Annotated in this window: 51 protein-coding genes and 2 pseudogenes (1 of these 53 running past the window's edge); 37 read left to right on the forward strand and 16 right to left on the reverse strand. The window is 42.7% G+C overall.

Translation table 11 applies throughout. The features are described from left to right. On the forward strand, positions 1–253 hold a 253-nt coding region (locus LQZ19_RS17445; protein ID WP_486401710.1), incomplete at its 5' end, for a pepsin/retropepsin-like aspartic protease family protein. A gap of 124 nt (positions 254–377) precedes the next feature. Here LQZ19_RS17445 and adhE read toward each other — a convergent pair. Both adhE and LQZ19_RS17455 read right to left on the reverse strand, forming a co-directional pair. Continuing rightward, entirely contained in the window at positions 378–3,017 is a 2,640-nt protein-coding gene (gene adhE / locus LQZ19_RS17450) for a bifunctional acetaldehyde-CoA/alcohol dehydrogenase (protein ID WP_411048973.1), read from the reverse strand. A gap of 209 nt (positions 3,018–3,226) precedes the next feature. Then, a complete protein-coding gene (locus LQZ19_RS17455) occupies positions 3,227–4,417 on the reverse strand; it encodes an iron-containing alcohol dehydrogenase (protein WP_411048974.1) in 1,191 nt (396 codons plus the stop codon). Between the two features lie 102 nt (positions 4,418–4,519). Here LQZ19_RS17455 and LQZ19_RS17460 point away from each other — a divergent pair, with 102 nt between their 5' ends. Then, positions 4,520–5,980 carry a monomeric [FeFe] hydrogenase gene (locus LQZ19_RS17460; protein ID WP_411048975.1) on the forward strand — a complete coding sequence of 487 codons (1,461 nt, stop codon included), beginning with the start codon at positions 4,520–4,522 and terminating at the stop codon, positions 5,978–5,980. Between the two features lie 13 nt (positions 5,981–5,993). Here LQZ19_RS17460 and LQZ19_RS17465 read toward each other — a convergent pair. Together LQZ19_RS17465 and LQZ19_RS17470 are read right to left on the reverse strand one after the other, a co-directional pair. Continuing rightward, a pseudogene (locus tag LQZ19_RS17465) lies at positions 5,994–6,113 on the reverse strand (DUF1016 N-terminal domain-containing protein); the annotation flags it as partial. 184 nt (positions 6,114–6,297) lie between these two features. Further along, a complete protein-coding gene (locus tag LQZ19_RS17470; protein WP_411048976.1) occupies positions 6,298–6,897 on the reverse strand; it encodes a master DNA invertase Mpi family serine-type recombinase in 600 nt (199 codons plus the stop codon). Between the two features lie 28 nt (positions 6,898–6,925). Between LQZ19_RS17470 and LQZ19_RS17475 the strand changes: the two genes are divergently transcribed. From LQZ19_RS17475 to LQZ19_RS17485, 3 genes are all read left to right on the forward strand, one after another. After that, entirely contained in the window at positions 6,926–7,789 is an 864-nt protein-coding gene (locus LQZ19_RS17475; RefSeq protein WP_411048977.1) for a type II restriction endonuclease, read from the forward strand. Continuing rightward, positions 7,786–8,190 (forward strand): tyrosine-type recombinase/integrase, encoded by a 405-nt coding sequence (locus LQZ19_RS17480; protein ID WP_411048978.1) that lies wholly within the window; start codon positions 7,786–7,788, stop codon positions 8,188–8,190. Before LQZ19_RS17475 ends, LQZ19_RS17480 begins: the two co-directional genes overlap by 4 nt. Positions 8,191–8,847: 657 nt before the next feature. Further along, positions 8,848–9,030 carry a hypothetical protein gene (locus LQZ19_RS17485; protein WP_411048979.1) on the forward strand — a complete coding sequence of 61 codons (183 nt, stop codon included), beginning with the start codon at positions 8,848–8,850 and terminating at the stop codon, positions 9,028–9,030. Between the two features lie 1,249 nt (positions 9,031–10,279). Here LQZ19_RS17485 and LQZ19_RS17490 read toward each other — a convergent pair. Both LQZ19_RS17490 and LQZ19_RS17495 read right to left on the reverse strand, forming a co-directional pair. Further along, entirely contained in the window at positions 10,280–10,762 is a 483-nt protein-coding gene (locus LQZ19_RS17490; protein ID WP_411048980.1) for a hypothetical protein, read from the reverse strand. A gap of 386 nt (positions 10,763–11,148) precedes the next feature. Beyond that, positions 11,149–11,562, reverse strand: coding sequence for a hypothetical protein (locus tag LQZ19_RS17495; RefSeq protein ID WP_411048981.1), 414 nt, complete (start codon positions 11,560–11,562; stop codon positions 11,149–11,151). A 342-nt stretch (positions 11,563–11,904) separates the two neighbouring features. Here LQZ19_RS17495 and LQZ19_RS17500 point away from each other — a divergent pair. Further along, positions 11,905–12,304: pseudogene (locus tag LQZ19_RS17500) on the forward strand (transposase); the annotation flags it as partial. A 211-nt stretch (positions 12,305–12,515) separates the two neighbouring features. On the opposite strand, the gene drmB reads toward LQZ19_RS17500, so the two are convergent. The 6 genes from drmB to LQZ19_RS17530 all read right to left on the reverse strand — a co-directional run bounded on the left by drmB (position 12,516) and on the right by LQZ19_RS17530 (position 23,499). Next, on the reverse strand, positions 12,516–14,321 hold the full coding sequence (gene drmB / locus LQZ19_RS17505; RefSeq protein WP_411048982.1) for a DrmB family protein: 1,806 nt from the start codon (positions 14,319–14,321) through the stop codon (positions 12,516–12,518). Positions 14,322–14,334: 13 nt separating this feature from the next. Continuing rightward, positions 14,335–17,553: a helicase-related protein gene (locus LQZ19_RS17510; protein WP_411048983.1), complete on the reverse strand. Its 3,219-nt coding sequence runs from the start codon at positions 17,551–17,553 to the stop codon at positions 14,335–14,337. Position 17,554: 1 nt separating this feature from the next. Next, positions 17,555–19,837, reverse strand: a complete 2,283-nt coding sequence (locus tag LQZ19_RS17515; RefSeq protein ID WP_411048984.1) for a UvrD-helicase domain-containing protein — start codon at positions 19,835–19,837, stop codon at positions 17,555–17,557. 83 nt (positions 19,838–19,920) lie between these two features. Continuing rightward, complete coding sequence (locus LQZ19_RS17520) at positions 19,921–21,414, reverse strand: Hsp70 family protein (RefSeq protein ID WP_411048985.1); 1,494 nt, start codon at positions 21,412–21,414, stop codon at positions 19,921–19,923. Beyond that, on the reverse strand, positions 21,414–22,619 hold the full coding sequence (locus LQZ19_RS17525; protein ID WP_411048986.1) for a hypothetical protein: 1,206 nt from the start codon (positions 22,617–22,619) through the stop codon (positions 21,414–21,416). Before LQZ19_RS17525 ends, LQZ19_RS17520 begins: the two co-directional genes overlap by 1 nt. A 205-nt stretch (positions 22,620–22,824) precedes the next feature. After that, complete coding sequence (locus LQZ19_RS17530) at positions 22,825–23,499, reverse strand: hypothetical protein (protein WP_411048987.1); 675 nt, start codon at positions 23,497–23,499, stop codon at positions 22,825–22,827. Between the two features lie 282 nt (positions 23,500–23,781). Between LQZ19_RS17530 and LQZ19_RS17535 the strand changes: the two genes are divergently transcribed. From LQZ19_RS17535 to LQZ19_RS17545, 3 genes are read left to right on the forward strand one after another with little or no spacing between them, the layout of a single operon-like run. Next, positions 23,782–24,192, forward strand: a complete 411-nt coding sequence (locus LQZ19_RS17535; protein ID WP_411048988.1) for a type II toxin-antitoxin system VapC family toxin — start codon at positions 23,782–23,784, stop codon at positions 24,190–24,192. Continuing rightward, entirely contained in the window at positions 24,179–24,448 is a 270-nt protein-coding gene (locus LQZ19_RS17540) for a type II toxin-antitoxin system Phd/YefM family antitoxin (protein ID WP_411048989.1), read from the forward strand. The genes LQZ19_RS17535 and LQZ19_RS17540 overlap by 14 nt, the downstream gene beginning before the upstream one ends. After that, complete coding sequence (locus LQZ19_RS17545; protein WP_411048990.1) at positions 24,445–25,074, forward strand: adenylate kinase; 630 nt, start codon at positions 24,445–24,447, stop codon at positions 25,072–25,074. Before LQZ19_RS17540 ends, LQZ19_RS17545 begins: the two co-directional genes overlap by 4 nt. Before the next feature lie 37 nt (positions 25,075–25,111). Here LQZ19_RS17545 and LQZ19_RS17550 read toward each other — a convergent pair whose 3' ends face one another. Next, the gene (locus tag LQZ19_RS17550; protein WP_411048991.1) at positions 25,112–25,243 is read right to left on the reverse strand and encodes a hypothetical protein; all 132 of its coding nucleotides are present in this window, start codon (positions 25,241–25,243) and stop codon (positions 25,112–25,114) included. Between LQZ19_RS17550 and LQZ19_RS17555 the strand changes: the two genes are divergently transcribed. The 17 genes from LQZ19_RS17555 to LQZ19_RS17635 all read left to right on the forward strand — a co-directional run bounded on the left by LQZ19_RS17555 (position 25,187) and on the right by LQZ19_RS17635 (position 44,046). Then, entirely contained in the window at positions 25,187–25,414 is a 228-nt protein-coding gene (locus LQZ19_RS17555; RefSeq protein ID WP_411049026.1) for an inner membrane CreD family protein, read from the forward strand. The two genes, LQZ19_RS17550 and LQZ19_RS17555, sit on opposite strands and share 57 nt — an antisense overlap. Further along, on the forward strand, positions 25,377–25,610 hold the full coding sequence (locus LQZ19_RS17560; protein WP_411049027.1) for an inner membrane CreD family protein: 234 nt from the start codon (positions 25,377–25,379) through the stop codon (positions 25,608–25,610). The genes LQZ19_RS17555 and LQZ19_RS17560 overlap by 38 nt, the downstream gene beginning before the upstream one ends. A 372-nt stretch (positions 25,611–25,982) precedes the next feature. Beyond that, positions 25,983–26,930 carry an efflux RND transporter periplasmic adaptor subunit gene (locus LQZ19_RS17565; protein WP_411048992.1) on the forward strand — a complete coding sequence of 316 codons (948 nt, stop codon included), beginning with the start codon at positions 25,983–25,985 and terminating at the stop codon, positions 26,928–26,930. Positions 26,931–26,932: 2 nt separating this feature from the next. Continuing rightward, entirely contained in the window at positions 26,933–30,022 is a 3,090-nt protein-coding gene (locus LQZ19_RS17570; protein WP_411048993.1) for an efflux RND transporter permease subunit, read from the forward strand. A 36-nt stretch (positions 30,023–30,058) separates the two neighbouring features. Continuing rightward, positions 30,059–30,532 (forward strand): MarR family winged helix-turn-helix transcriptional regulator, encoded by a 474-nt coding sequence (locus LQZ19_RS17575; RefSeq protein WP_411048994.1) that lies wholly within the window; start codon positions 30,059–30,061, stop codon positions 30,530–30,532. After that, complete coding sequence (locus LQZ19_RS17580; RefSeq protein WP_411048995.1) at positions 30,532–31,413, forward strand: cation diffusion facilitator family transporter; 882 nt, start codon at positions 30,532–30,534, stop codon at positions 31,411–31,413. The genes LQZ19_RS17575 and LQZ19_RS17580 overlap by 1 nt, the downstream gene beginning before the upstream one ends. Positions 31,414–31,451: 38 nt before the next feature. Further along, positions 31,452–31,823, forward strand: a complete 372-nt coding sequence (locus tag LQZ19_RS17585; RefSeq protein WP_411048996.1) for a metal-dependent transcriptional regulator — start codon at positions 31,452–31,454, stop codon at positions 31,821–31,823. Between the two features lie 42 nt (positions 31,824–31,865). Then, the gene (locus tag LQZ19_RS17590) at positions 31,866–32,207 is read left to right on the forward strand and encodes a hypothetical protein (protein WP_411048997.1); all 342 of its coding nucleotides are present in this window, start codon (positions 31,866–31,868) and stop codon (positions 32,205–32,207) included. Between the two features lie 3 nt (positions 32,208–32,210). Then, positions 32,211–33,575 (forward strand): MATE family efflux transporter, encoded by a 1,365-nt coding sequence (locus LQZ19_RS17595; protein WP_411048998.1) that lies wholly within the window; start codon positions 32,211–32,213, stop codon positions 33,573–33,575. Positions 33,576–33,609: 34 nt separating this feature from the next. Next, complete coding sequence (locus tag LQZ19_RS17600; RefSeq protein ID WP_411048999.1) at positions 33,610–37,596, forward strand: acyl-CoA dehydratase activase; 3,987 nt, start codon at positions 33,610–33,612, stop codon at positions 37,594–37,596. Positions 37,597–37,665: 69 nt separating this feature from the next. Further along, a complete protein-coding gene (gene map / locus LQZ19_RS17605) occupies positions 37,666–38,463 on the forward strand; it encodes a type I methionyl aminopeptidase (RefSeq protein ID WP_411049000.1) in 798 nt (265 codons plus the stop codon). 190 nt (positions 38,464–38,653) lie between these two features. Then, complete coding sequence (locus tag LQZ19_RS17610; protein WP_411049001.1) at positions 38,654–39,106, forward strand: MarR family transcriptional regulator; 453 nt, start codon at positions 38,654–38,656, stop codon at positions 39,104–39,106. Between the two features lie 166 nt (positions 39,107–39,272). Beyond that, positions 39,273–39,509 carry a FeoA family protein gene (locus tag LQZ19_RS17615; protein ID WP_411049002.1) on the forward strand — a complete coding sequence of 79 codons (237 nt, stop codon included), beginning with the start codon at positions 39,273–39,275 and terminating at the stop codon, positions 39,507–39,509. Continuing rightward, entirely contained in the window at positions 39,506–41,629 is a 2,124-nt protein-coding gene (feoB, locus tag LQZ19_RS17620) for a ferrous iron transport protein B (RefSeq protein WP_411049003.1), read from the forward strand. The genes LQZ19_RS17615 and feoB overlap by 4 nt, the downstream gene beginning before the upstream one ends. Positions 41,630–41,664: 35 nt before the next feature. After that, positions 41,665–42,732, forward strand: coding sequence for an HD-GYP domain-containing protein (locus LQZ19_RS17625; protein ID WP_411049004.1), 1,068 nt, complete (start codon positions 41,665–41,667; stop codon positions 42,730–42,732). Positions 42,733–42,781: 49 nt separating this feature from the next. Beyond that, positions 42,782–43,015 carry a FeoC-like transcriptional regulator gene (locus LQZ19_RS17630; RefSeq protein WP_411049005.1) on the forward strand — a complete coding sequence of 78 codons (234 nt, stop codon included), beginning with the start codon at positions 42,782–42,784 and terminating at the stop codon, positions 43,013–43,015. Between the two features lie 53 nt (positions 43,016–43,068). Beyond that, positions 43,069–44,046, forward strand: coding sequence for a helix-turn-helix domain-containing protein (locus LQZ19_RS17635; RefSeq protein ID WP_411049006.1), 978 nt, complete (start codon positions 43,069–43,071; stop codon positions 44,044–44,046). On the opposite strand, the gene LQZ19_RS17640 is transcribed toward LQZ19_RS17635, so the two are convergent. Continuing rightward, the gene (locus tag LQZ19_RS17640) at positions 44,047–45,771 is read right to left on the reverse strand and encodes an ABC transporter ATP-binding protein (RefSeq protein WP_411049007.1); all 1,725 of its coding nucleotides are present in this window, start codon (positions 45,769–45,771) and stop codon (positions 44,047–44,049) included. It abuts the gene before it with no gap. 1 nt (position 45,772) lies between these two features. After that, complete coding sequence (locus LQZ19_RS17645) at positions 45,773–47,482, reverse strand: ABC transporter ATP-binding protein (RefSeq protein WP_411049008.1); 1,710 nt, start codon at positions 47,480–47,482, stop codon at positions 45,773–45,775. 350 nt (positions 47,483–47,832) lie between these two features. Between LQZ19_RS17645 and LQZ19_RS17650 the strand changes: the two genes are divergently transcribed. The 9 genes from LQZ19_RS17650 (at position 47,833) to LQZ19_RS17690 (ending at position 55,377) form a co-directional block, all read left to right on the forward strand. Then, positions 47,833–48,201 carry a hypothetical protein gene (locus LQZ19_RS17650; RefSeq protein WP_411049009.1) on the forward strand — a complete coding sequence of 123 codons (369 nt, stop codon included), beginning with the start codon at positions 47,833–47,835 and terminating at the stop codon, positions 48,199–48,201. A gap of 271 nt (positions 48,202–48,472) precedes the next feature. Beyond that, a complete protein-coding gene (locus LQZ19_RS17655) occupies positions 48,473–48,703 on the forward strand; it encodes a hypothetical protein (RefSeq protein ID WP_411049010.1) in 231 nt (76 codons plus the stop codon). Next, on the forward strand, positions 48,693–48,902 hold the full coding sequence (locus tag LQZ19_RS17660) for a hypothetical protein (RefSeq protein ID WP_411049011.1): 210 nt from the start codon (positions 48,693–48,695) through the stop codon (positions 48,900–48,902). The genes LQZ19_RS17655 and LQZ19_RS17660 overlap by 11 nt, the downstream gene beginning before the upstream one ends. Positions 48,903–49,104: 202 nt before the next feature. After that, complete coding sequence (locus LQZ19_RS17665) at positions 49,105–51,588, forward strand: TonB-dependent receptor plug domain-containing protein (RefSeq protein ID WP_411049012.1); 2,484 nt, start codon at positions 49,105–49,107, stop codon at positions 51,586–51,588. Positions 51,589–51,804: 216 nt separating this feature from the next. Continuing rightward, positions 51,805–52,530: a hypothetical protein gene (locus tag LQZ19_RS17670; RefSeq protein ID WP_411049013.1), complete on the forward strand. Its 726-nt coding sequence runs from the start codon at positions 51,805–51,807 to the stop codon at positions 52,528–52,530. 109 nt (positions 52,531–52,639) lie between these two features. Further along, positions 52,640–52,858: a hypothetical protein gene (locus LQZ19_RS17675; protein WP_411049014.1), complete on the forward strand. Its 219-nt coding sequence runs from the start codon at positions 52,640–52,642 to the stop codon at positions 52,856–52,858. Positions 52,859–52,932: 74 nt separating this feature from the next. Next, a complete protein-coding gene (locus LQZ19_RS17680; RefSeq protein WP_411049015.1) occupies positions 52,933–53,508 on the forward strand; it encodes a 4Fe-4S binding protein in 576 nt (191 codons plus the stop codon). Continuing rightward, positions 53,505–54,626, forward strand: a complete 1,122-nt coding sequence (locus LQZ19_RS17685; protein ID WP_411049016.1) for a HAMP domain-containing sensor histidine kinase — start codon at positions 53,505–53,507, stop codon at positions 54,624–54,626. Before LQZ19_RS17680 ends, LQZ19_RS17685 begins: the two co-directional genes overlap by 4 nt. Continuing rightward, on the forward strand, positions 54,616–55,377 hold the full coding sequence (locus tag LQZ19_RS17690; protein ID WP_411049017.1) for a response regulator: 762 nt from the start codon (positions 54,616–54,618) through the stop codon (positions 55,375–55,377). The genes LQZ19_RS17685 and LQZ19_RS17690 overlap by 11 nt, the downstream gene beginning before the upstream one ends. A 65-nt stretch (positions 55,378–55,442) precedes the next feature. Here the strand turns inward: LQZ19_RS17690 and LQZ19_RS17695 are convergent, their stop codons facing one another. Then, the gene (locus tag LQZ19_RS17695; protein ID WP_411049018.1) at positions 55,443–56,378 is read right to left on the reverse strand and encodes a tRNA dihydrouridine synthase; all 936 of its coding nucleotides are present in this window, start codon (positions 56,376–56,378) and stop codon (positions 55,443–55,445) included. 150 nt (positions 56,379–56,528) lie between these two features. Here LQZ19_RS17695 and LQZ19_RS17700 point away from each other — a divergent pair, with 150 nt between their 5' ends. Further along, complete coding sequence (locus LQZ19_RS17700; protein WP_411049019.1) at positions 56,529–56,966, forward strand: response regulator; 438 nt, start codon at positions 56,529–56,531, stop codon at positions 56,964–56,966. A 123-nt stretch (positions 56,967–57,089) separates the two neighbouring features. Then, positions 57,090–57,671: the 5' portion of an FprA family A-type flavoprotein gene (locus tag LQZ19_RS17705; RefSeq protein ID WP_411049020.1), read on the forward strand. 636 nt of this gene lie beyond the right edge of the window; the window shows 582 of its 1,218 coding nt (coding positions 1–582); it begins with the start codon at positions 57,090–57,092; the stop codon falls past the right edge of the window.

Below are 57,671 nucleotides of genomic sequence, written 5' to 3' on the forward strand. Positions count from 1 at the left end.
ATTGGGGCTGCGGATTGATCGTCTGAAAGAGTCCCGCTTGGCGAATGGCGAAAAGCTTATCTGCAAGGTTGCCGAAACGGTAGAGGTGTGCTGGAAAAATCGTTCCATGACCTGCCAGCCCTGGGTAGTCCCCGGCGCGGACTTAATTCTCCTCGGGGCAATCCCCCTGGAAGATATGGACCTCATGGTAGACCCGAAAAACCTGCGGTTAGTCGGCGCCCACGGCGACAAAGAACTGGGGATGCTCTTATAAACCCAGAGGGCTTGCCCCGTTTATTGGTGTTACCTATTACGATAACACCAATACCTCATGTCGTTATTTTATAAAATGGCCGCAGAGCATACACCCTGCGGCCGCTGTTAACGAATGCTTTTTTCTACAGGTCTTTGCCCTCGTTACCGTAGTAGGCGTTGAGGTACATCTGCTTGATTTCGGCAATCAGGGGATACCGGGGATTGGCGCCGGTGCACTGGTCGTCGAAGGCCTGTTCGCTCATGGCGTCCAGTTTTTCAAGGAAGACCTTTTCATCAATGTTGTAATCCTTGATAGTATTCTTAATACCCACATCTACTTTGAGCTTCGCGATAGCCGCAATAAGGGCTTCCAGTTTTTCCTCATCGGTCTTTCCCTTAAGGCCCAGGGCGGTGGCCACTTCGGCGTACCGGGCCAGGGTTTTGGGGTGATCGTACTGGGGGAAGGTTCCCATTTTGGGGGGCACTTCCGCCGAGTTATACCGGAGTACGTGGTTGATCATCAGGGCGTTGGCGACACCGTGGGGCAGATGATGGAAGGCGCCGAGCTTGTGGGCCATGGAGTGACAGACCCCGAGGAAGGCGTTGGCAAAGGCCATACCGGCCATGGTGGCAGCAAAGGCCATCTTCTCCCGGGCCACAGGATCCTTGGCGCCCTCATTGTAAGCCCGGGGAAGGTATTCGAAGATCACCTTCAGGGCTTGGAGGGCAAGACCGTCGGTAAAGTCCGTAGCCATCACGGAAGCGTAGGCTTCCAGGGCATGGGTCACGGCGTCTATACCGGAGGCGCTGGTAAGCCCTTTGGGGGCGTCCATCTGGAAGTCCGCATCAACAATGGCCATATCCGGCATAAGCTCGTAATCCGCCAGGGGATACTTCATGCCAACCGTATCGTCGGTGATGACCGCGAAGGGGGTTACTTCCGAACCGGTTCCCGCCGAGGTGGGCACCGCGATAAAGTAGGCCTTCTCTCCCATCTTGGGGAAGGTATAGACCCGCTTCCGGATATCCACAAAGCGCATGGCCAGATCCTGGAAGTCTACCTCGGGATGTTCGTAGAGTACCCACATGATCTTTCCGGCGTCCATGGCGGAACCGCCGCCCACAGCGATGATCACATCGGGCTTGAAGGCGCTCAATTGGGCAGCCCCTATTTTAGCGCAGCTCAGGGTCGGGTCCGGCGCCACATCGAAGAAGGTCTCGTGGGCTATACCCATTTCGTCCAGCTTGTCCGTTACCGGTTTGGTATAGCCGTTGGCATAGAGGAACTGATCGGTTACGATAAAGGCCCGCTTCTTGCCCAGCACATCTTTCAATTCAGACAGGGCAACACCGATGCAGCCCTTCTTCAAGTATACTTTATCAGGAGCCCTGAACCAGAGCATGTTATGCCTCCTCTCGGCCACAGTTTTAATGTTGATAAGATGCTTAACCCCGACGTTTTCGGAAACCGAGTTTCCGCCCCAGGTTCCGCATCCTAAGGTAAGGGACGGTGTAAGCTTGAAGTTGTAGAGGTCCCCGATACCGCCATGGGACGAGGGGGTATTCACCAGGATACGGCCGGTCTTCATCCGGAGTTCGTATTCCTTGAGTTTTTCCTGACCCGTTACGGTGTTTATATATAGAGAGGAAGTATGGCCGTAACCGCCGTCGCGGATCAGCTGTTCAGCCTTGTTCAGCGCGTCGGTAAAGTCCTTTGCCCGGTACATGGCCAATACGGGTGAAAGTTTTTCGTGGGCAAATTCTTCGGACAGCTCCACACTGCTCACTTCCCCGATGAGGATCTTCGCAGCCTCCGGAACCTTCACTCCCGCCATTTCGGCAATCGTCACCGCTTTCTGCCCCACAATTTTCGCGTTCAGGGCGCCGTTGACGATAATGGTCTTCCGAACCTTTTCGGTTTCCGCAGGATTGAGGAAATAACAACCCCGGGCGGCGAATTCCGCCTTCACCTTGTCGTAGACCTTGTCCAGAACAATGGTGGACTGTTCGGAGGCGCAGATCATCCCGTTATCAAAGGTCTTGGAATGGATGATGGAACTTACCGCCAGGAGTATGTCCGCGCTGTCGTCGATAATCGCCGGGGTATTCCCCGAACCGACCCCGACCGCGGGCTTGCCCGAAGAATAGGCCGCCTTAACCATCCCGGGTCCGCCGGTGGCGAGGATCAGATCCGCCGCCTTCATCACCTGGTTGGAAAGCTCGATGCTGGGCTCATCAATCCAATCAATGATCCCTTCGGGGGCGCCGGCGGCAACCGCCGCATCCAGCACGATCTTAGCCGCCGCGCAGGTACTCTGTTTGGCCCGCGGGTGGGGGCTTATGATGATCCCGTTCCGGGTCTTGAGGCAGATGAGGGTCTTGAATATGGCCGTTGAAGTAGGATTAGTGGTGGGAATGACCGCAGCGATAATCCCCACAGGCTCGGCTATCCGCTTGTACCCATAGGCGGGATCATCCTCCAATACACCGCAGGTTTTTACGTTCTTATAGGCATTGTATATGTATTCGGCGGCATAGTGGTTCTTTATAACCTTATCCTCCACTATACCCATACCGGTCTCTTCCACCGCCTGCTTGGCAAGGGGGATCCGCGCCTTATCGGCTGCCCGGGCGGCGGCAAAGAAAATCTTGTCCACCTGTTCCTGGGTAAAGGTCGAATAAGCCTTTTGGGCTTTCCGCAGCCGTTCCAGTTTCTTTTCCAGCCCCGCTGCATCCAGTGCGTTTTCGTCGGGTTTTTTCACTTCCGGTTTTGCTGTTGCCATGGTACCTTCCTTAATTTAGTTAATTCCTTATAACAAGGATTATAGTTCAAGATGGAACGAAAAAAAAGCGTATTTTTTCATTCGAAACTTTTTCTTGCTTTCGATACTAATATATCTATAAAAAACGGCGCCTGTCACGCTATTTGCCCTTACAAGCCAAGAGCCGAAAACCCCACCCCATACTACTTTAATCGGGGTGGGTTTTCCGCTTAGAAATCTACTTCAGTATCGTAGAAACAGGCGTGCAGGAGCTTTTCCATCTGCGCCGGGGTGACGCTTCGGGGATTGGAGCCCGTACAGGCGTCTCCCACCGCCAGTTCGGCGATTCTGGGGAGTTTGTCCAGGAATTCCTTTTCATTGATAATCCCGCCCTCGTATTCCTTAATGCCCCGGGGGATATTAAGGGCCTTATTCAGCCCCTGGATATGGGCAATCAGGGAGGCGACCCCTTCGTCGACGGTCCCGGCGGGCAGTCCCAGGAACCGGGCAATCTCGGTGTACCGTTCAGCCGCGGCCTTTTCCTTGGCGTTGTACTGAATAACCTTGGGAAGGTACATGGCGTTGGCGCAGCCGTGCACAATGTGCCCGCCGGTATAGGCGGCCCCGGTTTTATGGGCCATGGAGTGGACAATACCCAGCAGGGCATTGGAAAAGGCCATGCCCGCCAGACACTGGGCGTTGTGCATCCGGGCCCGGGCTTCCTTATCGCCCTTATAGGATTCTATCAGGTACTGGCTTACCATCTTGATAGCGTGGAGGGCCAGGGCATCCGTATAGTCGCAGTGGAGGGTTGAAACATAGGCTTCAATGGCATGGGTAATAGCATCCATCCCGGTATGGGCGGTAAGCTTGGGCGGCATAGTTTCCGCCAGTGCGGGGTCCACAATAGCCACATCGGGGGTGATATTGAAGTCCGCCAGGGGATATTTTATCCCCGTCTGATAATCGGTGATAACTGAAAAAGCGGTAACCTCCGTGGCGGTTCCGGAAGTAGAGGGAATCGCGCAGAATTTCGCCTTGGTACGCAGGCTGGGAAAGTTGAAGGGAATAGTCAGGGTCTCAAAGGTGGTTTCGGGATATTCGTAGAAAGTCCACATCGCCTTGGCCGCATCAATAGGGGAACCCCCGCCGATAGCAACGATCCAGTCGGGGTTAAACTTCCGCATGGCCTCGGCGCCCTTCATCACCGTTTCCACCGAGGGATCCGGCTCTACCCCCTCATAGAGACTCACCTCCATCCCCGCTTCCTTAAGGTAAGCCACTGTTTTATCCAGAAAGCCGAATTTCTTCATGCTTCCGCCGCCGGTTACTACAATCGCCTTTTTCCCTTTAAGGGTTTTCAAGGCTTCCAGGGCTCCCTTTCCATGGTACAGGTCCCGGGGTAAGGTAAATCTTGACATAAAATCCTCCTCAGAATGGTATATCGATATAAATATATCGATAAAAAATGAACTTGTCAATAGTTTCTTTCTCACTTATGATTAAAAAGTTGGGGGGCCGTAATGATTCGGTCCGGAGGAGAAAAGGTGCATTATAATAACAATGCTTTACTGATAAAACGTGACCTGTTGGTATCCCTGATTAAGCTTTTTCTGGACGATAAACTGGAAGAGGGCATCGATCGTATCCCCTACGAGATGACATCGGGTCCCAATTACGAGCCCATACGTTGCTGCGTACACCATGACCGGGTGATCCTCAAAATCCGTATCCTGGCCCGGCTGGGTTTCTCCGTGGAAGATTATGCGGATGACGGCGCGCCCCTGGCCTTTCACGCAAAGGAAGCCCGGGAACGGACCGCCATTTCCGGGCCGGTTCTTACGGTTCTGGACGAAGCCTGTAACGCCTGTATCAAAACACAGTACCTGATCACCAACGCCTGCCAGGGATGCCTGGCCCGGCCCTGCCTCCTCAACTGCCCCAAAAAAGCGGTCTCCATGAACGGCGGCCATGCGGGTATCGATAAGACAAAGTGTATCAACTGCGGCATTTGTCTGCAGGCCTGTCCCTACCATGCAATTATCAGAATACCCGTCCCCTGCGAAGAAGCCTGTCCCGTGGGGGCCATCGCCAAAAACGAAGCCGGCAAGGAACGGATCGATTACAATAAGTGTATCTTTTGCGGCAACTGTATGCGGGAATGTCCTTTTGGCGCAATGATGGATAAGTCCCAGATCCTGGACGTACTCATGGCGAAAAAGCGGGGAAAGAAAATCTCCGCCCTCTTTGCCCCGGCAGTGGCCGGACAGTTCCGGGGGTCCATCGGAAAACTTATCGGCGCCCTGAAACAGGCGGGCTTTGACGATGTCTACGAAGTAGCCCTGGGGGCGGACATTACCGCTAAAAACGAAGCCGCGGAATTTACCGAACGCATGGAAAAGGGGGAACCCTTCATGACCACCTCCTGCTGCCCCGCCTATATTGAGACGGTGCGTAAGCACATTCCGGATCTGAAAAAGCGGGTCTCCGAAACCCGGACCCCCATGCACTACACCGCGGAGATCGCCGCCCGGGAACACCCGGATCAGCTCCGGGTTTTTATCGGCCCCTGCCTGGCGAAACGGAAGGAAGGGCTGGACGATCCCCTGGTGGATTACGTCCTCACCGCCGAAGAAATCGGCGCCCTCTTCCTTGCTCTGGGCATAGATGTAACCCAGGCCGAAGAGGCGGCCATCCCGAACCCCGCCAAAGCCGGCGGACGGAGCTTCCCCTGGTCCGGCGGTGTGGCGGAAGCGGTACGCCGTAACCTAAAGGACGACTCCAACTTTCACCCCGAATGTGTCAACGGTCTCAACAAGGAGGGGCTTGCCATGATGAAGGCCTGGTCCGAAGGCCGCAACACCGGTAATATCCTGGAGGTCATGGCCTGCCCCGGGGGATGTGCGGCGGGGCCCATGGTGATCGCCAACCCAAAAATAGCGACAAACCAGCTGAAGAAGATTGCCGAGGAGAGCGCGGGGTAAGGGGCTTGCAAAGTCACACTATGTTATGCGACCACGATAATTGTGCAGACAGTGTCTGCACAAATTTGATATCAGGATAAGTCCGTGCAAATTTTGCCATATATTTTAGATTCCGTACAGAAGACCCTTTTGCGTTTGGGAATTCGAGCCTTTATTTCATTTTTAAAACAAACTACTCACTCCAGCCATATCAAATTCTCTACGCAGTGTGTAGAGAATTTTTGCAACACCCTGTTGCAAAATCGCAGAACATTTTCACGCCATTATCGCAAATAGGCGAATTGTCTTTAATCAAAAAATAATTCGCCATATTATCGTTATCCCATCATTCGTTCTTTGAGGAATGCATCTACTGTCATACGGTGAACGCCAAGTATACGTCCAATAGCGCTTTTTGATATCTGTTTTTTCAAAAGATCTTCAATCTCTTTTTCATGACCTGACAGTTTGACCATACGGGATTTGCTCCCCATGGGCCGGCCAAGAATAACTCCTTCTGCCCGTCTCCGGGCAAGCGCCTCCTTAGTCCGTTGGGAAATCAAATCCCGTTCTATTTCGGCGGATAGGGCAAAGGCAAAAGCCAGAACCTTTGATTGAATATTATCACCGAGGCGATAATTATCCTTGATTGTCCATACCCGTACACCGTTGGTCATAAGGTGGTTGAGGATGGACATGATCATAAATAAGCTGCGTCCCAACCGCGATAATTCCGAACAGATGATAAGGTCATCCTTTTGAGCCATTGCCAAAAGTGACCCCAAAAGACGTTTTTCCGGTAATTTTGTGCCACTGATTGTTTCTTCGATCCATTGTTCGATTTTTAATCCGTGCTTGATACAGAACTGTCCAATTTCAAATCGTTGATTTTCAACGGTTTGTTTGTCTGTACTGACCCTGATGTAACCATAAACCATTTTTGCCTCCGAGTGATTAAAATAATAGATGAATATTTTAATCACAATTTGCAGAAAAAAGTTATGCTTTCCCGGTGATCTTCATTTGACCGATTATATTGAGCGGACTAGTACTCAGATTTCATTCCCCGGCGACGGCCGAAGCTGGGTGATTCTTTCTGGCATTGAACAGCGGATTAAAGATAAAATTGAAAAAGTCGGTATCCCTCTGAAAGATTGGGATATTAATATTTACCGAGGTATATTAACAGGTTGCAATGAAGCTTTTATTATTGACAAGAACAAACGGGATGAGCTTATAAAAAAATCTCCAAATAGTGCTGAGGTTATACGCCCTATTCTTCGCGGCAGGGATATAAAGAGATATGGGTATGATTTTGCTGAACAATATGTAATCGCAACATTTCCAAGTAAGAAATATGATATTAACGATTATCCCGCTATTAAAGAATACCTGCTTAAATATGGTAAAAATAAACTTGAACAGTCCGGCAAACCAGGGGCAAGGAAGAAGACAAATAATAAATGGTTTGAAACGCAAGATGCGATAGGTTATTGGGAGGATTTTTCTAAACAGAAAATTATTTATCCTGATATCATGCGTCTGCCAAGAAATAAAGATATAATAAATGCTTATCCGTATTTCTATTTTGATAGACAAGGATATTATGTTGAGGCAACAAATTTTCTTCTAACAGGAGAAAATTTAGAATCCATATTTATGTTTCTTATTTCAGATATAGGTTTCTATATATTTTCCAAATATTATTCCGGTCCACAATTTAATGCTACTGGCTTTAGATATAAGAAAGAATATCTAAATAATCTACTTGTTCCAAAACTATCTCTTGATGATAATAAAAAACTAATTTCACTTTTTCGGACTATATGAAAACATTTTATCCGTCCATTGAAACTGCTCCAAATGATGCTAATCTCTTTTATACTATCATTAAGGGGAAACAAGGACAAATATCACCTGATACCGTAGCATTGTTTCTAAAAAAATATACGAAAATGGCTAAACCAGAATGCCCGGATATTCCTGAAAATATCCATGCGCATATGTTTCGGCATAGCAGGGCTATGCATCTATACCAGTCGGGTATTCCCTTGTCGTATATCAAGGATTTCCTTGGGCATGTAAGCGTTACTACAACCAGTATTTATGCTTCCGCCGATACTCAAATGATTCGGGATGCCCTGGAAAAAGTGGAAAATACTAAAAATTCTGTTGCCCCTGTTTGGAAAGGAGATGAAAATATGATCCTTAAATTATGCGGCATTAAGTGATAATATTATCCCGAGGAATTCTTCTAAATTATAGATTCTATAAAGAGTTATTCCGCCTATACCTTCATAACGCCGAAGGAATATCTTAAGCTAGCCCCCAATACAGAAACCTATACTCTAGATTATTATTACTAAAACTATTGTTGAATAACTTTATACCCCTATTCCCACTCATTTTAAACACTAAGTTCTTGTATTTCACTCTCACTAGTTCTTTCCGGTGTATGCCACCAAAAAAAACTCCCCCCGATACTCCCCCCTTGAATCGTACGATTATTCCCCCTCCCCACGATTCCCCTTTATTTCATCGGTTGAAAATATCTCCCCCCCAACAATTCCCCTTCATTGTTCCCCCCTCCTGCGCGGCAGGAGGGAGTATAACCAACAAGATATTTTGGGGGGATGAATAGAGAGAGTTACCGGGGGGGAGAGTTTACGATTATTTTTTAGAGTATACGATTATTTGTTGGGGGATTTTAAAAATGTTAATATAGAGAGAGTAGAAAAAAAGAAAACCTACTAATTAAATATCAGTTTGTTAGTTCTCTACAAAACTAACACTATACCAATACCAAAACCAGTTTGTTAGTTCTCTACAAAACTAATATTTTTCTAGGTATTGGAAAATAGAGTTGGTATAGAGTGGAGGTATAGGTTATGAAAAAAATACATAATACTATTACTTATGATGAAACTACAAAACTAGTTTCCGGTTCTCTCAGTGATTATACTGAATTAAACAAACTTTTTATAGGAACAACTAAAAATGTATACGGAAGTTGTAAGGCTATTGAACAATATCTAACAGATATAGGAATTGATAAAATGAAAAGGTGGTGAAAGAGTAGGTTAGATTATATATTCAATAATGTTTTTAAATTAAAAGTTAGTAATTATGAATTATTAAAAACCGGAAAATTCGGGGGAGGTATAGCTATATGATACCAGTATTAGAAAATGTAGAGTGTTTGAATTGTTCTAAGATGAATGAATGTTTGGAATTTGCTTATGATATTCAAGAAAAAACAAAACCTACTGAATTCGAAAAGATAGAACCAACAGAAACATAGATATTACTTTCATAAGAAGCTCCTGGAATAAACTCTAGGGGCTTTTTTATACTCCCCTCCCTTGAATCGTACGATTATTCCCTACGCCGTGGGGGCCTATTCCCTCCCCCCTATACTTCCCTTCATTGTTCCCCCCAACAATTCCCCTTCATACCTCCCCCGCCTGCGGGGGGGAATAATTACCAACAAGATATTTTGGGGGGATGAATTGAATAACTGAAACCTATTAGGGGATAGAGAGTAGAGAATATTCAAGAGGATATCAAGGGTAATATCAATATAGAATAACAGAATAGAGAGTTATTCTAAAACCTCTCTAGTTGAATGAGAAGCTACCTAGAATCAATACGAATATCAAAAAGGGGGAAGGATACCAGAAAACCCCCTTTTCAACACCTTATCTAAAGTAATGTTCCCTACTGTCACACTATGGGGGGAAGGGGGCCTAGGGAAGTTAGGGGGATACTCCCTTCCACTCCTATTGTTTATATTTTCCCCCTTTATGGGGGGGAGAGTTACAAGGTAGAGTATAGGGGGAGTAGAGATAGTGATAGTTAGTAGAATAAAGGTTAGTGATAGTGAAAAATGAGTAGGGAAACTCCTCCCAACTTACGATTATTTTTTAGAGTATACGATTTTTCCCCCGTGAATACGCCGTGGGGGGCCTATTTTCCCCCTTGGATACGCAACAAGATACTCCCCCGCCTGCGGGGGAAGTATAACCAACCGGATATTTTGGGGGAATATACCTATTCAATATTCATACCTTTAAATTGTTTAGATATTCTGTTATTCACTTGAATATAAGGAGTAATACTACTTAAAGAGTGGTGGTTCACCCTTCTACTAACCTCTGTTATTGGTTCCCCAATATCAATTTGATTATTACAGAATAGGGCTCTAAACCTATGAGAGGTATATTTTTTGGAGATTATACCTAACATAAAAGCTTTTTTTAAATACCTATTTATGAATACATTGAATTGTTTTTGTTTCATAGCTTGCCATTTTAATAAACACTATTTAAAAGCTCCAATATCTTGTTTCTCTATTATGAAGGGTGTTTCACATTCCTTACCTTTACTAATAAAAAAGGCCATATTACCTTTTAATATCATATTACAAAAACTACCTATTCTGACCCCATACTTGAATTGATACTTGAAGGTTATATACAAAAACATTTTATTTTTTTCAGGAATACTATTTTTAATCCAGGAGAGAATATTTTTCAATTCATTCATAGTTGGTAGTTCTTTTGGTTTTATAGTTGTATTAGTGTTTCTGTATATTCTTTTAATCTCAAAATGATTTTCAAGATTAGTGTTTAGTTCATTCATAAAATAGAAAAACAACTTGTTACCTTTTAGATATAAACCTATACTTTTGGGGGATAGAGGTTTGCCATTTTTCCCACGATTTTTTAAATGTTCATAAAAAGCTAAAACATTTTCCTTAGTAGATGAAATATAATCAATACCTTTAGTATTACAAAAACTCATATACTTATTAATCCCAACAGAATAACTAGTTTTCGTGAAGGGAGAGGAGAGAGTAGAGAGAAACCTTGAATACATATCATCAATATTGATAGTGAATAAGCTATAACCTTTAGAATATTGGTTTCCAGTATAGAAAAACTTGCCTATCTCTCTATCCTTTTCTGAATAATCCTTCAAGTGTTTCGGTGGGGGATTAAGCCATTAGTAATACTTTTCATAAAAAGCTCCTTTACGGTAGATATAAGGGGCCGAATAATAAGGAATTAACTCAATTCCTCGGGATAATAAAATCTTCGGGATAATCAGTCGGCCTGGAAGCGCGGGCCGGTACAATAACCGTTCCGTAATGCTCTGCCATTTCCCGATAAGTCTTGTTTAACTCAGGATCATAGTACCGGGCCTTGGTAACCGCAGTTTTGGTGTTGTCCGGGATAAGCAGGCGGGGTACCCCGGTACTCCCGGTACCGGGTACAAAATTGGGTATACATGAGTCCTTCTGGATGGGCTTCTTTGTACTCCTCCCACAGGAGCAAAAGGGTTACCCCTTTCTTTTTCATCTCCCGGTCAACCGCAGCAAGGTCCGGTTCATGCTCTGCTCCCGCCGCTCTTTTGCCGGGAGGATAGATAATTGACCCCAATTCTTTCCCACTGAGGGAAAGGGGGTCGCTTACCCCCGACTCCTTCACCCGGGAGAGGATCGTATGGACTACCCCGAGGGAACACCCGGTTCCCCGTGCCACATCCCGCTGGCTCAGCCCCATTTCGTAGTACAGCCGCAGGATCTCTCTTGCTTTTTCCATGTCGATTCTCCTCATTCGTTTTGCTCCTCTGGATGCAACGCACCCAGGAAAAGCATAAAATGCGGAGGAGCTTATGTTCAGATGCCCCGTAATCGGTGTTCAAGTATTCCCGTTTTAGTGCTCAAATGGTCCGTAATTGCTGTTCAAATACTGCCGTTATGGTGTTCAAGTGTTTTCGTAATCAGTGTTCAAATGTTTCCGTTTTGCTGTTCAAATACTCCGTAATCGGTGTTCAAGTATTCCCGTTTTAGTGCTCAAATGTTTCCGTTTTGCTGTTCAAATACTCCGTAATCGGTGTTCAAATGTTCCGTATTCACTGTTCAGATATGACCTAAATATGCAACCCGTGTCCAGCTCTGTATCGTCCACATGATCTGCAATCCTACTAAGTTTGTTTCGTACAAAGATCCAAAAAAAGTGTGTGCTGACTTAAAGACGGTTTACACGGCTCCCACCGAAAAGGCGGCCCAGAAAAACCTGGAAGAATTCGGTAAAATCTGGAATGACAAATATCCGGTGATTCATAAATCCTGGTCCAGCCAGTAGGACGACCTGAGCGAATACTTTAAGTACCCACCGGAAATCCGCCGGGTTATTTACACCACGAATGCTATTGAGTCCCTAAATTACCAACTTCGAAAAGTTACAAAAAACCGCTCGACATTTCCCAATGATGATGCTATACTCAAGATATTGTATTCGGAATGCGTCAGAAAAATGGACCATGCCAATTTACAACTGAGGTCCGGCGCTAAACCAATTCGTCATAGAATTTGGCAATAAACGGGTTCCGTTCAAATAAAGACTTGCCATTTACACAGAATTTCTGACATGCCCAGGCTTCCTATAAAGAATGTGCCAGATCACATTGTAAAGGGTGTCGGTTCTGTTACCACCTAATTTTGTAGAATTGCTCGAACAGTTTTCAATTAAGTATAAATTGTAATAATAGTTTATAATAAGCCATGAAAATATCCCAAAGATCTATTCTCAGGTAAACCAGTAATTGATACACGATCAAGTAAGGCATTTCTGAATTCACAAGATGTTTCGGGCAATAAACAACAGTCATGGCAAGCAGCATAATTTAATGACGCAAATCCTTGTTGTGTCGAATTTATACAAAAAGGATCAGCACTACACCATGATGCTTTTTGTACCATTTTAACAATAATATTTTTAAATAATTCTTTATTCTGTGCAATGCTTATTAAACCACCAAGACTTCCATCACTGTCTGATGAAGCTAAATATATAAGTACTCCAGACATTTTGTTATCACTATTATCATTACCATTATAAGTAGAATAAATTTTTTCTTTTAAAGAAGCAGTACTATAACCACATTCTGTTGATAATTGTCTAATAAACAAATGAGAAAAAGTATGTAATAAAACATATTCTGGTGAAAAACGATCATTAGAAAAGAAGGATTCGTTCAATGCTTTTTCCATTTGGTAATATTTCCTTCCAATTTTCTGTTTCCATGTTGTTAAAGCATTTTCATTGAACTTAATAAATATTCCTTCTCCATATAATTTTATAGCAGGAAGCCATTTTTTCTTTTTGTCACTAAATAGACTAACTAAATTACTTTTTGTTTTAGAACCGTCCCAGGGTTTTATTCTAGTAAATCCGATTAAAGATTGAATGACAGTCAATTTATCAACTATAATCATTTTTTCAAATAATTTTTCAAAACTAATCGGTAGTTCAGTTTTAAATGAAGAAAATTCAGTATCTCCTTCTACTTTATCTTTATTTAGAGCTTTATATTCTTCTAAGCATACATCAGATTCATTTTGTATTTTTCCAGTTGATTTATTATTTATAACAATATGGTATGCTTTTATTAAATCATCAAGCTTAATAGGTTTTTGTGCTTTTGGCAGCAAATTAACTTTAATATATTCTGAAATATCATTTGCAAATTGTATTTTGTTATAATCACTTAAAATCATTTGAACTGCTATTTGACTCCAGGGTGGTATTGATAAAGCAGTTTGAATAGCAGGAAAATAAACACTTGATGATGAACGTAGTCTCGTCTTAAGTACTTCAGTACATTCAACAAAATCTTCCAGTCTTTTAGTTTGAAGATGGGGATGTATCCCATTACATTTATAACCGTTTACTCCGCTTAAAGCATTCTCACTGAATGCAGTAATCATAGAACGTTTTGCTCCACATTCTGAACACTCAAGAAATAAGCTATCTATATCACTTCTATTTGCAACATTATACATTTTAATTCGTGGGTTTGTACTATTTGAACAGTTTTTACCACTGTGAACCCACCAGCTATAAGGAAAGTCCTCCATGTGTCCATTATTACAGACTACAATAAAACGTGAAGCAACGATTCTTCCTTTAAAGCATTTAGGGCATTTTGGTTTATGCCAACTAATTTCTTTATAATCAAATATATTACCACAATCGGGACAAAATATTTTCTCTGGAAAAAAGAATGCAGGAATATCAGGGCTTTGTTTCCAAAACACTTCTCCAGTTTCAGTCTTAGGGCTAACAAAATACTCAGCCCCAGTTAAAATCTTTAAGTTTTCATTATAAATACGTAAATCTTCTCTATCTTCCCAATCATCAGCTCCAGCTATGATAACAGTTTTATCTATGAAATCGACAATTGATCCTATTCCAAAAGTAGAAATCATTTGAGTTTGTCTGATTTGTCCAACGATAATTGGATCGGAATTAATTTTATTAGTTATGTTTGCAGCTTTTGCAAATGGGTTAGCCATATATCATTATCCCCTAACGATTTTTGATGAAGATATTTGATGCTTTTTCTACATTTCTAACAGAATTTAATATTAATGGAAAAGGAACATTATCTTTTATTTCATCTGGTCTCAATAAACAAGGTTTTTCTGAATTATACTGATAATAAATCAATGTATCTGGATAAGTACGTGATAAGTCATCCCAAGCTTCAATGATATTATCAAGCCATTGCTCTGCTATTACTTTTGATAAAGAATTAATTTCAAGTATACGTTTTAGTATTTTACCTTTAATACTAATCACTCGTTCAGGATTGGAATCCATAATCTTATAAAAATAAGCAGCTGAATCATTAGATGATAATTCATTAATCTTATGGCGAACTATAGCAATAAATACACAATGTAATGCCTTTTCTATTGCTCTTGACGAGAAAGGTGTTACACTTACTGGTTCCACATATTTATAGAATGCTCTATGATAATATCTAAATTGTTCATAATGAGATTTATCTCTTGTCCTCATACTATTAAAAAGGACGATAATTAATCCTGGATTTTTTCTTCCTACACGGCTTGTTGCTTGAATATATTCTGAATTTGTTTTTGGTTGATTATACATTGTCATTAAACCTAAGCGATTAATGTCAATACCAACTGAAAGCATATTTGAAGCTAAAACATAATCAAAACAATCCTTATTTTGATGAGTATATTTATGGTCAAGTCGTTCAAGAACATCTTTAATTTCTTTAGATGTTTTACGACTTGTTAATTCATTATGACTTAGGTTTATTTCAAATTTATCCAATTTAAATTCCTCAGATTCTCTTTTGAATTTATATGAAAATAAAGTATTAATATAAGTTTTAACACGATCAGTTATAATCGTAGAAGCAGAACCGAGGTCTTTAATTGCATTGAAATAACTTATTATAGAATAATATTGATCTATTATTTCTTCATTTCTGCCTTGACTTCTAAAAAGTTCTTTCATAAACATTAAGTTTGCATAAACTCTAAGAAGCAAATCTGAAATAGTTCCTCCATTTTCGCAAAGACCTAAATAAGTGCGTTTTGGTTTTATGTTTTTATCAGCAATAACTGAAAAAAATGAATCCTCTAAAGACAAGCCATTTGGTGGAAATTGAAATATTTCTCTGTTATAGAGATTTTTAGCTTGGTAAACTGCATTTCTTGCAGTTGCTGTTGAAGCAATATATTTAGGTCCAAGATTTGTTGTTTTATTCTTAGATAATTCATCAATTGCAATTTCATATAAGCCAGATAGAGATCCTAAAGGACCTGAAATTAAATGTAACTCATCTTGAATTATTAATTCCGGTGGAAGATTATTATTACCAAATAAGTTTTTTGCTCTTTCTTCCCATGTTATTCTAGCAAATTTATCTATTGTACTTATTATTAGAGTTGGTTTTTTTTCATAAATTTCATCATCTATAACATATACTGGTAATTTGTTGTTAAAAAAACACTTTTGACTTGTACAATGAATGGGCATTTCTTGTTTTTCTTTTATATATTCAGGTGATGGATAACCATCTAATCCAATTTCTTTACCACACCAAGGACAAATAGTAACTTGTATTGGATTTCCTTTTAATATTCCTCTGTTAGGATTGTCATGTAATTTCTGGATTTTCTCCATAGCACTCTCTGGTCCTATTAATTTATTGGGTGTCATACCACTTCCAATCCACATCCCAATACTAATCTCATCTTTACCTGGAATATCTTTTTTCGTTTTACGAAGATATTCACAGGCACAAATTAATGACATTGCCCTTTCAAATTGCTGTATTGTTAAAAGCCTCAATGTATATCTCATTATAATTGTAACACCACTACAATTTTGAGGATTTTCATATCTTCTAAAAAATATAGTAAAAGCTGAAACTCCTAAGTAAGCCTCGGTCTTACCACCACCAGTAGGAAACCATAGTAAGTCTACGGTTTCATGGTATTTATTATTTTTATTTACTATATCTGGAATTATTTGAATAATATAAGCTAATTGAAATGGATACCATGCAACTGAATCATTTTCGTCGATCAAATTAGGACTAATTCTTTGCAGCATCATTGCTTCATTCATCAAAATAAAGCTTTTCCAAGCATAATCATTATTTTTTAATATTGAAACACCATTTTTTAATCGCTCAATACAAATTTTAATATTATTAAATATTAAATTTGAAATTTTATTCCTATCGTCTATATATTTTACCTTATCTTTTTGCTCATTTAACCAAAGCTCATATTCTTTAATAAATTCAAGTAAAGATAAACATCCCGTTTTTTTATCTATGTTAAGCCAATAGTTATTTTTCAAAATAGGATGGTTAATAATTTGTCGGGATGTCATTTGAAACAATTCTTCAATAGGCATAAAAGTACTAGTAATTTCTTTTACAATGGCTTGCTTATTATTGAAATTAACAGAACAACCATGGCCATAGGCATAATTTACTATATCTCGATATAAAAAAGCATTAAGATTTTCTTCATTATGCTCATTACTAGAAATTATATTGTCATATATAGGAAAAAAACAATTATTAGTCTTAATGTTTAAAGAACATTGAAATAATGAACTTTCATTCTGATTTATAATTTTAGATGTAGTTACCATTATATTGGATGCTGATACAGTTATTAGTATTTTATCATTAATAAATTTTCTTACATGAAGCTTTATTTCAACTCCTAACTGAATATGCTGTTCCTTATTTTCACAATCAAAAGTACCACAAATTGATGGAATATTAAATTTTGAGTTTAGGGAAAAGGGTGTTCTTAGATAATAATGCGTCTTTCTTTTATCATTTTGTTCTTCTCGGTGTATATATTTGGCAAAAGAAAAAATGAATTCTAAAGAAGTTGTTTCATTTGAAATCATAGCTGAAATTGCCATAGAAGAAGGCTTATATTCATTAGCTGCTTTAATGGAATCATTAAAGCTATCTTCTTCGTCATCTATTTCTTCATTTTCATCGAGTAATATATTGTCAGTTTTCTCAATACATATATTGTCAGTATCGTTACTAAATATATCAATACTTTTATTTTGTGCCTGAGATGAAATTGGCCACAATATCCCCATCACATAAAAATTTAAAGGTTGATTGTCAAGTAATTCTTCATTCTCATCAGTAGGGCCAATTAAATCAATCTTTAGATGATTTGTTATTTCGTCAATGGCTGAATAATATTCATCGTATTGATTCATTTTAATTAAATTCTCCTAAACCAAAAATATCGAATCCCATCCATATTCGAGTTTTTCTATACGGTTCAGGAATTTTTTCATCAAAATAAGGATAATGAATCGATATCTTTTCATTCACATAAATATTTTTTAAACGAGTAATTTCTGTAATTGTAGGATAACTCACACTACATATACAATTATTAAACTCTGTTATAATTTCCGATTTTAAACATCCAACAATATTTCCTTTATGTCTAATATAAAATATTTCAGAGACTAATATAATATCTATTTTGTCGCCAATTTTTATTTCATTTTTAATATAGTTTTGATTTTTAATATAATATTCTTTATCTTCTAGGTTACTAATGAACCCTAATGGATCAACATCACCTGGCAAACCAATAATAATATCATTAATATCTTTATTAAATATTCTTCCATCAGATCGATTTTTTGATTTTTCTACTCCATAATATCTATTGTCGAATTTTGCAGAAGACCAATTGCCATGATTTCTTGTGATTAGTGAAATATCTGATTTTGGTCTAGTTGTTGCAACATACCATACTTTTGGATCGTCAGGTATAGAGTTTTTTCTTCTTTGTTTTACAACAATATACACCTTATCATATTCTCTTCCTTTGGCTTTGTGAATAGTTGATACTGTTAAATTCTTATTTTGCTCAATAAATAATCTTTGAGGAATTTCTGCCTTTTTAGATAGTTTATTAATTACCTTATCAATATTAATTTCATCATCAGAATAGTCACTGTTAGTTGAATCATTATTTGAAATAGAAATAAATATTTCATATAATTCTTCCCTTAATATACTCTTCTCTGTAACATTTTTGTTATATATTTCATTAAATTTACCGCGTGTCATTATCTGTTCATTAAATGAAGTAAATAATTCAGAAATTATTGGTTTAAATTGTTCACTATTTGAACCTTTCAAAACGGAATGGGTTATCTTTTTATCATGCAGCATGGAACTTATTTTTGCAACTTCATAATTACTTCTACATAATATAGCTTCTTCATTTCCTTTTATTGGAATAAATCTTAAAGATATAATTAAGGAAGAAACCGATTTCTTTTCAAACTTTGGATTGTTTAATTCATTCATAATAAAATTAAAAGCATCAATGTCTTTGCTCAGTATTTTCTGTCTAATAATTTGAGTAAAGAGGTCTAATTTCTTTGATTGACGTTTATTTCCCATTATTTCATATAAATAAGCCTTTTGTTTAGCAAAATTTTCTAACCATTGATAAAGCTTAACAGAACTATAACCTTCTTTAGGATTTTCTGAGTCATAATCGAAAATTGCTTGGCATTTGTCCCCCGCAATTAGCCAAGGGCAGTTAATAATAGTTAATATGTTTTGAAGCATTTTTGCTCTTTCATTCACTGTATCTTGTATTTCATCGACAATGAGATAAGAGAAATTCCCAAATAATTCCTTACTTTTAGAAACATATGACATATTTGTAATTGTTTCATTAAATAATTTAATATTATTGTTATAATTAGCTTTACTAAAATCAAGTCTGATATCAGTTCTTACAGTTAATAAATAATGAGTCGCTAATGAATCCAATGTACTAATTATAATATTTCTTGTAGCAATGGGTAATTTTTCACTCTTAATTCCATCTTCAATACGTTGCTCTATAACCTTTTTTGCAGCATTTGTAAAAGATAAAATTAGAATTCTTCCAACTTTATCAGGTTCTATGTCTGTTAAATATTTTAATCGCTCAATGATTGAATAAGTTTTACCAGTGCCTGGGCCTGCATTTATAAATATTTTTTTATTGAAAGGAGCATTTATTACTTCGTTTCTTGTATCATCTTTTGTATTAAGTTGAAGATATTTTGTTGCCTGATAATCAAATTGATCATTTATTTCAAAAGAATCATTTTCCTCATTTGAAGTTTCATGTTCGTAAATAATATTTTGTGGCCGCCCAAAATATTCTAATTCGTAGGTTTCTAATTTATCCAAAAAATAGTAACCATCAGTTTCATCTTGGTTTGATAACTCAACCCTATTTATTACTTTACTATGAGCCTTAGAAATACAGTGTTCATATTCAAGACATGTAGTATCCTCACATCGACAGGATACAACTATTTCTCCATTTTCAAGTTTTATAAAACCAAACTTTTGTTCATTATTTTCACATTTTGGAAATGAAAAATAAACCTCTTCCTGTTTCTTACTCATCCAACTTGAAGTTATTCCATTATATCCCATTTTTTGATCAAGCATTTGAATTGCAGATATACTCATTATTTTAGAGGTATATTCATGATCTATAATATGAATATTTGGATTTCGATTGAAGACGTTACTTCGTATTGTTATATTGGACTTCATGTTTCGTCCATTTGGGTATCTATTTCATAATAAAATGCTAAGTCTTTTATATGTACTGTTTTTTTATTTGTTGGATGGAAATAATCACTTGCCATTGAATTTGATTTCATTTCTAGTTCAGCTATCTGGTCATTTTCGATTGTGGCATTTAAGATAATATTTTCATCTAAAAACCCCTTAACCGGAACCATTTCAGGGGGATAAATTTTCTTTTCTATTCCATTTGATTGAGCAAATATAAAATTTGCACTTTGGCTATCTTCAGTTAAGGCAAATGAAAATGGGCCTTTACTACTCCCAACTCCATCTTCATTTTTTTTGAATATAGGGTATATAGTATTATCACTTAAAAGAATACCGAGGTCATCACTCAGCTTGAAATGCCCACCAAACAAATTAAACTTAGCTGCCCCTATAGCAACAGAAAAATCAGGTTCATCTGATATTTTAATTTTACTTATATCAAAGAGTTCTTCAATAATTTTCTTAAATGCAATTATTTGACTACTACCTCCTATTAATAAAACACTATCAATTCCTTCCGGATTAATCTGGGCAGTATTTAATACATTTAAAATTTTTGGAAGAACACGTTTTTCCAATAGAGGTCTAATAATATTATAAAATTCATTATATTTTACTGTTATTTGTTTTAACCCATCTGTTTCATAGTCATCAACAATTATTTCTAATTCTTCAGAATCGGGGTTTGAAAATTCAATTTTTGCTTCTTCACATCTTATCCTTATTTTATCCTTGTCGCCAGGTGACATTTTATCAAATTCTTTGTTTAAATTATATTCTTCCATAAATCTTGCATGCATACGTAATGCAAATTCTTTATCAATATCATCCCCACCAATATTTTCACTAACTGGAGGGATAAGTTCATATATAAGGTTTCCTTTCCTCTCAATCAAATTAATATCAAGAGTACCCCCTCCCCAATCAATCACTAGTATGCGTGAGGCATTAGAAAGTTTATCCATATTGGCAATATATGCAGAAGTAGCTTCATTAATAAAATAGAGAACTTTAAAACCTGCTCCTTCAGCAGCTTTTTTAAGTTCTCTCCTTGCATCCCTTGAAAAATCAACAGGAAAACTAAAAACAGCATTGATTATTTCTCTGCCAGGATCTCTCTGTAAATAATTCTTGCATATATACTTTTTAATATATTTTAGAAAATCCTTGGTTAAAGATGTTGGATTTACACTAATATTTTCCTTAATAATATCTTTTTTACCAAGGTATGATTTCATTGATGAAAATATATAAAAATCTTTTGTCAAGTCATATTGTTCATTTTTAACTTTTCGTCCTACTAATAGTTTCCTTTCTTCAATGTTTTTTGAAATTGCAATCATTGAAGAAAATGGGTAATTGCCATCTTCCCCTATTTTCAATGACATTATTTCGCCATCATCTAATTGATTAATATAATATACAGCGGTGTTTGTTGTACCAAAATCAATGCCGAAATATTCCATTATCGTTTATCACCTCTCTCAATATCAATTCCAAAGGACTTCAGCTTTTTATATACATTGCTTAAACAACCTCTAAAGGCTTTTAATATATTTTCATCATAAGCAGCATCTTTATATTTTTCAAATACAAGATAGTCATTTCTTAATGACCCAGAAATATCTTTTTTTAAAGTAGAAACTTCATTAAGTATTGAGGTTTGATTCATTCGGGCAACATCATTCATGTTGTTATTAAGTTCTTTGTTTTTCTCATCACTAACAATAATCCTTTGATTTAATTCGGTGACTTCTTTAGACTTATTTAGTAATTCTGCCCTCAAATCACTGATTTGAGCAGATAAATTTCCAGTGCTATTTGAAAGTTCTTTATTCCTTTCATCCTGAATTGATCCTTGTTGTGTTAGCTTATCTACTTCTTGCGATTTGGTCTTTAACTGCTCCTGTAATTCTCTTATCTCTCCGAAAAACTTAGTATTATTATCCAAGAGTTCTTTGGCATTTATTTCCAAATCAGAAATTATTTTAAGAATATTATTATTCAAAGGATGTTCATTACTTGATGCCAAAGATGCAGTTTGTTTAGAAACATACTTTTCTTCAATGGCAGCAGGCAAATATTTTATTAATTTATATTTTTCGAACCAAGCGTCCATCTTTTCTTTTTTTAAATAACCAAGATTAACACAAGTAAATATCAATTTAACAATTCGTGCTTTATCTGTATCTTTCCAGTCATCCATAGACAGCAAATTTAAAAATGTATCAATATAAGGGCAAATAAATTTTTGAAATACCTCAACTTCTTTTTTTTCATATTCTCCATTATTTTTGTATATTGAGGAAAGTGATGTTTTTAATATTGGAATAATTGAAATTGGAAATTTCTTTTGTCTTAAATAAACAGAAATAAGTCTACAACCCCTTGACCAGAAGGCGACACTTGTAACTTTCAATTTTTTTGATTGTTCCATCAGTGCTACAGAAATTTTCTGTAATTCTTCTTCAGAAATATTACTATAATTATCACCAAAAAAAAGACTGATAATGGAAGGGGAAAAAGAATATAAATATTCTGCTAATATATTTATATCCCCATCACTTTTTAAGTAAGCAAATAGACTTTTTGAAACTTCTTGCTCCTGAGATTTCTTGAGTTTATTTTTATTCTTGGTAATTTCATCTGAAAACGGAATATAATTTCCCATTTCCCATCTCCCTTCTCTTAGAGGATCTTACTGATTCCTCAACCAGTTCTGCTAACAAGGTATGCCAAATAATCTTTCTTCTTTGCCATTTCAAAGGTCAAAAATATTATTTCCAGACTTGATTGTTACATGACCATCAGAATGGAAAGTGGTATTGCCACTATGAATTGATGTGCAGCCATCAGAATGAAAATCCACATTCCCCCTATGCGTTCCGATCTTCCCGCAAATAAAGGGACATTTCATCCCGGGATATCTGGTAGAAATCCAATAGATCAGCAATACTTTCAACAATCATTTGCGCGGACAGATTTATTTCGGCATAAATGGTATCCGTGATCAGGTAAGGGGACCGCAGTTCCTTTGGGTTTTCTGAAAATCGCTTATTTCCCCTGGAAGAAATAAATTCCGGGCTGGACAGAGTTTTGGAAAATTTCTTGGAGTCTAAAGCAATAAGGCAGGCGCATACCTGCATATACACTGATTTCCAGGTATTGGTGTCCTTATAGGCTTGACCTTTCAGTACAAAGGCAAAGGGCCGCTTGTAAGTAAAATTTTCTTCCAATAAATGGAGCGTCTCTTTATTAAGCTCGGCTATAATACGGCGGTTTTCTTCCGAGTCGGCGCTTACTACTTTTTGGGCGGCATCAACATCTTCAATCCCGGTAAACTGCTGGATGAGCGTAGCGAGGGATTGGGCATTGGTTTCAAAGGTCGAAAACAGCTTGTTATATTCAGTCTTAAAAGCCACCCCTTGCTGCATGGCCTCGGTATTATTATGAGCTATGTTGAGCCATATATCGTCGGAAAGGGACAATAAGTTCTCCCTGACACTGGATAGATCACTTAAAATGCTGGTTATTTTTTTATTGGAACTCATTTTATGCTCCTCCTTAACCCGGATTCATCTACATCCGGTCACTCTGATATAGAAATCTATTATTATTCTTTAAAATAGCGGTTGATTAGAAAATAATGAAGTCCGTAGGGCTATTGACGCCAACCAGAAATACCGAATTGGACATCCCGATTACAGACTTCATTTTTAGTCTACCACAACTGGTTCATGCCATCAATCCCCTATCTTGATAAATCCTTGTGTTTCTATACAAAGGTTAAAAAAAGACTTGACAAACAAAAATAATAGCGTACAATGTACCTTATGGACGCATTATTAGACGCAAGTGCAATAATGGCTATTATTCTCAACGAACCTAATCGGGATATTGTTGTCAAATTAACAAAAGGCGCAACCTTACTATCACCGGAAATGATTTCATTTGAGATTGGGAATGCCCTTATAAGTTTATTTAAAAGACATAAATTAAATGAAACGGAAGTGTTAAAGGCATATGAAAATTTTACTAAAATCCCAATAAGGACTTTGAATCCTGATATGGGAAAGGCATTAAAAATTTCCTGTAACTACACTATTTATGCCTACGATGCATATTATTTAGAAACAGCATATAGATTAAAATTGCCATTAATAACATTTGACAAAAATATGGCCGCGGTTGGTAAAAAAATGAAAATCACCATCTTGAACGGAGAAAAAAATGAGGGTGTATAATTATTCTGAGGCACGACAGAATTTTGCAACGGTATTAAATACCGCCTTAAAAGAAGAAGTAATAATCACGCGAAAAGATGGCAGCAGGTTTAAACTACTGTCAATTACTGAAAATAAAAAACAAGAAAAATCTCCCTTAGAGGATATAAGAGGTATAAAGACTGATGTATCAATGGAAGATATACTTGAAGCAATAAAATGCGGAAGGGAAGATCGGGAATATAAAACAGATACAACAAAAAGGAGAACTGTATGAACTTAATTTTTTTAGGCCCCCCCGGGGCGGGGAAAGGAACCTTGGCGGCCAAAGCGGTGGATATCCTCACGGTTCCCCATATTTCCACCGGCGCGATCTTCCGGTCCGCCATTGCGGCAAAAAGCCCCCTGGGGCTCAAGGTTAAGGCCATCATTGACGCGGGGAAACTCGTGGATGATGAAACCACCATCGAATTGGTTAAGGAACGGCTTGCCCAGGCGGACGCCCAAAAGGGCTATATCCTGGACGGTTTCCCCCGGACCATCCCCCAGGCGGAAGCCCTGGCAGGTTTTTCCGCCGTGGATAAGGTGGTCAACTTCGACATCCCCGACAGCTCGGTGTTGGAACGCTTAGGCGGCCGCCGGGTCTGCCGGAAATGCGGCGTCAATTACCATAAGGTCTTCAACCCGCCCAAAAAGGCGGATACCTGCGACAGCTGCGGCGGCGAAGTCTACACCCGGGAGGACGATAAGCCCGAAGCGGTCCAAAAGCGGCTGGAAGTCTACCGTAACCAGACCGAGCCGCTCATCGACTACTACCGTAAGAAGGGCATCCTGAAAGACGTAGATGCCCGGCCTGCGGTGGATCAGGTGGTGGAGAACTTCAAGCAGAGTTTAGGGTTGTGACGGTTATGGTTTATGAATGATGAAAAACAACGTTTAGTCAAAAAAATTTATCCAGGGCTATACCTTCAAGGTACTTAATTTTGAAAACAAGGAGGCCCGGTTCAACATTAGTATTGATATACAGGGCGGGCAGTTTATACGGCTGCTGCCCATGGGACAGGATACCCATGTAAGCATTTCCTCCGATTGGGCCTCCCCGTCTTTTCAGGGTTCCTTCCTGCCCGGTACATCAACCATCACGGATGCAGATTTTTCGGCGGTTTGGGATATCAGTTATTTGAGCCGGGATATACCCCAAGCGTATCCACCCGGTACCGTATCTGCTTTCCGGTATTGGTAACGCAGTGTTTTATTTGCTGCTCCTTTCCCTATCGGAACAAATACCTTTTTATACCGCATACCTTATCGCCGCCCTGGCGGTAACCATCATGATGACCCTCTATTCCCGTTCCCTGCTCATTGGTTCCATAGGCAGTTTTGTGGTGGTTGCGCTGATCATGTTTCTTACCCGTAAACTTGACTGGTATGGGGAATGAACGATATGCGCAATTGGTTTTGAATTGGCCGGCAAGATAAAACACAATAAATAAACACAATATAAAAATATTTAAAAGTATCAGCATAAAATATGCAGGTTTTCTTCATTCACCATAAATATATAGTCGCCAAACGACTTCTGGTGGAAATCGTCGGAGTCAGCGATAATACAGCGTCTATCGACGCGGAATCTATAGTACATATCATTTGAAAAGTTGACAAAAAATTGACCTTTTGTTGACAATCAGTTGACAACTATATGTTACTTTATACTAACAAAAGTGAATAAGAACAGTTACTTTTGATTTTTACGCCTAACCGTAAAATATTTTAGACATTCATTTGTCTACAAAACTAAGGGGATTTTAAAAATGAGCGCTAAACAGATTAAGACGGTACGAAAAGCGGCTCTCTGCATGGGAATCATGGGCCTTGCGCTGGCGTTAGTTTTTGGCCCGTCCCTTATGGCGGATACCACAGTGCCGGCGGCGGCCGGGACGGAGAAGGAAGAAACGGCGCAGGCGGTGCCGGTAAAGACCGCAGACGTGGAAAACCAGACCCTGCAAGCCTACCTTGAAGTGAATGGCAATATCGTAAACAGCCATGCGGTTGAAGTCTTTCCCGATATGACCGGTAAATTGGTGTCGATAAAAGTGGCATTGGGGCAGCGGGTAACCAAGGGACAGGTTATCGCGGAGGTAGACTCTTCAATGCCAGGGCTGAATTATTTGCCGGGGGCGGTGCGATCTCCCATCTCCGGTACGGTTGGCGCGGTACACTTTGCGGAAGGATCGATAGTGTCACCGGCAAGCAGTATCGCGCTGATTGCGGCAAATGACCGGCTCGAAATTGAAGCGCGTATTCCCGAACGTGAAGTAAGCCGTTTGCGGGCAGGGTTGACCGCCGCCGTGTTCCTGGAGGCGTATCCGGGTAAAACTTTCGCCGCAACGGTGCGCGAAGTGGCGCCCGCGATTGACCCGCAGTCCCGCACAAAAAAAATTGTACTTATGTTTGACAACACCGGCAGCGGACCTGAAGCGGGGATGTTCGTCCGCCTTCGTTTGAACACCCGTGTATATCCCGATGTGGTAACCGTACCCGGTGAAGCGATTTTGCAGCGGGACAATGAGACCTTCGTATATGTACTCGACTGGAACGACCGGGTGAACCGGCGGCTGGTGAAGACCGGCGTAACCATTGACGGTGTTACCGAAATTACGGCAGGGCTTGCGGGCGGCGAAGCGGTGGTTGTCCAGGGGCAGCAATTTTTGAGCGATGGCGTCACCGTGCGTGTATCAGGCGCCGATGGAAGGAGTTAGGCGTGGCGCTGAGTGAATCTGTTGTTAAACGCCCGGTACTCTGGCTTGTTGTCTTTGTGCTTATTTCCATTGTCGGTGTGTACCTGTTCGGACGTATCGCTGTTGATCTGTTACCAAAAGTAGACATCCCAATGGTAGCAGTATCGACCGTATATCCGGGCGCGGGACCGGAGACCGTGGAAAAGACGCTCACCAAGCCGCTTGAGTCGGCGCTGGTCAACGTGAGCGGCGTCAAAAAGATAACCAGTGTATCACAGGAAAACCTGAGCATGATACAGCTTGAATTTAACTACGGCGTAAACCTCAGCGATAAAGTAAATGCCATGCGCGACAAGATCGACGGAAAGCGCCGTGATCTGCCCGTTGGCGCGGAAAGTCCCGTGATTCAGCAGATGGGCTTTGACTCGATGCCGATGCTCCGGCTCGCCATACAGGGGGAACGGAGCCAAAATGAACTGCGGCGGATTGCCGAGGACATGATACAAAGCCGTCTTGAGCAGATTGACGGGGTAGCTTCAACATCGGTGCAGGGCGGGCAAGAGCAAATTGTCCGGGTTGAACTATCGCAAAACCGGCTTGAAGCCTACGGACTCACCATCACCGGCATCGCAGGCGCCCTTGCCAGCCAGAACATTGAACTGGGCGCCGGTTCCATTATGGATGCCGGTCTCAGCTATCAGCTGCGTACCTCCGGCGAATACGCTACGGTGGCGGCTATCGGCGAAACGATGGCAGCACGGACAGGCGATACGGTTATCCGGCTGCAAGACCTCGGCACGGTGAAAATGGGATACCGCGATGAACGCTCATCGGTATTCATCAACGGCGAGGAGGGTGTATACGTTTCCATCACCAAGCAGAGCGGTGCAAACTCTGTTACTATCGCCGACCTCATATATGAACGTATCGAAGAAATCGAAAAGACGCTCCCCCAGGATGTCAGCATTAAAATCATCGAGGACGAAACCGATATGATACGCGGTATGATAAACGAACTCGTCGGTTCTGCGCTCATGGGCGGGGCGCTCGCGGTATTCATCCTGCTCCTGTTTTTACGGAACATTCGAAGTACCCTTATCATCAGTATCTCAATTCCTGTTTCCATACTCGCCACATTTGGCGCGATGAGCCTTGCCGGTCTCACCATCAACATAATAACTCTTGTCGGGTTGATACTTGGGGTTGGTATGATTGTGGACTCGTCAATAGTTGTACTGGAAAACATTTACCACTACCGCGAATTAGGGGAAGATCCCAGGACGGCGGCGATTAAGGGAACCGGCGAAGTGGTGCCGGCTATCATCTCATCCACGCTAACGACGCTCTGCGTATTCATCCCTATTATTCTATTCAAAAATGGGCTTGCCATGATCGGCCAAACCTTTCAGGACATGATTTTTACCCTCGGTATTTCGCTTACCGTCAGCCTTGCCGTTGCCGTCTTTCTTGTGCCGGTACTTGCGAGCCACTATCTGCCGATTGCTACACGTACCCAGAAGCCCCTGCGGAACCGTGCGCTCAAAACTCTGGACGCTGCTCTTGAAACTGCCATAACCGGTATCACACGGGGCTATGGCGCGATATTGCAGAAGGCGGTAAACCACCGGCTCGTCACCGTATTACTCGTTATCGCTGCCTTTGCCGGCAGTCTCCTTGCGTTCACCCGCATGAATATTGTTATGGATTTTCAGATGGTTGAGGACACCATGACCCTTGAGGTCGAACTGCCCCTTGGGACACCGTATAAGGATACCCGTGCGGCGATGCTCCGCCTGCAAGACATTGCGCTTTTGGAAATCAAGGGTGTGAAGAACATCGTCACAAATGTGGGAACTTCCGACGGGATGATGGGCGGCGGCAGTAATACCGGATCGCTTACGGTGTTGCTTGATCTCGCAGTAAAAGGCGGAGACACCGGTGACACCGTGGAACGGAAACTGCGTGCGCATTACGACGAATTCCCCGGCGCTCTCTTTACGGTCAGCGCCGACGATGGTTTCGGAGAGGAATATGATGTTGACATTTCCCTCCACTACGATGAACTCGACAGCGGGCTTGCCGCGGCAAAGGAAATCACCGGTATAATCAAACAGCATGTGCCATCAGTGGGAGATCTCACCATCGATCTGACCGAAGGAATCCCGCAGGTCGAAATCGTTATTAACCGCTACCGTGCCTACGAGTTTGGCCTTAACGTGGCAACAATAGCCAGCGAAATCTATGCCGCAATGAATGGCATTGACGCCACCACGTACCGCGCTGTGGGAGATGAATACACGGTAACACTGTTTCTGCGTGAATCTGACCGATCCAAGCTCCCCGACCTTGACCTCATCCTGATCCCATCGGATAACGGCCAACTGATCCCGCTTGCTAACTTCGCCAGCCTCGAAAAAAGTACGGGGCCAATCAACGTAAAGCGGGAAAACCAGTCGCGTATCATCCACATAACCGGCATGATAATCGACGGGAGCCGCGCCGATGAGGTGAATACGGCTATTGATGAAGCGCTTGCTACAAACTTTGTCATGCCCGACGGCGTAACATTAAGTTTCGGCGGCACCTGGAAGGAGACGATGGAAATGCTCACGACCCTTGGTCTCGTGCTGTCCCTCGCAGCGCTGCTCGTCTTTGGCGTTATGGCGGCGCAATACGAGTCGTTCAAAGGCCCGCTCATTAACATCTGCACGATACCGCTTATCATCATCGGCGTGGTATTAATCTACCTTGTCACCGGTAAGACAATGGATATGTTCACGATGATTGCCATTATTATGCTATCCGGCATGGTGGTAAACACCGGAATTGTGTTAGTAGACTACACAAATCAGCTTGTGCGCGGTGGTATGCCCGTGCGTGCAGCGGTTGTCAAAGCCGGTGAGTCACGCTTCCGGCCCGTACTTATGTCAACCCTCACCACGATTATCGGTCTTGTTCCGATGTCGTTTTTTCCGGGCGTTTCATCCCAGATGATACAGCCCCTCGGTCTCACCGTTGTTGGAGGGCTTGGAGCGTCTACGGTGATAACGCTGTTTTTTATACCGGTACTGTACTCGCTGGTGAATGAAGGGCGGCGGAAGAGTTTGGCATGAAAAGAACGGAGTTTGAAGTATCAAAAGGAAGAAAGTATGCATAATTTTTTTTATCGTATGAAGTTTTTTCGCCATATACAGCATGGCGATCACCACCACGACCGTTTTTTTGCTCAAGGGAATGTCTTAATAGCGCTTTTGCAGAAAGGTCCCGTAACTCAAAATGAATTGCTTGAAATCATTGATAATGAGCGGCCATTAGTAAATGGCAAGCCGCCCAGCGAAATATTGTCAGAATTGGAAAAAATGAAGTTTATCAAACGTGAAAATAACGGTGAAGACAAACGAGGCGATATTTTTTCATTGACAAAAAAGGGAGAAATGTTAGCCAATCGGCTGCAGATTCATTATCGCTTCATGAAAAATATGTCTGAATCATTTTCAGATGAGGAAAAGGAGCAGTTCACCGCTATTCTCGAAAAACTGCATCCAAATACAAACGGCGCTGAATATGCGCATTTCCATTTTCGGGGGTCTCATTCTGAATTTGTCGACCGGGAGAATAAATAATGATGGCCGCGGACTCGATTCGGCAAAAGCTAGGGCGTCAGTCCGGCGTTGTAATTCTGGTCAGCAATTCGGTACTGTTTGTCTTTAAGTATATTGTAGGGGTTATCAGCAATAGTATTTCTATTCAAGCCGATGCGGTCAATAACTTAACCGATACGGTTTCTGCAATTTTAACCATAATCGGCTTTCAAATAGCGGGAAAGCCAAAGGACCAAAAGCACCCCCACGGTTATGGACGGATGGAATACATCAGCGGGTTGGCAATCGCTTGCCTGATTATCGCGGCAGGTATCCTGTTTGTCAAATCGTCCATTGAACGCCTGATAAACCCGGAACCGGTTTTAGTTGGAAGTCTTTTTATTGTTTTGGTGACGGCAATCGCGATTTTTGCAAAACTTGCGCTGGCTTTATATTCACACAAACTAAACAAAATCGTCCGCTCCGCCACTATTAAAGCGACTATGATGGACTGCCTGTTTGACGCGGTGGTAACACTGCTTACGCTAATCACTTTGGGGCTGTCGCAAATCACTGCCCTGCCGATAGATGCCGTCATAGGATTGGCGGTTTCCGGCCTGATTATCTATAACGGCTTTATGTCCGCCAAAGAAAATATCGGGTTGCTGCTTGGCAATTCGTTGGATATAAAAGCGCAGCAACAAATAGAAGCGGTGGTTGTCGATTACCGGGAGTTTAACGGCATCAGGTCAATCATCGCCAACGATTTTGGTCCAAACAACCAGATTGTAGTCGTGGAATTATCACCGAATCAGGATTTTTCAATTAGCGATATACAAAGCGCCGCTGATACCCTGTCATTAAAGTTTGAAGAACAGTTTAATTTTAAGGTTATTCTTTATTGGAATTCAAAAAATGGCTGATCTGCTGTTATAAAAGTTGACGAAAAGGAGGAACTATTATGATGACCCCATCACTTGAGGATTACCTCAAAACGATCAATGTGCTTTCAGACAAAGGCATTGTCAGGGTAACAGATATTGCCTTGCATCTGGGTGTGTCAAAGCCATCGGTAGTTATTGCGCTTAAAAAGTTAGAAAATAATGGCGCGGTGAAACATGAACGTTATCGGTACATCAGCCTTACACAAGAGGGTAGACATCAGGCGAATAACATCCGTGCACGAAATAGTTTGCTTATTTTCTTTTTACAAAATACACTGGGGGTAAGCTCCGGGACTGCGGAAAAAGAAGCCTGTAAACTGGAACATATACTTTCCGATGAGACCTTTAAAAAATTACGCATACTGATAAAAGATTTTAGGGAAATGTAAAATAGCATCCCCCTTAAATTGTCTATATACAAGGAGACTATAATGAAACGAATTACTGAAGTGTTTTTAGGCGTAGTAATATTTTTGGTAACAATGGCGGTCTTCGGTTTTATGGCAATGTTCCTTTGGAATAAATTGCTGCCTGGAATTTTCGGATTGCCGGTAATCAATTATTGGCAAACAGTGGGGTTAATGATACTTACCCGTATTATTTTTGGCAGCTATCAGGGAATTGGCAAAGGTTTGAGCGAACGCAAAAAACCAATCCGTAATAGATGGGACGGCTTGAGCGAAGGAGAACGAAGGATTTTTATACAAAGGTATGGGGATCCTTTTTTGTATAATACCGGAAAAGAGACAGAAGCCCAAAAGGAAAGAAATTGAATTATGACAAAAATAGAAAACAATCTTTCAGAGGGCAGCGTACTCAGCAAGCTGGTGCTTTTTGCCATCCCGTTTTTAGCATCAAACATTGTCCAGTCCCTGTATAACGCTACGGATATGTTCATTGTGGGCAATTTTGCCGGACCTGCCAGTATGTCCGGCGTAAGCATCGGCGGACAGGTTACCATGATATTGGCATTTTTGGTTATGGGCTTCACTACGGGCGCAACGGTACTCATCGGTCAGTATATGGGGGCAAAAAACCACGAAGGAATCAAAAAAGTAACGGCCACAATCATTACCCTGCTGTTGTTCTGCGGTGTCGGTATTGCGGCGCTCATACTTATTTTTAGGGAACCGATACTGCGCCTCATTCAAACGCCGCCGGAATCATATTCAGAAAGCGCCGCTTATCTTGCGGTTACAGCGCTTGGAATTGTTTTTATCTTCGGGTATAATACCCTGTCAGCGATTCTTCGGGGAATGGGAAATTCAAAACAACCTTTTTACTTCGTGCTGATTTCCTGCATAACCAACATAGCGCTTGATTTAACTTTTGTTGCGGGTTTTCACTGGGGAGCTTTCGGAGCGGCGCTCGCAACGGTAATTTCACAGGCCTTTAGTGTAATGCTTTGCATAAGATATCTGGTACAAAACAAGTTCCAGTTTGATTTCAAGCCTTCATCATTTAGGATATATAAAAAAGAACTTGGGCTAATAGTAAAAATAGGCCTGCCAAGCTGTATACAAAGCGGCGTTACAAGCCTTTCGCTTTTGTTTGTTACCTCGTTGATAAATGTAGTCGGCGGGGTCAATGGTTCGGCGGGGGTTGCCGCCGCAAATCAGTTCGGCAGCTTTGCCTTTATACCGATGATGGCTGTAAGCGTCGCCATCTCGACGATGACAGCGCAGAACATTGGCGCGGGCAAAATGGACAGAGCGATTAAAAGCTGTTTTATCGGAACGTCTTTTGGCGCAATCCTAACATGGATGTTCTTTATTTTAGCGCGGATATTCCCGTCGCAAATCATTTCGATTTTTGGGACTGACCCCGCCGTAATTCAGGCCGGCGTAAGCTATTTAAGCGCTTTCAGTTTCAGCTTTCTGCTGCTCCCCATTATTTCCTGTATCAACGGATTTTTTATCGGCGCGGGCCACACGGTCATAGCTATGGTTACAAGTATTTTGTATTCAGTTTTATTACGAGTACCCTTAAGCTATCTTTTTGGCGTATTCTACGGTTGGGGCCTTTTCGGGGTCGGGCTGGGCAGCCCCGCAGGTCATTTGGGAGGACTGCTGATAATCAGCCTATACCTGATTTCCGGCAAGTGGAAGAAAATTTCGATAAAGGCAAAAGCGCCGAGTTAGTTTAATTCCTCAAAAATTACAAAGGATAAACACTATGAAAAGACTTGGAATTGATTTAGGCGCATCCGCCGTAAAGCTGGCTTTACTGGATGAAGAAAACGTTATTCTAAATCATGCGTACCGGCTCCATCATGGTAATCCGCTTGCCGTACTGGAAAAACTACTCTTGGAAATTCAAGAGGAGTGGTTTCCGGCGCAGCAAACAACGGCGGACGATGTTTATGTGCTGAATTCCGGAATGGAGGGCGGCGTACTCTCCTTGCCTCTGGCAGGCGACATTGTAGCCCTGACGGAAGGCGCAAGGCGAATCGCCCCCTCCGCTGCCGCCGTAATTGCCATCGGCGGTCAAAGCGCACGGTACATTACCGGGCTGCATGATGAAACGCCGCAATTTGCGGAAAACGACAGCTGCGCATCCGGCACGGGCGCATTTTTTGAAAATCAAATGGCGCGCCTTGGCCTGCCGCTTGCGGAATACTCCGCCCTTGTGGAGCAGGCAAAATCAATCCCCCGCATTGCCGGGCGCTGCAGCGTGTTTGCCAAGACCGATATTATTCATTGCCAAAACGAGGGAGTTTCCACTCCCGATATCCTGCTGGGACTTTGTTACGCTTCCATACGGAGCTACAAGGCTATAGTAGCCGGAAAACTGAAAGCAAAAAAGCCCGTACTGCTTTCAGGCGGCGTGGGATATAACACCGGGATTGTTCGCGCTATACGGGAAATTTTTGAACTTGCCGAAGATGAGCTGCTGCTGCCGGATGGTTTTGACTGCGTACAGGCAATCGGCGCTGCGGCATTGGCGAATACACAAGGCGTTTTATTATCTTTTCAGGAATTGATAGGATTGTGCAAAAAAGCCGGTGTGAAGAATCAGGCCCATGAAGTCCCCACACTGCCCCCGCTGTCCGCACCGCCTTCTGCGGAAAATTTGCACCAGGTACGCCCGTATATGCAAGGCGAATCCTGCTATTTGGGAATTGATATCGGCAGCACCAGCACTAACCTTGTCCTGATCGGTGAAGATGAGCAGGTGATTGAAACAATATATCTGCGTACAAAAGGCGACCCGAAACAGGCAGTCCGTGAAGGTTTTACCATGCTTTGCAAAAAATATGGATATAACATACCCATAAAAGCCGCTTCCACCACAGGCTCCGGCAGAATGTTAATCGGCAAACTCATCGGAGCGGATACCGTCAAAGACGAAATCACCGCCCAGGCAACAGCCGCCCTGCGTTTTAGACCGGGCGCCGATACGGTTTTTGAAATCGGCGGTCAGGATTCAAAATATATCAGTCTGCGGAGCGGGCGCACAGATAACTTCCAGATGAACAAAATTTGTGCAGCGGGAACAGGATCATTCATTGAGGAACAGGCGGCGAAGCTGGATATTCCCCTGGAGCAGTACGGAGATATGGCATTATCTGCGGATGCGCCCGCCGATTTAGGCGAACGCTGTACGGTCTTTATTGAAAGCCGGGTCGCCGCGCTCCTCGCACAGGGAACCAGCCGCAATAACATAGCGGCCGGGCTATGCTATTCCATTGTCAATAATTATCTTAACCGCGTGGTTGGCACAAGGCCCATCGGAAACCATATCCTTTTACAAGGCGGCGTGGCGTACAATCCGGGCATTGTCGCCGCTTTCAAGCGTGCCTTTGGCAGCCGTATCTCCATCGCGCCTTATTTCAGCGTGAGCGGCGCAGTCGGAGCCGCCTTGCTCGCCAAACGGGAAATCGGCGCGAAGCCCAGCGCATTCAAAGGGCTAATGTTTGACGGATGGAACGAAACACTGTCCGCGAAATCCGCAGCTTCCGAAAAACAGCAATACGAACCGCTTGACTCGCTTGATGCGCTATGTTTCCCCCGTGAGCCGGGGAAGAAAACCATCGGCATCCCGCGTGTTATGTTTAATTATGATTTTTTCCCGGTATTAAACCGCTTCTTTCACACCCTGGGCTATAATGTGCTGCTTTCCCCTGTCAGCAGCGACGAAACAGTGGAACTGGGGCAGACAAACATCAAAGAAGAAGTGTGCTATCCGTTGAAGTTAGCGGTCGGCCATGCCGCCTCGCTCGTGCAGCAGCGGGTGGATTACATTTTTATGCCCTCCGTTCACGGCAAGGGAATCTGCGTCTATATGCAAAAAGCGCCGCAGATGCTGGAAGCTTGCCTCGCCCTGAAAGAAAAGGGGATTGGACTTCTCACTGCTGATATTTGCATGGACACGCCGCAGTCCATTGGAACAGCGTATACCACCTTGGCAAAACAACTGGGGCGCGGAGGCTTTGCAGCAATGAAGGCCGCGTGGGGAAGCGGGATGTCTGACATGACGAACCCAATGAAGGGACATAAAGCGCAGCAGCTGCCAACTTTGCCGGCCGGTGAGATTGGCTTTGTGTTAGTTTCCCGTTCCTATGGGCTTTCTGATCCTGTCCTTAGCCTTTCCATCAAGCAAAAACTAAACAGCCTTGGGTATACAGTTTATGACTTCCCGCGCAAAAATTTCTATTCAGGCTTAAGCGGTTTTCAAGGATTTTCAGGCGCCCGTGATTTTAGTCAGACCCAGGGCTTTGCGGGCTTCCGGCAGGGAACCGGATTTTCGGGCGCATCGGATGTGTATTGGCCGTTTGGCAAGGAAGTTTTGACGGCGGCAAAACAGATACGGGACATTCCGAATCTATACCCCATTTATCTGACCTATCATGGCTGCGGACCAGATACCATGCTCACCCACTGGTTTGAAAACGAAATAGGCGGTAAGCCCTACCTCGCCATCGAAGTAGACGAACACGCCAGCCACATTGGTATTATAACGCGCCTGGAGGCGTTTGCAAACAGCCTTTCCGGGCGCAGAACAAACAGGGCGAATGTTGCAGTGAAAGTGTCGGCGCTCAATGATGCTATTGTCCGAGCCGATCCCGGCGCGGTCTCCGGGCAAATTCCCAACGGCATTCCGAACCTGTACCCCTACTCCGCGCTGCTGACAGCTTTTCTCAAACAGCGGGGCTATCAGGCCGAGGAGATGATGCCCACCACAAGAGAGAGCCTTGCCAAAGGGCGTGCCCTGATGCGCGGCAAGGAGTGTTTCAGCCAGACCGCCTTGCTGGGCGATTGCCTGGAGTATGCCCGTACAAGGAACCAGGCGCAGATTCTGATACCACAAAACAAGGGCGCTGAAAATGACGGACTGTATGCCCGATTTATAGCCGCCAAACTGCGCGAGAAAAATTACAATAATGTCACCATAATAGCGCCGATGTGGGAACGCCTGATTAAAGATAGGGCAACCGCAGACGCCCTGTTTGCCATTTCTCTTGCGGGAGACATCCTTCTTTGTGCATCGGCTTCAAAACAGGCGGAACTTTTTTTGGAAATGAAAGCGGCGTTTAGTTCCGGTTATCCTGCGGAAAAAGACTTTGTCCAATGGGCGCAGTCAGCAAAAGGAGATACAAAAGCGAACTATATCCTCTGTGCAGGGGAATATACCTGTTATCTCAATCCGCTGTTCAGAAACGAGCTGGAAGCGCACAGTACAAAAGGCGGATACACCCTTCGGTACGCTCCGTTGAGTGAGCTGCTTCTGCTTGAAATGATGGAGAACGGCAGACGGAGAAAAGTAAAAGAAGCCCTTCTCAGAAAAGTTTCCTCGGTATTGTACGTCGGCAGCCCGTTTGCCGAATCCATAGCAGCCTTGAGCAAATCAGCGGATTTCGTTATTGGCAGCCGTGCCGAATGGAACGGACGCTGCCTTGGATGTACCATGAACTGCAGCGAAAGGATATGCCAGTGCCGGACGCTTTCTGCAGGAGGACGCTGGCGTGCCGGGAAAACAGCAATAGTACCAGAGGGGTATCACGGCCTAATCCGTACCGCATCCATGTATGAAAACACAGCCTCTGTCTTGAATTTGACAGACGACACCCTTGGAGCAAAGCGCCTTGAACTTCGATTCGAGGGAACACTAAGCGCCGCCGAAACCGCACGGGTTGAGACATGGCTTCACTATCTTGCATGATACTAATAGAGATAATTTACCGGTTTTAAGAATAATGGAATTATGGTATCGGAATAGGGGGTAAAAACTGTGGTTTGTCTAAAAAATGAAAAACAGATCGATGGTATTAGAAAATCCAGCAAAATGCTTTCCGCCATGTTTCGAGAACTTATTCCGCAAGTAAATTCTGGTGTAAGGACAATCGAAATTGACCATTGGGTAAGAGACTGGATCGGACGAGCCGGAGGGAAACCAGTATTATTGGGTTATGGCTCTGCAAGTAATCCATTCCCCGCAGCCATTTGTATTTCAATAAATAATGAAGTAATACATGGTATACCTTCAAAAAATAAAATCAATGAGGGGGATCTGGTATCTTTAGACTGCGACATAGATTTAGGCGGCTTTATAAGCGATCAGACCGTAAGCATTGAAGTTGGGAAAGTAAATAATGCTGTGCATAATCTTAATATTATTACTAATGAGTGTTTGTATAAGGGAATAGCCGCAATTAAAAGTGGAGGTCGAATCCTTCAGATTGCCAAAGCGGTATATACACATGCTCAATCCAACAAATACGGAGTGGTACGTGAATTCTGCGGACACGGGGTTGGATTAGCCGTTCATGAGGATCCCCAAGTACCCAATTATCCTCATGGTCCAAATCCGCGAATACTTAATGGTATGGTAATTGCGGTTGAACCTATGATTAGTCTCGGAACTGGTGATATTGAAATATTGGAGGATGGTTGGACAGTGGTGACAGCAGATAATAAAGTATCCGCCCATTGGGAACATACGGTTGCAATTTTTCATGATCGAGTTGAAATTCTCACTGATTCTTTAGAGGAAATTGCAGGGATAACAAATATCCATAAAATTAATTGAAAGATACTATATCACAAAGACAGAATTCTACAAAATGTATACTTTTTCATACACCAATAACCACGCAAAGCCGATTCTTCACGAGATCACTGCGTCCCCCCCTATGATTTTCAAAAAAAAGGCGATTTTCACTAAAAATCGCTTGACATTATTTTTAACCAGCTTAATAATATAGTTAGTCATGGGTAACATGGATGAATTGATAGAGAAAGTTTATAAAGCCGTGAATGTCATGTCCGGGGAAATAAAAACTGCCTGGGATTATGGCGTTGGCTTTCCCTTATACCATTCTGAGGTCCATTTACTTGAAGCTATAAATTTGCATAGGGGAGCCAATGCCGGGGAACTTGCAAGGCGGCTCGGCATTAGTAACGCCGCAGTCAGCCAGGTGGCTAAAAAATTGGTAAAGAAGGCGTTGGCAGAGACATACCGGGCAGAGGATAACCAAAAGGAGGTTTTTTTCCGGCTCACCGATTTAGGCAAGAAGGCGTGTGCCGGACATAAAAAGCACCATACGAAAATGTATGCGGGATTTATTGATGACTACAAAACATTTACTAAAAAAGACCTTGAAGCAATCTCGAAATTTTTGGATTCGATGATAGAGAGTATGCCCGTCAAGCACGATATCCAGACAGGGTAAACAAGGGATGCGGTACTCCGTGTACCGCTTTTTTAACAAATATATTTAAGCTGCTTAAATATATAGGAGAGCGTTTACAGAATTTTATGCAAGTTTTTTAATTTATATTTAAGTAGGTTAAATATAAATTAAATTGTTAGATAAGACGTACTATAGGAGGCCAAAATTGATAGCGTTAAGTGAAATGAAAAACGGCATGACGGGTAAAATCGTCTCAATTAACGGAGACGGAAGGTTCTTAAACCGCATATCCGCCATAGGGATAGTACCGGGCAGTACCATTGAAATGGTATCAAACCAAAAGAAGTATCCCTTTCTGGTATTCGGCAAGGATACCATGATTGCGATTAACCGCAGGGAAGGGGACAGGATTAAAGCGGAAATTACCGGAGGCAAACAATGAGCTGTGAATACTGCAAAACAAAAGAAAAAGGGAAAACCGGAAAAAAATATATCACCGGAAAAACGACCATTGCCCTTTTAGGGCAGCCCAATTCGGGCAAATCAACCCTGTTTAATATGCTTACCGGTTCCCAGCAGCATGTCGGAAACTGGCCGGGTAAAACAGTAGAACAAAAGGAGGGCTATTTTGTGTACGAGGGACGGCAGTATACCCTGATGGATTTACCCGGAACCTATAGCCTGTCGGCCCATTCGGAAGAAGAAATTGTTACCCGTAACTATATAGCCGCCGGGGAAGCCGATCTGGTCTGTATCATAGCGGACGCATCCCAGCTTGAACGAAGCCTCTTTATGCTTGCCGATTATATCGGCATACAAAAACCGGTGATACTCCTCCTCAATATGATGGACATTGCCGCCCAGCAAAAGAAAACCATAAACTGCGCCGCTCTGGAGAAAAAACTCGGAATCCCCGTGGTTCCTATTACCGCATCAGATAAGAAATCCTACGATCCATGGTTTTCCTCTTTGCAAAGGATACAGAAAGAAAAAGCGATCGATAAAGCGATCAATAAAACAATAATAGATGATTCTTCTCTTATGGAATTATACACCGGCATCGAGGGTGATGTTTTTACAAAAATCCATGATCTTCTGCCGGAATCAGGAATTGATGTTTATTCCCCGGTATGGCTGACCGCAAAGCTCCTTGAAATGGATGAGCCGGTAAAAAGCATTATTCAGGAATCACTGGATACCGCCAGTGCAAACCAGATTAGTATCCTTGCGGAGGGGGTAAAAAACGGCAGCCTCCTTACCGGGGAATGTAAATTCAAATGGATAGAAAACCTGCTGGAAGATACCGTCGTAAAAGCGGAAACCCAAAAAGAACGGGCCGGCCTTAACAAATTTGATCGTATCGCGGTCAGCCGCCGGTGGGGGAAGCCCCTGGCAATCGGCATTATGATTTTTGGTTTAATTTTTTCCCTGGTGGTCGCAATTATCCCCATAGGCATAGCTACGGCGGTATTTCCCCTCATCAGCAGCTTGCTGTTTCAGGGCCTTACTGCAATAGGAACGCCGCCATTTCTTGTTGCCATTATATGCGAACCGGTTGTATCGGCGGTATTTTTCGCCTGTTATATGTCCTTCTTTGTGTTCGGCATCAGTTTTGTATTCGGTCTTTTGGAAGAAGTCGGGTATATGGCGCGGATTTCCTATGTCTTTGACGGGACTATGGCAAAGCTCGGTTTGCAGGGAAAAGCAATTATGCCCTTCCTGACCAGTTTCGGCTGCAACATAGGGGGCATGGCGGGAACCAGGGTCATGGATTCCTGGGGACAGCGGGTAGCAACTATGGCTATGGCATGGGTTGTTCCCTGCGCCTCCACCTGGGGAGTGGTAGCACTGGTGAGCGGTCTCTTTTTTGGCGGCGGCGCAGTTTGGGTTATCCTTTCCCTCTTCGCCGTGGCCGCCCTGCACCTCTTTGTTACTTCCCGTGTATTCGGCAGGGCATTGATAAAAGAAAACGACCGTATCGGCCTTATCATGGAATTACCGCCCTACCACAAACCGAAATGGACAAACCTTTTCCGCTTTGTTCTTAACCGCATGGGTGATGTACTCAAGCGGGCGCTCAAAATCGTCGTGGTAGTTGCGGTGGTTTTCTGGCTCCTGTCCTATACCAGTAGCGGCGCTATCGAAGGCAGTGTCCTGCACCGTATCGGAACATTCATTGAACCGGTAACCATGTTTTTTGGGCTGCGCTGGCAGATGTTTATCGCTTTCCTGGCTTCCATGATGGGCAAGGAAGCGTCCCTGGGAGTTTTAGCCTCTATATTCGGTACTACCAATGCAAGCGCCTGGTCGTTCTTATCCAAAGCAGTAGTAGAATCAGGCAATGCGGAATTGAGTAATATCATGCTGCAAACCATCTCCCGCCCGGAGGCGCTTGCGTTTATTTTTGCCTTCTTTTTCGGTATCCCCTGCCTCATGGCGGTGGCGGCAACCAACACAGAAAGCCATTCCCTCAAATGGACACTGCGCATGGTTGGCTATTACATTGTTGTTGCGCTGGTTCTTGCCGGTCTTGCATACCGGGTAGGATTATTGTTCTTATAAGTTTCGAGAAATTAAATGAAAGGAGGAACTATCCTATGAAAAATCTCGTTCTGATCGTTGACGACATAGAACTTAACAGAACGATTTTAGGCGAAATTCTGCGTGATGAATATAATATTATTGAGGCACAGGACGGTATTGAGGCGCTCGACATTCTTTTCCAAAAGAAAATCATTCCAACCGCAATATTGCTTGATATTGTCATGCCGGGCATTGATGGGTTTCAAGTTTTGGAAAAGATTAAAAATAACCCGGAAACGAAACGAATACCGGTACTATTTATAACCGCCTCTGATGCGGCTACAAATGAAACACGGGGGCTTAAATCCGGAGCATCCGATTATGTATCAAAACCTTTTAACCCTGATGTTGTAAAAACGCGCCTTGAAAATCATATCAGTCTGGCGCGTACTCAAGAAGAACTTGAGACTTTAGTCGAAACAAAGACCTCTGAAAATACAATTATGTATGAAAACACTCTGGAAGTTTTGGCAACCCTAAGTGAATATCGCAGTTTGGAATCTGGTCAACACATCAAAAGAACACGGATGCTCACGGAGATATTGATAAACCACATCGCTACATCTTCACGCTATCGTGTATATCAAGAAATATTGACACCCGAAAAAACAAGGTCAATAATCAAGGCGTCTGTACTGCATGACATAGGTAAAATTGGTATTCTTGACAGCGTACTTCTTAAACCCGGCAAACTGACTGTTGAAGAATTTGAAATCATGAAAACCCATACACTATTAGGCCGACAAATAATAGACAATATTCTTGAAAGCCTTGGCGATAAGGAATCCTATCTTTCATTTGCCCGCGAAATATGCTATTGCCATCACGAGCGATGGGACGGTTGCGGTTATCCTACAGGGCTTGCTGGAGAGGATATTCCCTTGTCTGCCAGAATACTCTCAATAGCCGATGTGTATGATGCGCTTGTCAGTCAGCGGTGTTATAAACCTCCATTCGCTCACAACGAAGCGATAAACATCATTGTGGAAAGCAAAGGCAAACAGTTTGACCCAATACTTGTTGAAGCGTTTACGGAAGTAGCGGATAAGATGGCGGAACTTGAAGCGAGTATGCAGGATTGACAATATCCACTCTCTGATAGAGAAGAAAATATATTAAAGGAGAAATAATATGCTGGAAGCCTTGCTTACTACCCTTAATAGTACAGAAATGCGCTCATTGCAGGAAATCGCCCTTACCCTGCATATCAGTACGGAGACCGCAAAAGCCGGACTGGAATTTCTGGAACATCAGGGCTATATCAAAAAAACGGTTTCCCCGCCTTCCTGCCCGGGAAAAAGCTGTTATGGGTGCAATGGATGTAGTTCTATTCTGCCCCTGCCGCTCATGTGGGAAAAAATATGAAAACTGTATCCCATACCATTATTTAATTCATAATGGACAGGTAGAGGTAAATAATGGAAACTATCCTTGTTTTTGAAACCGGAGATTATATCCCCCAAGGGGAAAATGTCCTTTTTACGTCTATTGAAAAATCCGCTAATTATCATTATTTTAGGGGAACTAAGGACCTTTCTGCTGGATACATTAAGCAGTTGTCTTGCCATGGAAAATTATTTATTGAACGGATGGACTATCAATTTTACCAGCCTGTTTCAAAGAAGTACCATACCACTGTCCCCTTTATAGAAATTCTTTGCCTGGATTCAATAAATCTACAAATTTCCGATGGTTTTTTAGGTGAATTTTCGATTAATAAAGGTGTTTATGTTTATCACAATACAGGAAATGAAGGAACCCTTGTATTTCAGCCTAAGAACCCTGTCCGGGGAATCAGGATCATTATCTTTGAAGAATTTTACAACCACGATTTTATACAAAAGTTCCATGATGATAATTTGAACCTTGATCATTTGAGCAATGTTAATAATTATGAATATTCAAATCCGCCGCTGCAATTGGTATGTAGTCAAATCAAGCAAAGTATGGATGCCGGTATAACATCGGAACCGTATTATGAAAGTAAAGCCGCCGAAATTTTATTTTTGATTGCCTGGGAGAATAAACACATCATTTCTTCAGGGATAAAAAAGAATACAATACGGCAAAATGATTTATGCTCAGTGAACGAAGTAAAAAATATTATCAATACCCATATTTCCAATACCCCAAAAATCGCCGAGATTGCTTCTTCAGTGAAAGTAAGCGCCGCAAAATTACAAATAGACTTTCAGACCGCTTTTGGCTGTACTATCCACGAGTATGTACAAAAAGCCCGTATGAAGGAAGCTTTATGCCGGATTGAGCATACCGATGATCCCCTGTATCGCATTTCCAAAGAGGTTGGTTGTAAAAATCCAGGACGCTTCGCTGAACTATTTAAAATAACTTTCGGGATGTCTCCATCGGAGTATAGAAAATCACACCGCAGCTAGTTATTTTTCCACACTCCATTTTTTTGCCTGTTCCTGGGCTGTCCACAGTTCATGGTACAGTCCCTTGTTTTGTAAAAGTTCCTCATGTTTCCCCATTTCTGTAACCCGTCCTGCATTAAATACGATAATAGTATCAGCAGTTTGAACAGTTCTTAGATGATGGGCTATGACCAGCACCGTACGATTCTGTACCAGATTACTTATTGCGCTCTGGATAGAGACTTCATTTATAGGATCAACATTACTGGTAACTTCGTCAAGAAGGACAATAGGACTGTTTTTTATAAACGCCCTGGCAATTGATATACGTTGTTTTTGGCCGCCCGATAATCCAGCGCCATTTTCTCCAAGCAGGGTATCATATCCATCGGGTAAACTTATAATAAAATCGTGGATCATTGCTTTTTTTGCCGCTTCAATTACCGTTTCCCTCGAAGCATTACGGTTCCCCATTTTGATATTATCATAAATGGTATCCGAAAAAAGGATAACATTCTGCATCACAATACTTATTTTTGACAGTAACTCATCATATTCAATATCCCGAATATCAATACCGCCAATCTTTATGATCCCCGAATGAGTTTCCCAAAACCGCAGGAGCAGATTACTAATAGTTGTCTTTCCTGAACCGGAAGGCCCGACAAGCGCCGTCAGGGTGTTTTGTTCCAGGGTAAAATCAATGTCCTGCAATTCAAAACCGTCTGTATCATAGCGGAACCCCACATGATCAAACCGTATATCAAATTTTTCAGGCGAACGGGGATTGGTCGGGGGCAGTATAACCGGAGTTTTCAAAATCCATGCAATACGCCCGTAATTATCTTTAATCTTTGTATAATTCATACGGTACATTTCAAGATTGGCAAAGGGCTTATAAAATTCCTGGCTAAAAACAATAAAATAAACATAGCTGTCTATGTCCAATAGTTTTTTCCATACCATAAAAGCCCCGATCAATACCACAAAACCGAAACAAAGCTCCAGCGGTATAAAGTATACCGCAGAGGAAACAGCGCCTGATTTTGCCTCTGCCTTACTGCTTTCGCTGAAACGTTCGGCGCTCAATTTTAACTGGTCACGAAAATACCGGTTATCGGGGAATGTCTTTAACAGGGGGATACCCTTGGTATATTCCACAAAACGGCTCACCATATCGGCAAGGTTTTTTTGATTATGTCCTCGTAATTGCAGCGATTTCTTTGCCCTTTTGGCTTGGAGATACAATGCAAGGGGCAATAAAAAAATCATAACTATGCCCATTTTCCAGTCAAGGATAAAAAGCGCAACACCGGTTACCAATGCAGTAATTATATCCCCAATAGCCCGTGAGCCGACATGGGCAACCGCTTCCTCAAGACCATCCACATCACCATGAACTATCGTACTTATTTCACCGAGCCGTTCATTGGTATAAAAACCCAAAGAAAACCCTTTAAGCGCTTTTATTATCCGTTCTTTAAGATGAAGTTCCATTTCAAAGCCGGCAAAATGGGATGCGCCGCTGGAAACAATATTAGCAATGAATTTGAGTAATAGTATCCCTGCCAGCATCCACCAGAAAACAATAAGGTTTTTTTCACCTTCGGTGATTTTAGTAAGCATTTGAAAAACTACCACCATAATGCTTACGGTTAAAAGAGAGCCTGAGGTATAGGCAATAATGGCGGCGCACAGCATCCGCTTTCCCTTCCTGCCTATGGTAAAAAGAAGTTCTTTTAACATATTATCCTTTCATGTTCCAAATTGCTGCTTTCTGTTCGGTTTCGCACAATTGGCTATATAATTTATTTTCTTGCAGTAACGTTGTATGGGTTCCCTTGGCGAGTATCTTTCCATCCTGCATAACAATGATTTGATCCGCCGACATGATGATATTAAGATGGTGGGCGATGATAATCAGGGTTTTTTCTTTGCATAATTCGTTTATCGCCTGTTGGATAAGTTGTTCATTGTAGGGATCAATTGCAGCGGTAGCTTCATCAAGAATGATAATCGGCGCATTTTTCAGGATCATCCTGGCAAGGGAAATACGCTGCCGCTCTCCGCCAGACAATTTTGAACCAGCCTCACCGGCATTAGTCTTGTACCCATTGGGGAGCTTTATAATCGTATCATGTATACGGGCTTTCTTTGCAGCCTCGATTACTTCTTCATTGTCCGCATTTTCTTTTCCCAGTTTGATATTCTCTTCAATGCTTCCATTGAATAAGAATGTATCCTGCTGAACCATTGATACCATCGCCGCCAGATCCTGTTCATGAATGTCCGCAACATTCGTATTGCCTATAGTTACCGTTCCTTGACTTGGTTCCCAAAGGTTCATTATCAGGGCGGCTATGGTACTTTTTCCTGCACCGGAAGGGCCTACAATAGCGTTGATGGTATTAGTACAGAAGTTTAGCTCTATATCGTTTAATACGGTTTCGCCTGTTTTATAGGCAAAGGATACCGTATTAAATTGAATATCCCCGGTTTTTAGCCCGTCAACCCGTTCTTTTTCCTGAGGCGCCAGTTCACCCATGATCGAATCTATCATGGACAGGGTATTTTTATACACAATTTTATTATAATGCAAGGACATAGATTTTGAAAAATTTTTTAAAAACTGCCCTGCCAGAATTATTGACAGAATAAAAACAATAACCCCCCACGCCGTAACAGGGCCGCTTTTCAGGATAATAGAAGCGACAATAGCGGTTGCCACAATACCTGCCTCCATAAGCAGGGTAATAAAACTCATGGGGATAGTCTGGTTATAGATAGCCTTTTTTGCATTGCCTACATAGGCATACATACTTTCCAATACTTTATTGGTTTTTGTTTCGTCATTGCTAAATGCCTTAATTGCAGAGATCGAACCTATATATTCCATTATATTTTCTGAAACTGTCTTTATACTGTCCTGATAATTTTTAACAGAAACCTGCCACATCCGGCCAAAAAGAGGCAGAAGTAAAAAAACCAGGGGAACCGTTGAAACCAGGGCAATTCCCAGACGCCAATCAAGTATAGTTAAAATAATAAAAATACTGACGCAAATAATGTTTGTAATGACCACATCCGGTAAGGTATGGGCCAGATAAAGCTCTATCCGTTCAACATCATGGTCTATAACATTCGCCAGATCCCCGGTCTTTCTCTTTTGGAAGAAGGAAAGGGGTAATTTTCTTAGATGATCTATCATGGCCAGCCGGATTTCAAGCAGTGATGAATAGGCAAATTTATGGGCAGTCCACAAAGCAAGCGCATAAAAAACGGCTTTTGCGATCTTGAGAATACATACCAAAATCCCCAATGGCAGTATTATTTTATTTGCCGCATTGTCCCATAACAGGCTAAGCAAATATACTGCGATAAAAATAGACCCCAAGCCGCATAGCACGCTTAGACCCGTCAGAATAGCCGATGTTATTCCGCCTTTCTTATTACTCATGGATTTTTATTCCCGGTTGTTTCATTTTTAGGTATCCTCATAATCATTGTTAATGATACCTAACGCTCATTGGTTTGTAAATCGTTTTTTGAATTTAATTCAATATTATTTTGGTAGATAATTATTTAATTTTAGTAGGTAATATTTGCAATGATATTGGTTCCTTAATAAAATAGTATTAAATTATCTTTTTCGGATAGCATTATATCGAAAATGTATATAGTATTGTAATAACATTGGAAATCATGCTGATATTAAAAAATGTGTGATTTATATTATTTTTTAATAAGTTGTTGACAAAATTATATTAGTCTTATTGCGCAATTGTTCAGTTAAATCCGGTAAAAGCGATGCCTGAATTATTTTTCAGGGGTGTGGCGGGTTACAGCCCCTTACTTACCCAAAGTAAGGCCGAGGAGATGATGCCCACCACAAGAGAGAGCCTTGCCAAAGGGCGCGCCCTGATGCGCGGCAAGGAGTGTTTCAGCCAGACCGCCTTGCTTGGCGATTGCCTGGAGTATGTCCGTACAAGGGGTCAGGCGCAGATTCTGATACCGCAAAACAAAGGCGCTGAAAATGACGGACTGTATGCCCGATTTATAGCCGCCAAACTGCGCGAGAAAGATTACAATAATGTAACTATAATAGCGCCGATGTGGGAACGCCTGATTAAAGACAAGACAAGGTCTGGGCATTCTATGCAAAATACGCATAAATGAGTTATGAGCAATGAGAGCAAAATGACAAAACCATATAGACAAAAAAGAAATTTTATGTTAAACTTGACATTATGAAGGTATATTTAGATCATTGTGCCTATAATAGGCCGTTTGACGATCAAAGTAATATAAAAAATCAACTTGAAACAATAGCAAAATTGCATATTCAAGATCAGATAAAACAAGGTAAATATGAATTGGTATGGTCCTATATGTCCGATTTTGAAAATAGTAGTAATCCCAATATAGAAAATAAATTATCCATACAGCAATGGGAAAATATAAATGCAAATCATCTGAAAATATTTTAGAATGTAGTAAAGAATTAGAAAGATTGAAAATACGATCGCAAGACGCACTGCATATTTCATGTGCAATTGAAAGCCAATGTGAATATTTTATAACAACTGACGGCGGTCTAACGAATAAAAAAGTTGATAAAATAAAAATTATTAACCCAATTGATTTTGTAAGAGAAACGGAGGAAAAAGATGGTAACTGAAACAGTACTGAGGACAGAGGCAATTGATTTACTCATAAAAACGTTTGGTGTTCTTGATACAGAACGTTTTATTACAAGTATAAAAAATAATAATTTTGATTATACGGAATGGCGTAAAAATTTATGGAAAGATAAAACCATAGATGAAATACATAAAATGGCAACGGAATTTGAAAATAAAAAATATAATAAAGTGTAAATGGCCCCACTGCACATAACAGTCAGTCAAAAGGTACCGGCCGCCAAAAGAGTATAGGTATGGATTTGAATAATATCCCTAAAAACTATCAGGAAGACATATCCCCCCGTAGATGTCGGCAGTTTTTATCTACTGAAAAGTTGACGAAAAGTTGACCTTCTGTTGACAATCAGTTTACCCCCGCATACTACCCTTACCCGTAATGATAAACCCACTACAAAAGCCCCGCCTTTTACCCTGCTGTCTGCTCATCCTGGCATTAACCGGGGGAGAAGCGCTTTTTGCGCGGGATGTGGAAATCACCGTACGCGATGGGGATCTGGAAATACCCCTGGAAGGCGCCCGTATCCGGTCCTGGGATGGAAAAGAGTACCTGTGCGATGCGGAGGGCAAGGCTTTGGTGGATGTCCCCGATGACCGGCAAGTGGTTATCCGCGCCGCCTATCCAGGTTATGAAAACGGCAGCCTGTCGATTCCCGCAAGCGGTAACCGGTTTTCCCTAGCCTTGCGTTTGGGCGGTATCATGGAAAACCGCGAACTGGTTATCGAGGCCCAAAGCCCGGATACGAGCGAAACCAGAAGCGGCCGCAGTGTTACTATTTCCGGGGAAGCATTGAGCCGTACCGCAGAGATCGGGTTTATCGAAGATGTGATGACCTCGATAAAACTCCTTCCCGGCGTAGGGTATTCGGGGATGTTTGACGCCCAGCCTTCAATTCGCGGGGGTGACCCCGGAGACCTCATGGCGGCAATGGACGGGTTTTACATTGAACAACCCTACCAGTGGGGCGGCGCCTTTTCCATCTTTGTCCCCCAGATGGTGGAAAGCGCCCGGCTCTCCCACGGTATCTTTTCCAGCCGCTATGGGCATACCATCTCCGGCCTTCTGGAGATTAGCACCAAGCGGCCTTCCCCCACTGAAACCCAGCTTGAGCTTGGGGTAGGAACCAGCGAGGCCAACCTGGGCCTCTCCTACCCCCTGGGCGGCAAAGGCGGGATCATGGCCATGGGGAAAGTAACCTATTGGGATCCCTTTATCTGGGGAGCGCAGGCGCTTTCCAAGGCGGTTCCGGCTATTGATATAATTAATGCGATTACCACCGCCCCCTATATCAGGAATTTTGCCCTTACCGGAAATTACCGGTTTACTACAGATTTGGAAACAAGGGCCACCCTCTTTTTCGGCAGTGATGGTGTCGGGATGGATTACCACAATGTTTTTGACGATGATGATGGCCATCGGGATGTGAACCTGCGCTTTAAGTGGATGAACTACACCGCCTTCGCAGTTACCGGCCTCATCTGGACTCCCCGGAACGATATGGTATTCAGGGCTAACACCGGAGCGGGACTGTATGAATCCGATATGATCGCTGACATCGGCTATGACCAAAGCGGCGGCGATACCGTATCCGCTGACTCACCCTGGGCGGATTTTCCACGGAATGTCCAAATTGACGATACCATCACCGATACCACCATCAATGTCCAGGGCCGCGCCGATTTGGATTGGGATTTAGGCAGGGGTTTTATCTTCGCTTCCGGGGTGCATGAATTATATTCTCAATGGATTAAAACTGAAGATTTACACACCCATATTGAACAGGATGACGAATCAACAGAGTTTGATGATTGGGGCGATATGATGGTGGACCATTCCCTGGACGTTAAAAATCAGGGGCTTTCCACATCGGCCTATACTTTGATGGAATACCAAAGCCCCAGCCAGCGATTCGGCGCCGAATTGGGCCTGCGGGTGGAACACTTCTATTTTATTGGCAGAGATTTTACCCTTCAAACCATGCCGGTTTTTAACCCCCGGCTTAACCTTGATTTTAATGTGTTGAAAAACAAAGGCTTTGCTGACTCCCTTAGCCTGACTGCGGGAACCGGGCTTTTTTCATCCATGAACGATGCTATTACTTCCATAGACATAAGCAACAACCTTACGGATTTTGAATTAAAACCAAACCGCTCGTGGACATCCCTATTGGGCGCTAAAATTGATTTTGCCGAAAAGTACAGTTTTACTATTGAAGGGTATTACAAACACGTCTTTGACCGGGCGTATACGGTGACCCATACGTTTATAGATCCATCCAATCCGTATGAGAAAACAAATGAAATAGACTATTGGTTTAACGGAACCGGCAGGGTTATCGGTTTTGATTGTATGCTGCAAAAAATGGAATCCCGTTATCTGGACGGCTGGCTGACCTACTCCTTTACCTGGGCGCAGTATCGCGACCCCAACGCCGTACCCGATCCCATACCCGCCGGAGCCGATATTGACAGCTACCCCAAAACCGGCACTGAATGGTACTATCCCTCGTTTCACCGGTATCACAACATCAATCTTATCCTGAACCTCAAGCCATCAAAGGATTTTAATATAGGGCTGCATTTTGGTTTTGCCAGCGGAAAGCCGACGGCGGATGATCCCGGCAAGCGCATCGGCTTTTCCTGGCCGGTGGATATAAAATTTACCTGGTTCCGGTTTAACCCAAAACTCAAAACCCATACCGAACTATACCTGGGCATTGAAAATGTACAATCCCTTATAAATGTTGCCGAATGGATTACCGAAGCCAATAGTTATACCGGCGATGAAGCAACGAGCGAATATACCCCCGTATATGACATACCTATTCCCATGGTTTCTTTCGGGTTTAAGTGGAGGTATTAGCGGCATGGATTTTTATGGAATATCAATGGGAAGCCCTGATACCGCTATTACATGACGGACTGGGGCTAACAAAAGGCAAAGCATGAGAGGCCGTTTCAAAACTGAAAAGTTGACCAAAAATTGACCTTATGTTGACAGCCAGTTTACCCCGGCATGGCAAGCTGTAAATACAAGGAATTATAACATTTCTTGTTAAATATTTTGAAGGAGTCTTATATGAAAAGACTTGTGATTGCCTCCCTTTGTTTTGCCCTTGCCGTACCCCTTATGGTCTCCGCGCAAGAAGCCGCATCTATTACGGTTCCCGGAAATGAAACCAGCGTGTCCGCCGGTTTTGAATTCGGCAACACCCTTGAGCATATCCCCGATGACGGCAACAGCTATTTCGGATCACCGGGTATGACCATCGATGGCTATTCCTTTTGGAATGGCAAAAACTTCGGAATATTTTTTCACAGCTCATTTCTCATACCCGTTGTGGGCGAGGACACCCACGATTTCCAATGGGGATGGTTGATTGGCCCGGCGTTCCGTGTTCGTTTTACGGACAAGGTTACGCTGCAAACAGGCATTGGGCTTGGCGGAAACGGCCTGCATGATTGGCACGAGGAAAGCGACACGTATTACATTCAGTCGATATATAATTTTGGTATCGGCGTGGATGCGGGATTGAAATTTGACATCACCGATACATTTTTTATCAAAGGCGGTGTGAATTTCGCGTGGACATTCCTTGGCATGACAAATAATCATGAAAAAGATGGGAAGAATTACATGGGCGAGTACCGTGGGAACTCGGAGAAAAACCCGAGTAATTATTGGTCGATGAACGTGAATCCATATATCAGTTTTGGCATGAATATTTATTCTCCAAAGCGTGAATATACGCGCAACGAACGTCCGCGTTTCGGGAAACCGCCCCATGAAGAGGCCGCAGAATAAACGCGGCAGACGCAATGCCCGTGATGTAAATAGTGTCTGTTTATAAAACCAGTTATTTTATGGATAGACACTATTTAATGGCATATTACAGTATAGAAGCGAGTATGCAATGACTAAAAACAAACGGCAGTTTAACCCATTTGATGATGTCCTTTTTTTGCTTCACCTGGCTTCGATTGATTGGAGTTTCGGTTTTTATGAAAGGCCAAAAACTGACAGCCTTAAAGAGCAAAAAAATGGTGCGAGTACCAATTCTCCAGACCCTAAACATACTGAAAAGCCGTTTTCGGGGATATGCTTATCACCTGAAAAGTTGACAAAAAGTTGACCTTTTGTTGACGGATAGTTTACCCTTGAATAGTAACCTTTCATAAAGGATGAACCGGAGGATAAGCAGCAGCTATGAGTGAAACAATATGGCAAATAATATTTGCTGTCGTATCGGTACTTTTTCTGTTAGTATTCGGACGGCTTTTTTGCGGCAAACTATGCCCAATAGGTATAGCGCAGGATTTATTACACAAAATACCATTTCCCAAAAAGATTAAAACCTTTGCAGCGGATAAATATCTGCGATATATAAAATTTGGTATACTCCTTGTACCGTTGGTTTCAATTATACTTGGCCTTTCTCAAAACATGGATCGGGAAACGCGGCCTCAATCTCTTGTGGTAATGCTTGTTTTTATGGCTATTGCGGGTTTAATCTGTATTATGATGAGCCGCCCTTTTTGTAAATACTTTTGTTTGGTAGGCGCCGTAAGCGCCTTGGCGAATAAAATATCATTCTACAAATACCGGGTAAAAAAGGACTCTTGCGTACATTGCAACTTATGTTCAAAGGCGTGTCCCATGAACATAGAGCCGTATAAAAAGCCGAATAGTTTAGAGTGTATCCGTTGCAGACATTGTATACAAATATGTCCCAAAAATGCTATAATTTCAGGGTTTCGTAATAGCAAAGAGGAGACCGCATGACCCTTAAACGCAGACTTTTTATATCGAATATTATCATGGTTTTACTGCCCCTTGTGTTGGTTTGGGTGATAATGATGTGTATCGGGATTGGAATGTATGGCGTACACGGATTGGATTTTGATATGCCGGCCGCCGAAAAACAGCAAATGTTTGAAGATTGGCAAAAGAACGGGCGGGTTATTTCATTAATTATGATGGTCATTGCAATTATCATTACGTCAATGACAAATCAATTTCTAACGAGGAAAATAATTAAGCATGTTATAAAACTCCTTGATACACTTTCCTGCGGCGCACGGCAATTCAGTAAAAATAACCTCAGCTTTCGCATTGATTACCATACCGCCGATGAATTCCGTCCGGTTTGTGATACCTTTAATAGCATGGCGGCGCAGCTTGAAAAAAATGAAAACAACCGCCGTGAACTGATAGCCGGTATTTCCCACGATTTACGCACCCCCCTTACTTCAATCAAGATGAGTATTGACGGTATTAAATCCGGTATTGCATCAACGGTTGAACAGCGTGAAAAATATACGGAAATTATAGAAAACAAAACAGCCGATCTGGAACATATTATCAATCAATTATTCCTGTTTTCAAAACTGGACATGGACGAATTCACCATACAGACACAGCTTGTTAATTGCAGCGCCATGATGGAGGATTGCATCGAAGAATTGTCTTTAGAATATGAACAGCGCGGACTTATGCTTGTTGCAAAAAAATTATCCCGTGATATGTATATCAATATCGATCCGCTATTGTTCCGCCGTGTAATTATCAACATTTTTGAGAACACCGTAAAATATAAAACCGCGGAGAAAGGTCATATCGCCATTGATTGCTCCCCGGACAGCGAAACTAAAAATGTGGAAATAAGCCTTACCGATGACGGCCCCGGCGTAAGCCCTGAAAACCTTGAAAAACTGTTTGACGTGTTTTACCGCGCCGACCAGTCCCGAAACAAAAAAGGTTCCGGTTTGGGGCTTGCCATTAGCGCAAAAATTATCGCTAGAATGGGCGGAGTAATTCGGGCAGAACTACCGGCTGCGGGGGGACTTGCGATAGTGATACGATTACCGCGCATAGAAAAGGACGCTTACAATGGCAAATGAAAATACAGTGAAGCCACGCATCCTCATAATTGAAGACGATGACACCATTGCAGAACTAGAGCGGGATTTTCTCAAAATCAACGGCCTTGAAACAGCGCGTGAAAGTGACGGCGTAAAAGGCATGGAACGCGCCGTGTCCGGTGGTTTCGACCTTATTCTGCTTGACCTTATGCTGCCCGGCATTGACGGCTACGAAATATGCCGCTTAATACGCGACAAAATCAATGTGCCTATTCTTATGGTAACGGCGCGGGGCGAAGAAACCGACAAGGTACGTGGTTTGGGATTAGGCGCAGACGATTATATTACAAAGCCTTTTACTCCCTCTGAACTGGTAGCGCGGATAAAATCACACATAACACGTTTTAAGCGGATAACAGATGCCGCCCGACTTACCGCAACGGTATCTACACCTTCGCCCCTGGAAGGTGAAATTATCGCGGGAGACCTTATCATCAATCCAGTGACAAGGCGTGTTTTTATTTCGGAGACAGAAATAGAGCTTGCCAACAAAGAATACGAATTACTATTTTTTCTTGCTTCAAATCCCGAAATTGTTTTTGATAAAAAAAAGCTCTATGACAAAATTTGGGGTGAAGATATGTACGGCGACCTTAATACGGTAAAAGAACATATTAACCGCTTACGGAAAAAAATAGAAAAAGACCCGGCAAAACCTGAACATATACAAACCGTGTGGGGCGCCGGATACCGTTTTTTGGGATGGGATTATAAAATTTCATTGAAATAATAGCCCGTTTGTAATGCTTTGGTTTCAGGCTTTAAAGGACTAAAAAAATGGCACATGACGGTACCTCACTCCTCCGGGTGCTCCGCAAAGTACCCCGACCATGCCTTTGCCACACCGCGTAACTCCGTTTCCCGGTTCAGCAGGTTCTTCACGTAGGTACCCCACTTCAGGTTATCGCAAAAATAGTTGAAAAAGCGCCGCGACCGGCTGATGTGGAACTCCGGCGGCTGGTATTTTGCGAGAAGCTCCAGGAACCGCAGCCCGGTTTCCTCCAAAAAGGCGCCCGTCACCGTTTTGGTACCCGGATTGGTGCCTGGCACCTCCTGGGCTTCCCGGGCCTGGGCGAAGAGCCAGGGTTGCTGTACTGCGGCCCGGCCGGCCATAACGGCGTCACAACAGCCCGAGGCGGCCCGGCGGACCAGGTCTTCCGGACCGGCTATGTCACCGTTGCCTGCCACGGGGATCTTCAGGGCGGAACGGAGGGCGGCTACGTACTCCCAGCGGGCTTTGCGCTTGAACTTTTCCCGGCCGGTCCGGGGGTGCAGGGTGATAAGTTCTACCCCCTCAGCTTCCAGACGGCGGCAAAACCCAACCAGATAGTCAAAATCGTCATCCAGGCCGGTGCGGAGCTTTACGCTGAGCCGCTTTTGGGTGGCGGACCGAACCCGGGCTATCATGGCGGCAGCCCGATCCGCCGAGGCCATCCAGCGGACCCCGGCGCCGGTACGGGTAATGGCCGGGGCGGAACAGCCCATGTTGATATCGATGCCCCTGCATTCCAGCCGGTCCAGAAGGGCGGCGGCGGCAGCCAAGTGGCCGGAATCGGAGCCTACCAGCTGATAGACCAGTTTTTCGGGGCAGGGACCGCCATCGGTATAAAAGGACTCAAACGGACCGCCGCCGATTAAAGCCCCGGCGCTGATCATTTCAGTGAAGTATTCATCGCAACCTCCAAAACCTTCTATTAATTCCCGAAGGGGGCGGTGGCTTAATTCGGCCATAGGAGCTAGTATAAATGGCATGGTCATGATAACATTGTATAATGGTATCTTATTCATGCAAGTAGCTGGTCTTTTAAGAAAGTCAGGAACCAGCCCCTTGACTAGTAATATGCTATAACATAAAGTATTAAGGAGAAGAGGAGCGTACCCATGATAGCAAAAGGTGATATGCCCAGTATGAATGAGAAAGCTCCCGAGGGACAAAAACCTGAGGGTGGATCTTATCGGGTTCTTATTGTTGACGATTCCATGTTTATCGCAAAGCAGCTTGGTCAGATTTTCACATCCGAAGGCTTTGAAGTCGCGGGAACCGCTGCAGATGGGGCTCAGGGCGTTGAAAAGTACAAGGAAATGCATCCAAACATTGATTTGGTTACCATGGACATCACGATGCCGGTAATGGACGGTGTTTCCGCCCTGGAAAAAATACTGGAATTTGATAAAAGCGCCTGTGTAATAATGGTCAGTGCCCTGGGAAAAGAGGATGTTGTCAAAAAATCCTTACTTATGGGTGCAAAGAGCTATATCGTTAAACCACTGGACCGAAAAAAAGTTCTGGAACGGGTTATTTCCGTCTTAAAACACTAGTTGACAGGTCGTTTTTCGGCTTTATACGTTGATAAAGGTTTTTACCCCTTCTCTCCATGAAGTTTTTACTCCAAGGAGTGGGGGTTGTTTTTTTGGAGCTTTGCCGAAATCACAAGGAGAACTATGAAAGCGCATAAAATTTCAGATTCTGTTTATTGTCTCCATGCGGATATCGAAGCGCCGGATCTTTTTGAGGGAATTTGGCCTATTCCTCAGGGTGTTTCCCTGAATTCATACATCGTAAAGGGTGAAAAGATCGCCCTTATCGATCTTATCCGCGACTGGGGCGGGGCGCCTAAGCAGCTTGCTGATGCCCTGAAAGACACGGGCATTAGCTTTGATCAGGTTGATTATCTCATCCTAAACCACCTGGAACCGGATCATACGGGCTGGCTCCGGGAATTCCGGCAAAAAAGCCCCAAGGCGGAGATTATTTCTACCGCTAAGGGGATAAATCTGGTCAAATCCTTCTATAAAATAACGGAAGGACTCCGGGCCGTAAAGGATGGGGAAACCCTGGATCTGGGCAAGGGCAAGGTTCTCACTTTCCGGGAAGCGCCTAATATCCACTGGCCGGAAACCATGGTTACCTGGGACGGCGAATCCGGGACCCTCTTTCCCTGCGATGCCTTCGGTTCCTACGGTATTCTGGGAGATCGGATCTTTGACGATGAATATACCGAGGCGGAACACGCCGCCTTTGAA

The sequence above is a fragment of the Treponema primitia genome, assembly GCF_046533075.1.
GTDB lineage: Bacteria > Spirochaetota > Spirochaetia > Treponematales > Breznakiellaceae > Termitinema > Termitinema primitia_B.

Bases quoted from the DNA above. Each gene is read 5' to 3' on its own strand.
- adhE (WP_411048973.1), bottom strand. From the start codon at position 3,017: ATGGCAACAGCAAAACCGGAAGTGAAAAAACCCGACGAAAACGCACTG.
- LQZ19_RS17455 (WP_411048974.1), bottom strand. From the start codon at position 4,417: ATGTCAAGATTTACCTTACCCCGGGACCTGTACCATGGAAAGGGAGCC.
- LQZ19_RS17460 (WP_411048975.1), top strand. From the start codon at position 4,520: ATGATTCGGTCCGGAGGAGAAAAGGTGCATTATAATAACAATGCTTTA.
- LQZ19_RS17470 (WP_411048976.1), bottom strand. From the start codon at position 6,897: ATGGTTTATGGTTACATCAGGGTCAGTACAGACAAACAAACCGTTGAA.
- LQZ19_RS17475 (WP_411048977.1), top strand. From the start codon at position 6,926: ATGAATATTTTAATCACAATTTGCAGAAAAAAGTTATGCTTTCCCGGT.
- LQZ19_RS17480 (WP_411048978.1), top strand. From the start codon at position 7,786: ATGAAAACATTTTATCCGTCCATTGAAACTGCTCCAAATGATGCTAAT.
- LQZ19_RS17485 (WP_411048979.1), top strand. From the start codon at position 8,848: ATGAAAAAAATACATAATACTATTACTTATGATGAAACTACAAAACTA.
- LQZ19_RS17490 (WP_411048980.1), bottom strand. From the start codon at position 10,762: ATGAGTTTTTGTAATACTAAAGGTATTGATTATATTTCATCTACTAAG.
- LQZ19_RS17495 (WP_411048981.1), bottom strand. From the start codon at position 11,562: ATGGAAAAAGCAAGAGAGATCCTGCGGCTGTACTACGAAATGGGGCTG.
- drmB (WP_411048982.1), bottom strand. From the start codon at position 14,321: ATGGCTAACCCATTTGCAAAAGCTGCAAACATAACTAATAAAATTAAT.
- LQZ19_RS17510 (WP_411048983.1), bottom strand. From the start codon at position 17,553: ATGAATCAATACGATGAATATTATTCAGCCATTGACGAAATAACAAAT.
- LQZ19_RS17515 (WP_411048984.1), bottom strand. From the start codon at position 19,837: ATGAGTATATCTGCAATTCAAATGCTTGATCAAAAAATGGGATATAAT.
- LQZ19_RS17520 (WP_411048985.1), bottom strand. From the start codon at position 21,414: ATGGAATATTTCGGCATTGATTTTGGTACAACAAACACCGCTGTATAT.
- LQZ19_RS17525 (WP_411048986.1), bottom strand. From the start codon at position 22,619: ATGGGAAATTATATTCCGTTTTCAGATGAAATTACCAAGAATAAAAAT.
- LQZ19_RS17530 (WP_411048987.1), bottom strand. From the start codon at position 23,499: ATGAGTTCCAATAAAAAAATAACCAGCATTTTAAGTGATCTATCCAGT.
- LQZ19_RS17535 (WP_411048988.1), top strand. From the start codon at position 23,782: ATGGACGCATTATTAGACGCAAGTGCAATAATGGCTATTATTCTCAAC.
- LQZ19_RS17540 (WP_411048989.1), top strand. From the start codon at position 24,179: ATGAGGGTGTATAATTATTCTGAGGCACGACAGAATTTTGCAACGGTA.
- LQZ19_RS17545 (WP_411048990.1), top strand. From the start codon at position 24,445: ATGAACTTAATTTTTTTAGGCCCCCCCGGGGCGGGGAAAGGAACCTTG.
- LQZ19_RS17550 (WP_411048991.1), bottom strand. From the start codon at position 25,243: ATGGGTATCCTGTCCCATGGGCAGCAGCCGTATAAACTGCCCGCCCTG.
- LQZ19_RS17565 (WP_411048992.1), top strand. From the start codon at position 25,983: ATGAGCGCTAAACAGATTAAGACGGTACGAAAAGCGGCTCTCTGCATG.
- LQZ19_RS17575 (WP_411048994.1), top strand. From the start codon at position 30,059: ATGCATAATTTTTTTTATCGTATGAAGTTTTTTCGCCATATACAGCAT.
- LQZ19_RS17580 (WP_411048995.1), top strand. From the start codon at position 30,532: ATGATGGCCGCGGACTCGATTCGGCAAAAGCTAGGGCGTCAGTCCGGC.
- LQZ19_RS17585 (WP_411048996.1), top strand. From the start codon at position 31,452: ATGATGACCCCATCACTTGAGGATTACCTCAAAACGATCAATGTGCTT.
- LQZ19_RS17590 (WP_411048997.1), top strand. From the start codon at position 31,866: ATGAAACGAATTACTGAAGTGTTTTTAGGCGTAGTAATATTTTTGGTA.
- LQZ19_RS17595 (WP_411048998.1), top strand. From the start codon at position 32,211: ATGACAAAAATAGAAAACAATCTTTCAGAGGGCAGCGTACTCAGCAAG.
- LQZ19_RS17600 (WP_411048999.1), top strand. From the start codon at position 33,610: ATGAAAAGACTTGGAATTGATTTAGGCGCATCCGCCGTAAAGCTGGCT.
- LQZ19_RS17610 (WP_411049001.1), top strand. From the start codon at position 38,654: ATGGATGAATTGATAGAGAAAGTTTATAAAGCCGTGAATGTCATGTCC.
- feoB (WP_411049003.1), top strand. From the start codon at position 39,506: ATGAGCTGTGAATACTGCAAAACAAAAGAAAAAGGGAAAACCGGAAAA.
- LQZ19_RS17625 (WP_411049004.1), top strand. From the start codon at position 41,665: ATGAAAAATCTCGTTCTGATCGTTGACGACATAGAACTTAACAGAACG.
- LQZ19_RS17630 (WP_411049005.1), top strand. From the start codon at position 42,782: ATGCTGGAAGCCTTGCTTACTACCCTTAATAGTACAGAAATGCGCTCA.
- LQZ19_RS17635 (WP_411049006.1), top strand. From the start codon at position 43,069: ATGGAAACTATCCTTGTTTTTGAAACCGGAGATTATATCCCCCAAGGG.
- LQZ19_RS17640 (WP_411049007.1), bottom strand. From the start codon at position 45,771: ATGTTAAAAGAACTTCTTTTTACCATAGGCAGGAAGGGAAAGCGGATG.
- LQZ19_RS17645 (WP_411049008.1), bottom strand. From the start codon at position 47,482: ATGAGTAATAAGAAAGGCGGAATAACATCGGCTATTCTGACGGGTCTA.
- LQZ19_RS17650 (WP_411049009.1), top strand. From the start codon at position 47,833: ATGCCTGAATTATTTTTCAGGGGTGTGGCGGGTTACAGCCCCTTACTT.
- LQZ19_RS17655 (WP_411049010.1), top strand. From the start codon at position 48,473: ATGGGAAAATATAAATGCAAATCATCTGAAAATATTTTAGAATGTAGT.
- LQZ19_RS17660 (WP_411049011.1), top strand. From the start codon at position 48,693: ATGGTAACTGAAACAGTACTGAGGACAGAGGCAATTGATTTACTCATA.
- LQZ19_RS17665 (WP_411049012.1), top strand. From the start codon at position 49,105: ATGATAAACCCACTACAAAAGCCCCGCCTTTTACCCTGCTGTCTGCTC.
- LQZ19_RS17670 (WP_411049013.1), top strand. From the start codon at position 51,805: ATGAAAAGACTTGTGATTGCCTCCCTTTGTTTTGCCCTTGCCGTACCC.
- LQZ19_RS17675 (WP_411049014.1), top strand. From the start codon at position 52,640: ATGACTAAAAACAAACGGCAGTTTAACCCATTTGATGATGTCCTTTTT.
- LQZ19_RS17680 (WP_411049015.1), top strand. From the start codon at position 52,933: ATGAGTGAAACAATATGGCAAATAATATTTGCTGTCGTATCGGTACTT.
- LQZ19_RS17685 (WP_411049016.1), top strand. From the start codon at position 53,505: ATGACCCTTAAACGCAGACTTTTTATATCGAATATTATCATGGTTTTA.
- LQZ19_RS17690 (WP_411049017.1), top strand. From the start codon at position 54,616: ATGGCAAATGAAAATACAGTGAAGCCACGCATCCTCATAATTGAAGAC.
- LQZ19_RS17695 (WP_411049018.1), bottom strand. From the start codon at position 56,378: ATGGCCGAATTAAGCCACCGCCCCCTTCGGGAATTAATAGAAGGTTTT.
- LQZ19_RS17700 (WP_411049019.1), top strand. From the start codon at position 56,529: ATGATAGCAAAAGGTGATATGCCCAGTATGAATGAGAAAGCTCCCGAG.